We start from the raw sequence: 57,671 nt of genomic DNA, 5'->3' as shown, positions 1-57,671 counted from the left end.
GCAGTTTTATGGGCCGGTGCAGCAACTCTCCGGTATTGTTGATGCCTGGCAGCAGGCTTCGGCCAGCAGTCAGCACATTAATACCTTGCTGGCGACACCGGGTGCTGAAGATATTCAGCCAGCCCCTGAACATGTTGCTTTTTCCCGCTACGGTGAACTGGCGCTGGACAATGTATCGTTCCAGTATCCCGGCAGTTCACAACCCGCTCTTGACCAGTTTTCCCTTTCCATTCCTGCCGGGTCTGTCGTGGCGATTGTCGGGAGAAGCGGCGCGGGGAAATCCACCCTTATCAAGTTGATCGCCGGGCTGTACCAACCTTCGGGCGGGCAGATTCGCCTTGATGGCCGCAATATTGATTCACTGGCGCTGGCAGATTACCGTGCACAGGTTGGCCTGGTGGAACAGGATGTCGCTTTGTTCAGTGGGGATATCGCACAGAATATTCGCTATTCCAGCCCGCAGCGCACTGATGCTGACGTTGAGCGTGTGGCACAAGAGGTTGGGTTACTGGATACCATAAGCCGCCTGCCGCAAGGTTTCCACACACCAGTAAACAACGGTGGCGCTGATTTATCCGCCGGGCAACGCCAGTTAATCGCGCTGGCGCGGGTTCACCTGGCTAACGCGAAAGTGGTTCTGCTTGATGAAGCCACCTCCCGGCTTGACCGTATAGCAGAAGACAGGCTGATGGACTCACTGGCTCAGCGAGCCCGCAACCGGGGTGGCATTGCGCTGGTAGTGGCGCACCGCCTGACAACCGCCCGCCGCTGTGATGCCATTGCAGTCGTGGACCAGGGCCGGGTTGTGCAGTTTGGTACCCATGAAGAACTGGCCGCAGCGCCTGGGCTGTATGCCAGCCTGTGGCAAGACAGCACGGCAACCCGCACACCGGTTAACGAACCCGTTCCGGGCGCAGTAAAAGCCTGAATAGCGGGTAAGAAAGCGAGGTTTGGTAATGAGTCAGCCAGTACTGGCGAAACGACAAGGAGAGAAAGAATGAACCCGGTTCAGACTGGTGAGCAAAAGGAACAACACGGTGAAGCGAGGGCGCTCACACGGCAAGTACTGGCACAACTGGCAGGCAGGAGCATTGCCGATGTTGACCAATTCTGGCGGGATGTCGCGGCCCTGGTAACTCCACTGGTTTCACCTGGCGGGAATGGGGCGACACGGGCGGTCACCTTTTTGTGGCGATCATGTGAACCACTCTATGGTGTTTACCTGCGCCTGAACCGGGTGACGGATAAAGACCAGGTGGCTCGCGGTATGTTGCAAAACCTCCCGGGGACAGATATCTGGTTTTTAACACTACAGTTGCCTGCCACCTACTGTGGTTCGTATACCTTTACGGAGATCCCACCGGGTGTGGCTGAACAACAACTGGCGCTGGTTGGTGGAAGAAACACGCCTTTTGTCAGCCAGCTGGACGCCTTCAACACCGCGTTGGGGATCCGGTTGCATGGCGGTGGTGAATCTGTGCTTAGTTTGGATAAAGCTGACGCGCAGAGTGAGTGGCGCGACCGTTCTGCCGCGCCTGCCGGAATAACCCATACCCGTTATTCGGTTGTGGCCGGGCGTGAACGCCGCCTGCGCCTCTATTTGCCAGATGTACCGCGCTCAGTTCCACTTGGTTTGCTGGTGCTGCCCGATGCGGAATCCTGGTTTGATAACGTCGGTGTGTTACAGGCGCTTGATGTGGCGCTGAGCCGCGGCCGCATCGCACCGTTTGCTGTGCTGGGCGTGGATAACCTAAGCCTGGATGACCGCACTGCTATTTTGGGTGGGGAAACTGCACTGATAGACAGTCTTGCTCAACGGATTATTCCCGGAGTGTTGGGTGAATATGCAGACCGGGCGTGGGCCGGAAGGGAGCGAACGGTTTTGTCGGGGCAGAGCCTTGGCGGTGTGACGGCACTAATGGCCGCACTGGTCGCAGCGGATACATTCGGCGCAGTATTCAGCCACTCGCCTTCTATGTGGTGGACGCCGGATGGCAGCCGCCGCCCATTTATGTTCAGTGAAAACGATACATCCTGGGTCAGCGAACAGGTAATGGCAGCGCCGCCAGCCAGGGTGAAACTGCGTTTATGTGTCGGTAGCCTGGAAGGTGCCACAGTTCCCCATGTTGAAGACCTTCACCACCGGTTGCTTGGTGCTGGCGCAGACAGCACGCTTGCGGTGTATACCGGAGGGCATGACTTTGCATGGTGGCGAGTAGCTTTAATTGACGGGCTGGCAGCGTTATCACCGCAGCATGGGTAGGCTTTCAGAGGCGCTGCCACTTGTTTCTGGCTGGCAGGTGTGTTCCACGCAGCCAGAAGCGAGGTGCCTCCGGCCAAATCGGAGAATGGCTATGCAACTTACAAATGTTCAGGTTAAACAGAGTGGTGGAACCCCGGAGCGGGCAAACACAGAGCTGGCTGCATTACTTATGGCTGCCACACTTTTAGAGTACACATTGCTGATGTTCTGACGCTCATACACTGAGGCGACCTGCATACCCCGCCCGGCAGGGTGTGCAGGTGAAAAGCGCAGATGGCTATTTGCGGTTATTACGCAGGAAGTCATCCATAAAATTGACCAGTTTTTCTGCGGCAGGGACAGACAGCGCGTTATAAATCGAGGCACGAATCCCACCAATAGCCCGGTGACCATTCAGGCCGGAAAACCCGGCTTCGTGGCTTTCAGCAAGGAATTTTTTATCCAGCTCTGCATCTGGTAGTTTAAACGCAACGTTCATTTGTGAGCGGTCTTCTACCCGGCTCCAGCCATTGTAAAAGCCTTCGCTGTTATCCAGCATGGCATAAAGCAGTTCTGCTTTATGGCGGTTAATTTGCGCCATGTTCTCCAGACCACCCACATCATTAAGCAACCAGCGGGTAACCAGCAACACCACATAAATAGCGAATACTGGCGGCGTGTTGAGGTTTGAATGTGATTCAACCTGGCGGCGGTAATTGAGGAACGAAGGCAGTTCGTCTGACGAAGCCTTAACTACGCTGTCGTGTACCAGCACAATGGTGACACCTGCCGGGCCAATGTTTTTCTGCGCGTGTGCGTAAATGACGGAGAATTTATTGGCATCGCAAGGTTTGGACAGAAAATCAGACGACATATCACATACCCGTGGTACGTCATCGCGCCCGATAACGCGCTGGAATTGCAAACCTTCTACTGTTTCATTGGAAACATAGTGCAGATACGGCGCTTCTGGTGAGAAGTCGAGTTCGCCTTCTTCAGGCAGGCGGTTAAACCCGCAAGAAGCACCACTCCACAACACTTTTACCGGGCCTTCGCGGCGGGCTTCTGCCACGACTTTACTGCTCCAGTAGCCGGTATCCAGGTATTCAGCCGCATTTTTCTGCCCGCGCAACAAAGTCATAGGCACCATTGAAAATTGCTGGGTTGCACCACCTTGCAGGAACAGAATATGGAAGTCTTTCGATAAGCCAAGCAGGGTGCGGATATTGTTTTCTGTTTCTTCAACAATACCGGCAAACCAGTCTGACCGGTGGCTGATACCCAGAATAGACAGGCCAACACCCGGGACTTCTTTAATGGCGGCTTCAACCTGAGCAAGAACGGTTTCCGGTAAAGCGCCCGGGCCACCTGAGAAATTTAATGCGTTACGTGAAATCATCTTTTTCTTATCCTTTTAACCCATTTTCTGCCGGGTTTTGGTGTGCAAAGGCACGGGATAGCAACAAATTACGGCAGGCGGTTTTAACTTTGTTCATGTGGATTTGTTTGTGCGGGAACATCTCTTCTGAATCCATAGCGTGGACCACCATGGCCGGGTCTATCTCAAATACCAGCAGGTCGCCTTCCCGGGTTTCACCGCAGTCAATGCCCAAATAATCGAGCTGAGTTGTTTCGTAGATAGCTTGCAGAGCCTGTTGGTGGCGGGCGGCAAACTGTTCAAATTCATTGAAAAACCGGGCTTCTTCGGCACGCTTCCAGGCATCCTGATACATAGATGCATTGACGTAGTGGATCATCCAGTTGGTTGAAATAGCCATATGGCAGCCATAAGCCACGCCATCAATAAGGGAGAGGCGGTATTTGCGGAACTGCCCGTCTTCGTTGCTGTAATCAATAAACCGCGACAGAAAATAGGTCCCGGCCTGGACACGTTCCAGGTAGCTGGCCAGTTCTTCCCGGTTAGTGATTTTCTCCAGCCCGTGTCCACCATGGGAACCCGCCGGGCGCAGGATAACCGGGAAATCACAAACCGGTAAGGCGGTGTGTTCGCTGACTACGGCAGACAGCGCTTCACGGGAAACCGGGTGGGCCTGAGCAATCGTTAACCCTGGCTTGTTTTGCAGTAAGGTACTGGCCGCAAGGCGCTCGGAGTTTTGCACATGCTTCGGAGTATTAATAACCGGCACTGGCCACTGGCTGGTGATTTTTTCCAGTTCTTGCAGCAGAAACTGATTTTCTGTGGTGGCACTGATACCAACCATCAGGAGGTCATGCTCGGGTATTGGAGCCTCGAAGGGAGCCTCTGGGGTGATGAAGTAATAAATCAACTCGATATCACTGTTTTCCAGCAGGCAATCGAGAGGTACGTTCACAGACAGCACACCAGGGAGCATCAGCATCAGCAGGCGCAGTTTTGCAGGTTGTTGTTTTGCAGGATATGTGTACACCTGTTGCATCGCCAGCGCCTGGCGCTGAGTTTCCAGACCCGTTTCTGTGTCATCAAGGCACTGCAGGACTGTTGCCAGGTTCATCCACAGTATCGCGTTGTCCGGATTTTGCTGTACCTGCACAATGAGTTCCTGTGCGAACTGTAAAAACTCCTCACCCGCAATACTCATGCGCAAAAAAGGCGCCATACCCAGAAACACTGTTGGGTTGAGTGTTGGTGCTATTGCCTGCCCGGGGTGGAGGCCAGAAGGTGTTTGCAATGACTTGTCCTCTCAGTGCATTGATTTCACTGTTTATGATAACGGTGAGCTCAGCGTACCAATCGGTGGAAAATCGCTACATTCGCGTGCGACCAATTTTGATTAGGCGCATGGTTACCAGGGGAAAGGGGATGTTGTGGGCGGTATAGCGGTCAAAAGCACCTGCCAGCTACCCGGAAGTCGCCAATGTAGTTAATAACGGTTCTCTTCTGCGTTGTTGTCTACCTGAGCTAGTTTTGCCGTATGGGTTTGATTTGTTCAGGTGGATTTTTGTCACTTCGAGTGAATTAGCGTCGGGAAGCAAAAGTATGGCTCAAATAGGGCCCTGAAGTGCCATAAATGACACTTCAGGAAGATACAGCAGACCACAAGTGTTGAATACGCAGTGAGTCAGGAAGAACCTTTCCGTCTGCCAGGATATTTTGTTGGGGCTGAAATTAATCTCTGTTTGTTGGGCAATAAGCCGTTCGCCACAGCGATAAACAGATGGAACGAGCTATGTCGGCATATGGGTTAATTGCAGGGCAAGTTGATTAAAAGCAAAAATCCCGCTTAAGTTTCCTTAAGCGGGATTTTCTAAATTTGGCTCCTCTGACTGGACTCGAACCAGTGACATACGGATTAACAGTCCGCCGTTCTACCGACTGAACTACAGAGGAATCGTGTGAACGGGGCGCATATTACTGGCCCCGTGCTGGTGTGTCAAAGCCTGATTTCACAAAATTGTTCGTTTGCTGATAAATTCCACATTCTCAGGTTGTTAACCCGGCAATATGCTTGTCAGCCCGGGGTGCCTGCGCGGGTATGTACCGGAGCCGTGGCTTCAAACAGCCAGGGGCGCGCTTCGGCTTCCACCAATGGAGAAAGTACGTCACGCACATGAAGGTGGTAGCTGTCGAGCCAGGCGACTTCCTGTTCAGTAAGTAAGTGCAGTTCTGCTGCACGCAGGTCGATGGGGATCAGTGTCAGTGAACTGAAGCGGCAAAAACCGGGCATACCGAAAATAATTTCTACCTGGTTTTCAATGCGAATGCCGTAGTTATCTGCCAGGTAATAACCGGGTTCAATGGTGATAATCTGGCCTGGCAGCATTGGCCATGGGTTGACTTTTTTTGCCATCCGGTAGGGTTGCTCGTGGATCTGTAAACGGTGGCCGACGCCGTGACCGGTGCCATGGTCATAATCCAGACCTAATTCCCACAGCCCCCGGCGGGCAAAAGCATCCAACTGGTGGCCTTGGGTACCTTTGGGAAACTGTAAGGTGATTAGCCCGAGAAAACCTTTCAGCACCGCGGTGTAGTGGCGGCGCATTTCTGGCGAAACATCGCCAAACGCCAGAGTGCGGGTGGCGTCCGTGGTGCCATTAACATACTGGCCGCCAGAGTCATTAAGGTAAAAGCTGCCCGGCATAATTGCGGCATTAGTCGCCGGGGTGGCATGGTAGTGGCACATGGCAGCATTACTGCCGGCTGCGGAAATCGTGGCAAAGCTCTGTTCCAGGAAACCTTCACGCTGCTGGCGGTAAGCCAGTTGCTGAGCCTGAACGTCCAGCTCTGTTAACGGCGTTCCTGACTGTGCCCGGGCAGGTGCTTCACGCTCAAGCCAGGCCAGGAAATTCACCCAGGCGACACCATCCTGCAGGTGGCAGTGGCGGTAGCCTTCCAGCTCTGTCAGGTTTTTCTGCGCTTTCATGAAGGTTAGCGGGTCTGGCTGCCAGAATACTTCTCCGCCGCCAGCTTCCACGGCAAAGCTCACTGCAACAGGTGCGTTATCTGCATCCAGCAAAATACGTTTACCTGCCGCAATTTCCTGGCAGCGGGCCAGGAATGCTGAAGGCGCTTTCAGGCTGATGTCCATTAACCACACTGGCGGCACCAGAGTCAGCTTCACCGGGTCGACAAACCATTCAACCGCACCATTATTTTTAACCAGGGCGAAAGAGTGGGGAACCGGGTTCATGGGAACATCAGAACCGCGCATATTCAGCAACCAGGCAATATTATCTGGCTGAGTTACCACCAGGTAATCAACACCCAGTTCCTGCAATTTCACCCCCAGGCGGGCGCGTTTGGTGGTGGTCAGTTCCCCACTGATGTCTGGTGGCATCAGGCTGACCGGCCCTTGCGGTGGTGCCGGGCGGTCATGCCAGATGGCATCGAAAGGATCATAAGACAGTGCCACCAGTTCACAGCCACTGTTTTGCAACGCCTGGTACTGGCTGTTAACCATTAACATCGGTTCAAAACCAATACGCTGCCCGGCTGGTAAATTCTGTGCAATCCATTCAGCGACAGGTTCGTCATGCAAATGGTGAATTTCAAACAGCGCAGAATCAGTTTCATGGCGCGCCTGAACTTGGTAGCGGCCGTCCACAAATAACAACGCGCGGTCCTGTAATACCAGCGCCAGCCCGGCAGAGCCGGTAAAACCGGTTAAAAAAGCCAGTTTATTATCATGGGGGGCACAGTCCTCGCTCTGGTGAGCATCAGCGCGCGGAACCAGCATACCTTCCAGTCCGCGCGACAACAGCGCATGTCGCAAATCAGATAACGGGGTAGAGGCGGCCATAGTAGTACCTGTATCAGTTCGTCAGGCTTTCCGGTTAACGGAAAGGCGGTTCATTGAATGTGCGTAATTTGCGTGAGTGGAGTTTCTCACCTTCCGCACGTAATAAGTCGATGGCGCGAATACCTATCTGTAAATGTTCAGAGATTGCGCCTTCATAGAATCGGTTTGCCTGGCCAGGAAGTTTAATTTCGCCGTGTAAAGGTTTGTCTGACACACAAAGCAATGTGCCATAGGGGACACGGAAGCGGTAACCTTGTGCTGCAATGGTGGCACTCTCCATATCAATCGCAACAGCACGGCTTTGGTTAAAGCGCAAAGCCGAAGCAGAATAACGCAGCTCCCAGTTACGGTCATCGGTTGTCACAACAGTACCAGTGCGTAAACGCTGTTTGACTTCTTCACCCGGCATACCACTGACTTCTTTGGTGGCGTCGTACAAGGCACGCTGAACTTCTGCGATACTGGGTACCGGAATATCCGGTGGCAAGACTGCATCCAGCACATGGTCATCGCGCAGGTAAGCATGGGCCAGCACGTAATCACCAATGGTCTGGCTTTCACGCAGACCGCCACAGTGGCCTATCATCAGCCAGACATCCGGGCGCAGTACTGCCAGGTGGTCGCAAATGGTTTTGGCGTTGGATGGCCCGACACCAATATTGATAAGAGTAATGCCCTGGCCGTCTGCTGTGATCAGGTGCCAGGCGGGCATTTGGTGCTTTTTCCAGGCCAGATCAGAAATGGCATCTTCCGGAGCTTCTGTGTCGGCGGTTATCCAGGCACCACCCGCGCAGGACAGCGCAACATAAGGTGACGCAGGGTCCAGAATTTGGCTGCAACCCCAGCGCACAAACTCATCAACGTAACGGGTATAGTTGGTGAACAGCACGAAGGGCTGGAAATGCTCCACCGGGGTACCGGTGTAATGGCGCAGGCGGGCGAGGGAAAAATCTGCACGGCGCGCGTCAAAATGCGACAACGGCGAAAAATCAATGGAGTCCAGCAGGCCGTCTGCCGTTTCATCACCAATTTGTGATAACTCGGTGGTGGGAAAATGGCGTGCCAGCCCGGCGCTCATACTCCGGTCGAGCGACAGCGAAGATCCGTCAATGACATAAGGGTAAGGGATTTCCTGGTCGGAAGGGACAACGCTGATGTGCGCACCGTAATCTTCCTGCAACAGGGTAAGTTGTTCTGTTAAATAAGCGCTGAACAGTGCCGGACGTGTAATGGTGGTACGGTAACAACCGGGGTGAGTGAAACGCCCATAAGCCCGGGTTTTTTTCGGGTTGCGTGCCACGCCATCCCAGGTGACCTGAAGTGCCGGGTAAACAAACAAGCCTTGTTGCCTTGCCGCTGTATCGGGCAGTGTTCCGGTGTCGATATACAGCGCAATTGCTTTGCGTAATGCTTTGACAGATGCATTAAACATAGCATCCAGTTGTTCGATAGCCTGTTCAGGTGTCAGGCTGTTATCTGTGCGATGAGTTTGCATCCTCTCTCTCCTTATTTTTCCTGTCGTGAACCTGTATTCCACTGATGCTCAGTATGTCACGGCAGCAAATAAACGAAAGCAGAATGCGATTAAATGGCTGGGGGAAAAGTTGGCCCGGTGGTTGTTTCTATTCAGTTTGTGGCCAGCCACGCGAACTTTTCGGAAAAAACGCGGGTGAAGCATGCTAGCGTACTTGTGTAGTGGCACTTAATGCCAGACAAGGAGGAAACATGTCACCATGGGTATGGTTGAATGAGGATTATTGCCCGGCGGACCAGGCCCGGGTATCGGTGTTTGACCGCGGTTTTTTATTTGCTGATGGTGTGTATGAAGTGACTGCAGTAGTTAACGGGCAGTTGCTGGATTTCCATGCACATATGCAACGGTTGCAGCGTTCCTGCCAGGCACTCGAACTGGCGCTACCCTGGGCGGTGGAAACACTCCAGCAAATACATGAAACACTGGTTGCCCGCAATAAGGTGCAGGAAGGCAGCGTTTACCTGCAACTGACCCGCGGTAACCCGGGGAAACGTGATTTCCACTACCCGGATGCATCGGTTCCACCCACACTGGTTGTATTCACCCAGTCTTACAACATCTTGCAGGACGCGCGCGTAGAAAGCGGGTTGTCTGTGGTGACCTGCCCGGATATCCGTTGGCAACGGTGCGACATCAAAACAGTGAGTTTGCTGGCCGCCAGCATGGCAAAAATGGCTGCCCAGGCGCAGGGTGCAGATGATGCTGTCTTTGTTAAAGACGGCCTGATAACCGAGGCCAGCTCGGCAAATTGCTTTATGGTGACACCTGGCGGGAAACTGGTTACCCGGGCGTTAAGCCAGGCAATTTTGCCTGGTATCACCCGGGCCGCAATACTGGATATTTGCCAGCAGCACCAGCTGGAAATTGAAACGCGTGCCTTCAGCCCACAAGAAGCGTGTAGCGCCCGGGAAGTGTTTATTACTTCTGCCACCACATTTGTGATGCCGGTGACCAGGCTTGATGGTAACCCCATTGGAGATGGCCGCCCCGGCCCGGTAGCCATAAGTTTGCGCAACGCTTACCTTGCCCGCTTTGGGGCTGGTTTACAGTGCGATGCGAATACCTTCGAGTGACAGCAATGCCTGCTTTACATCCAGGCCGCCTGCATAACCTACCAGCTTCCCACTGGCACCAATGACGCGGTGGCAGGGAATAAAAAAGGGCAGGCGATTGCGGTTATTTGCCAGGCCAACCGCACGGCTGGCGGCCGGGTTACCAATCTGGTGTGCAATTTCGCCATAAGTGCGGGTTTCACCCCAGGGAATTTGCCGCAGGGCTTCCCACACCTGGCGCTGAAATGCTGTGCCACCAGGCTCCAGAGGCGTAGTGAAGTGGGTGAGTTTCCCGGCAAAGTAGGCCAGCAGCTCTTCACTTGCCTGGTGTAATACCGGGTGGTGAGTGGCCTGGGTAATACTCTCCCCTTCACTGAGAGGAAACGTACGTAAAAACCGAACGGATTCCAGCGCTTGTGAACTGGCCTGCAATAACAGTGGCCCGGCTGGGGTGTCTGGCATCAGGCAATAATCTGGCATGTTGGGCTCCAGGAGGTGGCAGAAGTCATTATTGTGGCATGATACTGTATAAATTGTCAGTATTTTTGCTGGGAAACTTGCGGGTAAAAGCACGTTGTTACGACATCGCCCGCAAATTGCCACTCGCCATGGAAATGGTACCCGGCAGGGAATGCGGCAGATAACGGCTGGGTTAAGGTTAATGCCAGCCTGCCCTGGCCCGCGTCCAGTTCACTGATTTGCGCACAGTCAAAATCCAGGTAGCGTTTCACCAGTGGGTACAACGACTTAAACAGTGCTTCTTTGGCTGAAAATGTCACTAACAGCGCCTGTTCCCAGTCCAGCGGGGATTGTTTCAACCTTGCCTGTTCTTCTGGGGAGGTAAACATATCTGCAGTTTCCCGCATGATGCGTGAGGCCAGTGTTTCTGCGTCCACTCCAGGAGAGAAACCGGAATGTATTGGTGCCAGCAGAACCACCGCCTGGTTTTGCGTGTGCGATATTGAGCCACAAAACCCGGCAGGCCAGGCCGGGGAGCGGTCCTGGTGAGACAGTACGGCGGTATGTACCTCGTAGTTTGCCAGTAATTGCTGGCAACAAAAACGCCCGGCAAAGTATTCTGCTTTGCGTTTTCTGGCGGCGTTAACCAGCGTGGCAGGGAACACAATACCCGCGGCGGAATATAAATCATCCTGCCACAAACTGGTGTCAAAAAACGCCTGGCAGACAGTTATTTCCGGGCAGTGGCTGAGTGTGCCGCAACGAAACTGGTGAATAAAACCCGGGCCTGGCTGAGAGGGCATGAAATCAAACATCGTCTTCCTTGTGGGTTATGGCGGCGCGGATTTTACCATAACCCTTGAGGCGTCTGGTGTCAGCTAAAGATAAGAATATGCAGGCAGGTGCGCACTGCTATCCCCACCAGTGCACCGGGCAGCACATAGCGGAACAGGCGTACAAAGCGCGAACTGACAGCAAGGAAAATGCCAATGCCCGGTAAGTCCAGGGTTTGTACCAGCAACCCGGCAGAGGCATTTAATTCGGTTACCGTGAATTTCCCCTGGGCGATTAAGTCTGATGCCACGCCAAAATAAGCCGTCCCGCCAGCCATAGTTTTTACCAGCGTGGCCAGAATAAACACCGGAGAGATCCCGGCAAGGCCAAGCAGTGGCGACAACAATTTTTCCAGTAAATGTACAAAGCCAACCGCTTCCAGCATGTTGACTGCCGCCAGCGAAATAATCAGCATGGGAATGGCACCGGCAGACAACCGAATGGCGTCTGCGCCAGCAAGATTGATGATGGCAAGCAAACCCTGTTTTTTATGTGTTACACGGTTTTTGGTGCTGGCAGTGCGAAAATTTTCGCAAGAGAGACGGCGACCAAAAATGTGCCAGGTGGCAGCACCAGCAACCAGGCCACCCAAAATTGAAATACCAATTGCCGGTAACCAGTGCAGGCCCTGGGGAATAAACGGATAAAACACATTGGCCTGTCCCATAGCAAAAGACATGGCAAGTGTGGCAGCCATACGCCTGTCTGATTCCCCCTGGCGATCCATCATGGTGAGTGTGGCGATTGGCGCTGCAAAACTGACAAAGTTCATCTGGATTATGGCAAACAGGCTCATGCCACCAAGCCCAAACGGTTTGAGCAACGGGCCAAATACTTTAACGATTTTTTCCAGCACGCCTTTAGCTTCAAGAAAGCGCATGATTGCCAGCATAACAACCATAATTGGCAGCAAAGTATAAAGAGAGACATTCACTGCGGATTTGCCCGCATTCATTATTATTTCAATAATATTCATTACCCGGCCTTAACCTGTCTGGTGTCTGTTGCCCAGCCGTTGTCTTATGCCCGGTCTGAGGCCGCACTAGCATACGCTGCAGTAAAGTGATCTTCCTCACATTTATTCACTCATTAAGAAAATTTGTATAACAACGCCCGGCATTAGTCCGGTTGTGGTTCGGTGCACTCAGATACAATTTTAAAGAACGTTTTTTCTGAATTAAAAAAACGGTATTTCAGAATGGTGAGCAAGCAAGGTGGGATCTTCTCCTTTTTGCCACTTTGGGTGCCGGGGTGGCAAAAAAGCAAAGGTTTCACACCAGGGAACGCCTTATGTTGAATCTGACCTTCTTCCGACGTGTTGTGAATAAGGGATTTATTGCCTGTATGACTAACCACGACAGGGTAAAACTATGAAGACACGTACTCCCCGGTTAATTCATTATCTTGCCTATGGCTCGGGGGATTTCCTCGGCGCAGGCACCACGGCATTGACTGCAGCCTGGTTGCTCTGGTTCTATACCTCCTTTTGCGGTTTATCACCCATTGAAGCGACGCTGATATTCGCCCTGGCACGCGTGCTGGACGCAGTGGTCAGCCCGTTAATGGGGTTTCTGACAGATAATTTCGGCAATACCTGGGCTGGCAAACGCTTTGGACGACGCAAGTTTTTTATCTTATTAGGTATTCCTTGTGTATTCAGTTATTGCCTGATGTGGCTTAGTGGCATGCCATTCTGGTATTACCTGGTCACTTACTTACTGTTTGATGTGGTGTACACCATGATTCTGGTGCCTTATGAAACTCTGGTGCCGGAAATGACCGATGATTTTAAACAAAAAACTCGCTTCTCTGGCGCGCGTATTTCGATGGCGCAGTTATCGGCTATTCTGGCGGCGTTTTTGCCCGGAATACTGATTAGCCATTTCGGGAAAGAGAATGCTATTTCATTCTTTTACGCAAGCCTGGTGTTCGCGGCTATTTGCGCCATTGTGCTGACTCTGGTGTGGTTTTTTACCTGGGAACGCCCGCGTGAGGCGTGGTCGGAAAGCCACCTGAAAGCTGAACAAATGCGCCAGGGGTTAACGCTGCGCCAAAGCCTGCACCGGTTGTTTGTTGAGCTGGGTTCCACATTGCGCATTCGTATTTTCCGCCAGCATCTGGGGATGTATCTGGGCGGTTACATCGCGCAGGATGTGTTTAATGCGGTATTCACCTATTACGTCGTGTTTGTGCTTATGCAAAGCGCCACAGTTGCTTCCAGTTTGCTCGGGACCATGGCCGTTTTGCAGTTTATTGCAGTCGTGGGGATGATTCCTCTGTGCATCCGTTTTGGGCCAGCACCTTCATACCGCATGGTTGTAGCCCTGTTTGGTGCCAGTTGCCTTGCCTGGGCTGTGCTGTGGTATGCAGGCCTGAATGATGTCATGGCGCTGTTGTTACTGGTTTCGGCTGTTGCCGGGTTAGGGCGTGGTGGTATCAATTATGTTCCATGGAATATCTACACCTATATTGCGGATGTGGATGAGGTTATTACCGGGCAGCGCCGGGAAGGGATTTTTGCCGGCATCATGACTCTGACCCGCAAAGCTTCACAGGCAGGTGCGGTAATGCTGGTGGGGGTAATTTTGCAGCTCTCCGGGTTTGTTTCCGGGCAGGCCACCCAAAGTACCACCGTCAGTAATACCATTTTGTTTATTCTGAGTATTGGCACCGTCATTGTGCTTGCCTGCGGTTTTGTTATCTCGTTGCGCTTTAAGCTCAACCTGCAAACCCATACGCTGCTGCGCGAAGCAACAGAACAAATGCATAAGGATGGTGTGGCGCTGGTGGCAAATGTGCCACAGGCAACGCGGGCGGCAGTGGAAGCGCTGGCTGGTATGCCCTATGAGAATTTATGGGGTAATAATAATGTGGGTTACCAGAACCGTGATAAACCACCCGCACCGGTAATACAGGGGGCAGGTCACACGGTATTTTCACCTATCGACAGCGCAAAGGTGGTGCGTAAGTAATCTTTTCGCCAGCTCGTGAGGGCTGCCCCGCAATAAAATATAACGTTTTCAGGCCCGCTGTTCTTTTATGGAAGCGGGCCTGTACTTTTCTATTTTACAGAACTCCGGACACCGTTATTTCAGGCACACTTTCGTGGATGGGTGGCAAAGCATTATTTACAAATATAGCTTTGTATCTATATTGCCTGGGGGCTATATTCTGCGGAGGCAGCGTTGAGTGGAAGATTAAAACAACAGACAGGTTTGATGCCTGGTTCACGGCACTGGATGATACTGACCGCGCCAGTGTATTGGCCGGATTAATGGTACTGAGGGAGAGAGGGCCGGTACCTCCTCGCCCCTGGTCAGATACCGTTAAAGGCTCTCGCTACTCCAATATGAAGGAGTTATGCATTCAAAGCCGTGGGCAACCCATTCGCGCCTTTTTTGCCTTTGACCCATTTCGCAATGCTGTCGTGTTGTGCGCCGGGCATAAGGTAACATTTGGTAAGCGGTTTTATGATGTGATGGTCCCGCTTGCTGACCGTGAATTTAACGACTGGTTGAGAAAACCAGAGCCACAGGAGTAATGCGATGGGCAGAACACTGGAACAAATTATTGCTGCAGAGAAAAAGGGCGTGGTAGCAGAGGCTCAGGCACAAGCAGCCGATATTATGCTGAATATCCACCTGGCAGAACTGCGTGAAAAAGTGCAGAAAACTCAGGTAGAAATGGCTCAGGCCCTGGGTATTCGCCAGCCTACCGTTGCCGGTATGGAGAAACCCGGGCGGGACCTGAAACTCTCCACACTGAAACGTTATGTGGAAGCAGCAGGTGGCAAACTGCGCCTGGATATCGAATTGCCAGACGGCACGCACTACGATTTTGTGGTGTAAACCACGGGCCTGTGAGTTCTGTTGTATGGGGAGCAGGTGGTTATAAAGGTTGTAATCCCGCAAACCGCCCATGTTGCTGAGCCAGAAGTTCACAGTGAGGAATCGGGCTTACTTTTGTCGTGCTAAGGAGATTAACCACAATGGAACTGATTGAAAATTGTGCATCGCCTTCCTCTGGTGTTATATTAAAATATAATATTCGGAGGTATGCTATGTATACAACTCGTCTGAAAAAGGTTGGCGGATCCATCATGCTTGCGGTTCCTCCCGCCGTGCTGAAAACGCTGGAGCTGTCGACGGACAGTGAAGTCGGCATGACCATTAATAATGGTTGCCTGATTATTGAACCCCAGAAACGGCCTCATTATTCGCTTGAGGAGCTGCTGGCACAGTGCGATCCGCACGCTGAAATGAGCGAAGAGGAGCGGGAATGGATTGATGCGCCTGCGATAGGCAAGGAGATCCTGTAAATGGACAGAGGGGAAATCTGGCTTGTTTCACTGGATCCGATTGCTGGCCACGAGCAAAGTGGAAAACGTCCGGTACTCATCGTATCGAAGGCGTCGTTTAACAAGCTGACCCGGCTACCGGTAGTGGTTCCCGTCACCAGCGGCGGAAACTTTGCACGTACAGCTGGTTTCACCGTTTCACTGGAAGGGGCGGGGACAAAAACAACGGGCGTTATTCGCTGCGATCAGCCCAGAACCATTGATATGGCTGCCCGGAACGGCATGCGGCTGGAACGCATACCTGACGCTGTTGTAAATGAGGTGCTTGCCAGGCTGGATGCGATTCTGAGTTAACATCAGGGACGCAGGAAAACAAAAAACCTGCTTAAGTTTCCTTAAGCAGGTTTCTTAAATTTGGCTCCTCTGACTGGACTCGAACCAGTGACATACGGATTAACAGTCCGCCGTTCTACCGACTGAACTACAGAGGAATCGTGTGAACGGGGCGCATAATAACGAGGGTGTAACAGGTTGTCAAAGCCTGGAAAGCAATTTTAAAACTGATTGCTGGCTATTTCAGCAGTTGGTTTTTTTTTACCCAAAACAGGCATGATGTGCACTGCTATGGTGCATAAGTGTCTCTTATGGGGCAGGTGCATTCCCGCGTTTTAGTAATGACAATGGGTGAGTTGATTAGTTTCTCTTATTATCCAGCCTGTTAGCCCACAAAAACGGAGTTTCAGAAAACTGGCAAGCATATTGCTATACATTCAGGGACATGATAGCTGCCGACATGGCAAGGGCATTCCGTACAGGAGGCAAAATGAATTTAAGACGACTGAAGTACTTCGTGAAAATCGTCGATATTGGTAGCCTGACTCAGGCCGCTGAAGTCTTGCACATAGCGCAACCAGCGCTAAGCCAGCAGGTGGCTACCCTGGAAGGGGAGTTGGATCAGCAACTGTTAATCCGCACTAAACGTGGAGTAACACCGACAGAAGCCGGAAAAATTCTCTACGCCCATGCTCGTACTATTTTGCGCCAGTGTGAACAGGCTCAACTCGCGGTGAATAACGTTGGGCAAACCTTAAGTGGGCAAGTATCCATTGGCCTGGCACCAGGTACAGCAGCGTCTTCCATTATTATGCCGTTGCTGCAGTCCGTGCGTAACGAACTGCCAGATGTGTTGGTATATCTGCATGAAAACAGTGGCTCAGTACTGAATGATAAATTGCTCAGTGGGCAACTGGATATGGCCGTACTGTATGACCGTGCACCAACAGCCGGTATTACCAGCCAGCCTCTGTTGAAAGAAGAATTATACCTGGTTGGCACCAGCGAATGCCCGGGGCAAACCGTTGACCTCGCCGCTGTTGCAGAAATGAACCTGTTTTTACCACGCGATTACAGTGCTGTGCGTAAGCGTGTTGATGAAGCATTTTCACTGCGCCGCCTGACTGCCAAAATTATTGGTGAAATCGAGTCTATTTCAACACTAACTGCCGCTATTGCCAGTGGTATGGGCGTTACAGTGCTGCCGGAGTCTGCAGCCCGCTCTTTAGTCAGTGCATCTAATGGCTGGATGGCCCGAATCACCACACCATCAATGAACCTGCCTTTGTCATTGAACCTGTCGGCACGCGCCCAGTTGTCGCCTCAGGCTCAGGCAGTGAAAGATATTTTGTTATCCCTGGTCTCCCGCCCGTCTCTGGAAAATCGCGAACTGATGCTGGTAGGCTAATTTTTTGGGATAAGCAGCGCTTTAAGTTGAAACACCGCCTTGTGCGGTGTTTTGCATTTCTGAACACCTCAATTTTGTGCGTCACCTCGCACCAGTTACCTCGCCAGAGGTATGTTTTCTCCTGAATAATTCGGGCATAACAATAAAAATGTTGTACAGCTTAACGAAAATTGAAAAAGGTGGATTAACAACTGTAATTTTGCCGGGCGCTGCCGATAAAGAATGATAACTGGTCAAAAATTGCTGTTAGCACGTGAAGTGAAGGCGAGGAAATATGTTACGTCTTTGTCTCAATCACTCGTGTTGTTTTGTTATCTCACCCCAACACCGACCACACTGAGGAAAACATGGATAACTTTCAAAAAGAGATTGAGGAAAGAACAAACCTCACACTATCCAATAAGTTCGAGTTGTTGCTGTTTCGCCTGGGTGTGCCCGGCCCGGGAGAACCACCGGAACTGTTTGGCATAAACGTATTCAAATTACGAGAAATTGTGCCTATGCCTGTGCTTACCAAAGCGGCGGGTATGCAGGCACCGATGATGGGAATGGTCAATATTCGTGGACAGGTGATACCGGTTATTGATTTACCAGCCGTGGTTGGGTGTAAACCAGAAACGGGGCTGAATATTTTATTGATTACGGAATATGCCCGCAGTACCCAGGCTTTTGCTGTGGAAACAGTGGATGACATTGTGCGCCTTGACTGGAGCCAGGTTCACGCGGCAGAAGCGGGGGTGAGCAACAGCTACATTACCAGTATTGCCCGCCTGGACACGGACCCGGCAAGTAACCGCCTGTCACTGGTGCTGGATGTCGAACAGATCCTGTGCGACATCATTCCAACCGCGCGCGAAGTACATGAAGAAACCATGGAAGCGAAGCGGTTCAACCTGAAACCCGGCGCAGTGGCGATTGTTGCGGAGGATTCAAAAGTTGCGCGTTCTATGCTGGAACAGGCTTTGAATGCGATGAGTATTCCGTTTATTTCTAACGTAACCGGGCTTGAAGCCTGGAACTGCATTAAGAAAATTATGGATGACGCCCAGCGTGAAGGCGTACCGGTCAGTGATAAAATTGGCCTGGTGCTGACTGACCTTGAGATGCCTGAAATGGATGGCTTTACACTGACCCGTAATATTAAACGTGAAGAGTCCCTGAAGCGTATTCCGGTTATTATTCACTCATCGTTATCTGGCTCAGCAAACGAAGATCATGTGCGCAAAGTGGGTGCAGATGGCTATGTGGCGAAGTTTGAAATCAACGAACTGAGCTCTGCCATTGAAGATGTGCTGAATGGAACCAAATCTGCCAACCTGCGTTAACTCTTTGTGGATTGTTACCAGAACAGGCTGCGTATGCAGCCTGTCAGATTGATGAAAAAGAAGGAAAAAACGTGGTTTTTCCTTCTTTTTAGTTAGCGGGCGAAAATCAATGAATTGATTTTCCAGGTTTTTTATTGGGTGACACCCTCTGGTTCTGTGCGGATATGAGGTTTGTCATCAGACTCACAGGCTGCGTATGCAGCCTGTGTTGTCTGGTGAAGCGGATTAATTAACGGTAAACAATCCCGCCGTCGGTCAGGATGGCCTGGCCGGTAATATAATCGGAATCATCACTGGAGAGGAACGCGACCAGTGCTGCCACATCTGCTGGCGTTTGCGCGCGGCCAAGGGCAATGCCTTCAACATATTTTTTGTAGGTTTCACCCACTGGGGCGCCCGTTATTTCAGAAAAGCGTTTATCGATTTCAACCCACATATCAGTGCCTACAATTCCCGGGCAATAGGCATTCACCGTAATACCCGCGCTGGCATATTCTTTGGCCGCGGCCTGGGTAAGGGCGCGAACGGCAAATTTGGTTGCCGAGTACATGCCCAGCATTGCAAAACCATCGTGCCCGGCAATAGAAGAGGCACTAATAATCTTACCTTTCTTTCCTAACGCCTTAAATTTTGCGGCAGCCGCCTGAATACCCCATGTCACGCCGCCAATATTAATGTTCAGAATTTTTTCCAGGTCACCAGGCATGATATCGGCTATGGGTTTGACCTGGGCGATACCGGCATTGTTAATCATGACATCAAGAGTACCTAACTCTTTAACTGCATGGTCAACTGCGGCGTAAACATCTTCACGTTGACTGATATCTGCACCAAATGTCGTGGCCCGGACACCCTTCGCAGTGACTTCTTCCAGCACATGTGCCAGTTTTTCTTTTTGGAGATCAACCAGCGCAAGGTTCACACCTTCTTCTGCCAGCCGCAGTGCAATTCCACGGCCAATACCCTGGGCCGCGCCTGTTACCAGGGCCACTTTACCATTGAGACCTTTTGACATGTGTCTGCTCCTTTTTGGTTATGGAACCTGCAATGCCAATAACCATAGGTGATTGCTCAGAGCGCGTTGCCCTAATCGTGCGGTTTTTTCGAGTTATCATGTGAAGACAGAAACAACTCTGCTCCACAAGCCTTGTGTAATAAATTGAATATATACAGTTTTATGCATACTCCTGGGGGCGGTTAATCTGGCTTTACTGAGACAAACTGATACAAATCAGCCCCTAAAAAACACAGTGCTGTAACCCGGGCACTGGCTTGGCAAAACGATGCGCAGTGCTATGATAATGACTTCTCCGTCTGGACAGCGCCTGAGCCGAAGAGCATGACGGAAGGGTAAAGGGAGTGACTCAGGCCGTATTATGTAAGGTCAGCACATGAGTAAAGGAACAACCGGGTGTGATGCGCCATTTGGCACATTGTTAGGGTATGCACCTGGCGGGGTTGCTATCTATTCCTCTAATTACAGCAGTCTGGATCCGCAGAGCTTTCCTGATGACGCTGCATTTCGCAGTTATATCGGAAACGAATATATGGGGCATAAATGGCAATGCGTGGAGTTCGCGCGGCGTTTTATGTTCCTGAACTATGGTGTGGTGTTTACGGATGTGGGCATGGCGTATGAGATTTTTTCTCTGCGTTTTTTGCGCCAGGTAGTAAACGACAATTTGCTGCCATTGCAGGCTGTGGCTAATGGTGCCACCCGGCCTCCTGTTGCTGGTGCACTGCTTATTTGGCAAAAGGGCGGGGAATTCAAACATACCGGCCATGTAGCTGTTATCACGCAATTGCTGGGCAATAAAGTGCGTATCGCTGAACAGAATGTTATTCATTCCCCGCTACCGGCAGGCCAGCAATGGACCAGGGAGCTGGTGCTGGAAGTGAAAGACGGCCACTACACACTCAAAGACACCTTTGATGACACCACGATTCTGGGGTGGATGGTTCAGAGCGATGACACGCAGGGCACACTGCCACAACCGGAAATTCCCGCTAAAAAACTGGCTATCACAGGTGCAAGGCTTTCTGAGCAGGGGCAGTTTAATGGCCGCTGGCTTAATGACAAAGACCCGCTGCAGGAAGCGTACATCGCTGCTAACGGCTACAGCATTAATCAGGACCCTTACCGCTATTTCACCATTAGCGAAGATGCTGAGCAGGAGCTGATCAAAGCAACCAATGAGCTGCATTTAATGTATTTGCATGCGACAGATAAAGTGCTTAAAGACGACAGCCTGCTGGAACTGTTTGATATCCCGAAAATCCTCTGGCCCCGTTTGCGCCTGTCATGGCAACAACGCCGTCATCACATGGTTACAGGACGGCTGGACTTTTGCATGGACGAGCGGGGGATAAAAGTTTATGAGTACAACGCAGACTCGGCTTCCTGCCATACAGAAGGCGGGTTGATCCTCAGTGAATGGGCGAAAAAAGGTTACCCGGGTATGGGGTATAACCCGGCGGAAGGGTTGCTTGATGAACTCTCCGGTGCCTGGAAACACAGTGATGCGCGCCCGTTTGTCCACATTATGCTGGATGATGACGTGGAGGAAAAATACCATGCAATGTTTATGCAGCGCTCGCTGGAAAATGCCGGGTTTGAGTGCAAGGTGGTTTGTGGCCTCTCTTCGCTAAGCTGGAACAGTGCCGGGGAGCTGATTGACGATGAAGGCAGGCTGGTTAACTGTGTCTGGAAAACCTGGGCATGGGAAACGGCGATTGAACAGGTACGGGAAGTCAGCGAAACAGAATATGCCGCGGTTCCTATTCGTACCGGCCACCCACAAAATGAAGTCCGGTTAATTGATGTGTTGCTGCGCCCGGAAGTAATGGTGTTTGAGCCATTATGGACAGTAATCCCCGGTAACAAGGCGATTCTGCCGGTGCTGTGGTCGCTGTTTCCTCACCACCGCTATTTGCTGGATACAGATTTCCACGTGAACGAGGAACTGGCGAAAACCGGTTATGCTGTGAAGCCGATATCGGGCCGTTGCGGCAGCAACATTGACCTTATCAGCGGGCAGGATGAAGTGCTGGATAAAACTCAGGGCAAATTTGTTGACCGGAAAAATATCTACCAGCAATTGTGGTGCCTGCCGAAAGTCTCCGGGCGCTATTTGCAGGTGTGCACATTCACGGTCGGCGGCAGTTATGGTGGTGCCTGCCTGCGCGGGGATGAAACTCTGGTTATCCAGAAAGAGAGTGATATTGAGCCACTGATTGTTACCCGCAATCGTGAAGATGAGAGCCATTAAGCTTTAACTGGCACCCGGTTCACGAAAGCGCGAGTACATCAGCTTCAATAATTAAAAAGCCTGCTTAGTGCAGGCTTAAAATTGATGAAAAAGAAGGATAAAACGTGTTTTTTCCTTCTTTTTAGTGAGCAGCCGAAAGTCAATAAATTGATTTTCCTGGTTTTTTATTGGGTGACATCCTCTCGTTCTGTGCGGACATAAAGTTTGTCATCAGACTCAAGCCTGCTTTGCGCAGGCTTTTTTGTGGGCGTAATTATTTGGCTGCCAGTTCCCGGCGGACAATATCAGCTCCGGCACTTAGCGCATTGAGCTTACCGTTGGCTACCTGGCGGGAGAGAGGCGCCATGCCACAGTTAGTTGACGGGTATAGCTTGTCGGCATCAACAAACTGAAGTGCGTTGCGTAACGTCCTGGCGACTTCCTCTGGTGTCTCAATCTTGTTGGTTGCCACGTCTATGGCTCCTGCCATCACTTTTTTACCGCGGATCAGTTCCAGCAGGTCCATTGGTACATGGGAGTTATGGCATTCCAGCGAGATAATATCGATATTTGACGCCTGCAGTTTTGGGAAAGTCTCTTCGTACTGGCGCCATTCTGAACCCAGTGTTTTTTTCCAGTCGGTATTGGCTTTAATGCCATAGCCGTAGCAAATATGCACCGCCGTTTCGCATTTAAGCCCTTCAATGGCTCTTTCCAGCGCGGCAATCCCCCAGTCATTCACTTCATCAAAGAAGACATTAAATGCCGGTTCATCAAACTGGATAATATCGACACCCGCGGCTTCTAACTCTTTGGCTTCCTGGTTGAGTATTTTGGCAAATTCCCAGGCCAGTTTTTCACGGCTTTTATAGTGGTTGTCATACAACGTATCTACCATGGTCATTGGGCCGGGCAGGGCCCATTTGATTGGCTGTTTGGTGAGCTGGCGTAAGAATTTGGCATCGTCAACAAACACCGGTTTTTGGCGCTCTACGGCACTCACAACAGTGGGTACGCTGGCATCATAGCGATTACGAATACGCACCGTTTCACGCTTTTCAAAATCCACACCACTGAGGTGCTCAATAAACGTGGTGACGAAGTGTTGGCGGGTTTGTTCGCCGTCACTGACAATATCAACCCCTGCGCGCAGTTGATCATACAACGCCAGGCTCAGGGCATCTTTTTTCCCTTCAGCCAGTTCACCGTTATTCAGTTTCCATGGCGACCACAGGGTTTCTGGTTGTGCAAGCCAGGACGGTTTGGGCAAACTGCCAGCCGTGGAAGTGGGTAGCAATTTTTTCATAATAAAAAACCTTTTATACGTCGTTAATCAATTTGCATGGTTAGCAATTGCATAGTTATCGGACCACTGCGCAAGAATATTTTCGTAGGGTTTAATGAAATGCGCTTCAGTAAACTTACCTTGCTCAATCGCCAGTTGCGTGCGCTCTTCGCGGTCATAAACAATGGTAGTGAGTGAATGATCCTGGTGACTGAGGTCTGGCTGGTAACATTGCCCGGCGGCCGAGTTGGCGTTGTAGATCTCTGGCCGGTAAATTTTCTGGAATGTCTCCATTGTGCTGATGGTGCTGATAAGCTCCAGGTCAGTGTAATCACGGAGTAAGTCACCGGAAAAATAAAATGCCAGCGGCGCAACACTGTTGTTTGGCATAAAGTAGCGCACCTGCAGGCCCATCTTTGCAAAATACTGTTCAGTTAACGATGTGCTGCCAGGCTGGTATTCAATACCCAGCACCGGGTGCTGATTCCCGGTGCGCTGATAGGTGTCTTTACTTGAAACACTCAGGCAAATAACCGGCGTTTTCCTGAAGTTTTTCTGGTATGTACTGGAGTTAACAAAGTGTTTGAATATATTCCCGTGCAACTCACCAAAGTGTTCCGGAATAGTGAAATTCGCCTGGTTGTTATTATGCTCTGGCAGCAACACGCTGAAGTCATAATCGCGCACGTATGAAGAGAAGTTATTGCCCACAATACCATCAATGCGCTGCCCGGTTTTTTTATCGACAATCGTTGTTTGTAAAATTTCAATTGCCGGGAAAGTGGTGGTGGTTCCCGGAATAGCCATCTCAACGGAGATTATCTCCAGCTCAACGGCGTAGCGGTCACTTTTAGGGTTATCCCAATGGGCCAGGTTATTAAAACGGTTGTTAATCATCACCAGTGTGTTGCGCAAGTTCTGCTGGCGGTTGCTCCCACGGGCCAGGTTGGCAAAGTTGGTGGTAATACGCGTGTTTTCTGACGGGTTGTAATTTTCGTCGAACACACTGCTTGTAACCGTAAAGGTAAAATCTTTATTCATCGCGGTCATCATGTTATCAATAAGTTAATAGGCATAGTTATGCCAGAGCAGATGAACGAGAGAAAGAGAGTTAATTTCACTCCAACATGAACTATCTTCATGGTGAGTGGTGGCAGAGCGCGTGAGGTTTTGCGGCCGGGGTAAAAACCGGGCTACAGAGGTAATCAGCAAGTGCATTCGCGGGCTTATTTACTGAGGAAAATACGCAACCGCAGCCACTTTCATTACTCACGAGGTGAATGGTTACTGGCCGGACGCAGACAGGTTAGTTACTTTGCATTGCAGAAAGATATGGGCATAAAAACAAAAAGCCCGCTTAAGTTTCCTTAAGCAGGCTTCTTAAATTTGGCTCCTCTGACTGGGATCGCCTTTGCCAGTAACTGGCTAATAATTAAGCTAAATCGGAAGTCGCTTTCTGTCAAGACCACCAGAGTGACCACCAATGACACAGGTGACATAAAACTAGTTTGAGTTCCCCACTCTGAATGTGGTGAATCGCCAAGGATTATCTATTCATCATTTCTGCTCTCAAACTCAATAACAACGGAGGGGGCATCAAGTAACCCACCTAATCTGACCCCATTAGTAGGGATTACGTTGGCACAATTAACAGGATCAATTATGAGCCTGATTTCATCCGACTGACCTGTTTCAAGTCCTGACACAAGAGCCAGAATAAAGTTGCTTCCACGTTCCTTAGCGCGTAAGTACTCATTGTTAGACATCTCTATCTGGTTCTGGGGACCACGGCCAGTGGCTTTCATTTCGATAAACTGTTTCCAGTCAATAACGGCATCGGCACCCACACCATGATTGCGTCTGAAATCAATAATCCTCTGATCGTCGGTTGTGTCCAGAGCTTGGGAAAGTAGCTCCCAAGCTCTCTGCTCAAGATCTGCGTTGGTATAGGCAACCGGTGCGGGAACTGATGAACTTGGACCTAGTTGGGGCACTGGTGGGGTATTTTTCAGTCCTCGGGATCCTCCACGGGTGGCTGTAGATTTTGAGGGTGCAGCCTTGATCTGCAGCGAAGCTCCGACCATAGCACCTACCGATGGCTTCAGTGTTCTTGGCTTCGCTCCAACTGATCGGCTCTTCGGTGGAGTAACGTTAATTTTGTGTTTTACCGAACCGTTAATATTGGTGATTATATCTTCCATGGCTTCAGTACGAGCCTCGTCACTCGCAAGGCGGATTGCTTCTGCCGCTGAGTGACAGCTTTTTTGCCAAGCAAGAACCCATTCGCCATCAATTCGCCGACGTTCTTTTGCAGGAAACAGAGAAGCAATAAGCCATCCTCCAGAATCACGATTGCCGATTGCGTCATTATAAAAATGGAAGACTTCGGATTGGTTCAAACTCACGGCATTAAGAGCAACTTCAATAAATCCAGCAGGGAACTCCGAAGACAATGCACGGATTGTGATGGGGTGCTCGTAAACATAGAGCTGAGTATTCCTAAGAGTATCCCAGCTTATAACGAGTTTTTCACGTAATTCAGGGGTACTTCTGGCAAGCTCATTTGACAGGTGTTCAACAGCATGCCCAAAACGTAATCTTTCCTGGTCACCACGCTCTTTAGCGTAGGAATTATTACCGAGAATCTGAAGTTCAGGATTCAGTTCTTTTACTCTAAGTGCTTTAACCAGTCTAGGGAAATCCTGTATATCACAAGGCGGTATCCAGCAATGAAGGGTAGGAAGCCTCTTACTTAATTGCTGCCGAAGCTCTGGATTGTCCACGTAGTGAATTGGGCGTTGAGTTACCCAGCCAGTCGAGCAGAACAGTGGTAGTACCCGTAACTTATCTTTATGGTAGCGCTCTGCATGCTCCAGCAATTTCTCCATGTAACGATAAACATCCATAAGCTGAGATTCTATTCTTGAATCATACTGTTCACGAGTCAGTTCCCGACAGCATTGGATACAGTCATCAATGCTTGGTTCGGGGATATTCAGTGTACGCCAAAGGTTTTGGCAATTGGACGACGAGCCTCCAGGCACAAAAAGTCGCTGGCCATGGAAAATATCTAGCCCTCTAAGTAATTCGTTTGGTTTAGCCCATCCTTTTGAGGGAACATAAACGAGTCCTTTTCCCTCTAGAAAGCGACTCCTGAGCTCCTGGATAGTGAGTTCGCCCACTTTCGATGAAAAATATGACTCGGAAGAAGGACAGCGTTTTGCAATTGCACGGTAAATCGACTGTGTTTGAGTCTGATCTACCATTCTCGGGCTGTCACGTAAGGCCTTAAGTTGAGTTAGTAGGTCACTGATTCTGACATCAGTAATGATGCCTAATGCGGTTAAAAAATCGAGATCAATATCCTTGGCATTTACCCCGCAGATGAAGGTCTGGTAAAGCGTTTGAGTCTCTGGGGTCTTCAACACAGCAATATTAGAAAAAACAGTTTCTCCTTTACCGACCGCAACCCAATCGACACTTCTTAGTGTATTCAGCCACGCAGCTGTGACATTTCCCTTTTTATAAAAGTACTTAATCGCTTTGTGAAGGGAGGGGACCATTGAAACATGGGCATACAGGCGATGCCAGTTTTTGGAAAGGGTATGGACCAGCGCAGGACTTCGCTGTTTCGCGTGCTGCTTAGTGGCTTCCTTGATATTTTGAATGACATGCTCAAGATCTGGTGATTCATAGTCGTAATCAACCAGCTCAGCTCCATGTTCCCTGAGTTCTTTTTTACGGAGCTCTGTTCCCCAATAGAGGTTTTCATTCACTTTCTCTATACGAGGTGATGATTCAACCCCAAGCAGGAATAGAAACTTTCTGGGTCCCCGAGATTGTGTTCCATCCTCGCGTTTGCGTTTTGCTCCTTTGGTGATATTGGTTTTCAAAATGGTTTCATATTTGGCTCCAACCCATTGAATACCATCTGTTTTCCCGGCGGCATCAGGCCACGTTGAGTTTTCACCATCTAGGGTTTTACACAGATAGCTTTCTGAGAGGCGCACTTTTTGTCGGAGCATCCGAACACCATCATAGACATATCCATCCAGTTTGAGAATAGTGCCAATTTTAGTCCCTATAACCTTTGCTTCGGTGTCCCGTAGATAATCAAATTTGTCCCGAAGTAAGCGGAGCTCATCTTCAGATATTTCAATGCTGCTTTTTTCGAATTTCTCTGCAAAGGCATTCAGTTCGATAGCTGTGTCGGTTTGGCTGACAAAAGCGGCGTGGTTATCCAGCCATGCAATGACTGGTTCGCCAGTACTCTTATCAGCATAATCTGAATGCAGTCGTTCCATCAGCCCCCAGTGTAAAGAAAAATCAGAAGGGCTGTTCAAAACCAGAGGGATTGAAGTTTGCGCTTTCGGTTTGCAGGAAACTGGTTCATTAAGATGAGAAAGCAGGAAGGGACGTTCAAATAATTCGGTATTTTCATGATTCTCAACAAGGCATGCCCCTGCATTGACCCACCATGCCGCAGGTTTAAAATTGAATATCCGGTTTTCCATGGCATCAAGTAATTCACCTGTATCGACAAGTCTTGACACATTGAGTTCATCCATAACACTACGCCAGCGATCCTGGCTATCCCGGGTACTTCTATGTAAAGCATGCAAACCTTTATGAATGAGTTCGACATCCTCTTCGGTCAGAAAACCAGTTAGTATGTCTTCTTCGTAACTGAGATCAGAAAAAGGATAATTACCTAAAGGTAGTTGTATCAGGGCATGCTGAGATAACCATGTTCTGGTTGTTTTTAGCGCGGCTAAAAAACGCTTGTTAAGAATTGAGCTACGGCCTGGATCTACGCCCTCAATTGAGAGTGGAATGAGATTCCATGCCGTTTTGGGGCTGGTAATTAGCATCCCAGCGGCTATATTTCCAACGACTTCTGCAGTTCGATCTATTAACCATCGATTCCAGTCATTTTCTATAATGGACTCACGTGACGTACTAGGATCGAATTGTGCATCTAATGAAAAAGGGAGCGTTGAGGGAATATCGGTACGAAAGCCAATGAAGATTCCTGAGTTAACCGGCTGTGACGAAATGGCGATTGAAATATCTGTTTCTTCACTACGTGTTTTATGAGCTGGGTGTAAATGTTCAGGAACGGCTACCGATGCTCGCCAAACAGTCCAGTCATCCTCTTTACTTTTAGCGTATCGATATTGCAGCTTTCTGATTCCCGGGTGTTGCAGCTCATAACCAGTATCCTTCCAGCTTGAAAAATCCAGCGAGCGTTCGCTTTTTATACTGCCATCCAGTTCACACCATTTTAATTGGCTTACCGAACTTAGAAACAGTAATCCTTCATGGCGCCATGAATCAAACCATTCAATGAGCTCAGCATCATCAAAGGCTGAATTAAGATCTGCGACAATCAGCGTATGGTGTCCCGGGTCATAAAAACCAGGAAGAGCTGGTTCAGGTGGCAAGCGGTTAAAATCTAGTTGATTACATGAAAAATGGTAAGGCGCAGAGTGTACGGAAATTGAGTCGGCAATGCGCAAAAGAGTTTTCATCCCAATCCCAAATCGGCCACGTTGGTCTATTCTATTGGTCTTGGAAGTTTGGTAAGGAAGAACCATCCCAAGAACGTTGAGGCAGGTTACTGGAGTGCCATTGTGGACAAGTAGTAGCTGTTTACCTGCTTCAGTTGATCTTAGTCCAAACCATACCTTAGTCGCCCTTACATCATCTGCGTTCTGAATAATTTCGATGATACCTTGGAAGGTTGCCACCGCTAGATCTTCTGCGCTTGCAGCCGCACCCTTAACCATTTTTTTGAGTATACCGGCGGCGTTTTTAAGTTCGCCTGCAGCAGTGTCGATCATGGCATCTGCAAACTCGATGGTTCTGGGATCATGGATATGAACTGCTGCGGGATCATTATCAATGATAAGCCGGGCGGCATTTTGACCTTTAAGAGTATCTGAAATGTCTGGTGTATTACTGGTGTCTTGCGGAAGGGACATATAGAAAAAGGCTCGCTGAAATTGAAAACAAAGGCGGTTATCCTGCTAGTAGGCTAACCGCCATACCTGTTTTGTTAAGATGATGGGGCAGTTGTTCACTATCACTTCGCTCTATCAACATTGTACAGCACTTTTTTTGAGCAAGGGGCTCACCATGCCCCAGTTACGTAACCAGTTAGCTGCTTAGATTACCCTTTAGTGACTAAAAGCTGCGATGTTATCTCTCCAGATACGGATACATGCTAAAAAGAATCCCTAACTCTCAAGATTAATAAATAGATCGTTTCAATAAGTCGAGCTATTTAGTTGCTTTAGATATGCAGCTAGCAGCCTTTTAGATAAGCTATAGGCGTCATAATATATTTTGTACATTTCCTCTTTATCGTCTTTTAAAACACCGGCATGAACTAATTGAGATCTATACTCATAAAGATTATAGAATAACTTCGCATCCTTCCCTCCTAGTAAATTTTTTACCAATGTCTTGCAGCTTTTTCCTATGGATTCATTTCTGGCTGAGTCTAATGATTGTATGAGTTTTTTCTTGGTGTTTTCATCAATGTCATTCTTTTTATCAACAATATTCACTAAATAATCTATGCCTTTTTGCTCTTCATCGGATTTTCTGACTTTATTTGATAAGACTTCTATGACTGTCATTGAAAGTATTATCTTATTAATTAGTGAGTCCTCGAAAATTGATGTTGTAAATATCGATGTGGCCACTTCAAATTTTTTGAAATTATAATCGGTAATACATGTGTTATTAAGCTGATTGTAATTATCGCTAAAAAAGGAATGAAGTTTATTTGTGTCTGCAGGTTCTTTTTCCTCTGAAGCCTTACCGTCAAAGGGAATTGAGCCCTCTTGAAACATCACAATGCCGAATTTGTCACTAAAGTGAATTAGCGGCCTTTCATAATAAGTGTCGTATATAGTTGTATGCTTGGTAAAAAAATCATCTTCAATTATCGTTCTTATTTTTTCAAACATGGCTTCTGAAGCTAAATTTTTAGGGTAGGTTATTCCAATTCCTAATTCTGAAAAAGCTAATATCAAGGATTGCTCAACTTTTTTTGACGCAATAAAAGTTTCTTTGTAACTTAGGAATTCTGAGTTTTTGAAAACTAAAGTTTTAGTATCCTTTAAGGTCTGATTTGCATCGGCTTCAATGGTGTATTTATCTAAAAAATGCAGAGTATTTTGATCTGATCCTAAGGGTTCTGATATTTTGAATCGGATATAAAAATTCCACTTCATTTCACTTGGGTCAGAAATATATCTATTAGATGATTCTTCTTCTTTCTTCAATAATTCGATTTCAAATAGTTCAATAAACGTGGATGAGTCAGGTTGTTGGAGTTTTTCGGAGAAACTAAAAACCTCCACGATAATATCGTCGGTAGCTTCTTTTATCGTTTTGTCACCTTTCTCAGTTTGCTTCAAGATCAATTCTGGAAAAATTCCAACTAACTGGACAATACTATCCAATTTAATAGGGCTGTAAAAGGAAACACCAAAGAGTTTTCCTAGAAAACGTTCGCTCATAGTAACCTCGATTGTACATTAACAAAGTAATAACATGGGGCATGTATGATAATAGCTATTTCCTATACCATCGCCATGCTATTTTACATTTAAAAAGTTCAATTTATATGACCTTGGACAAAAAAATGCTGTGCTGACCTGCCTTGCCGGTTAGCGGAGTCGGCTGACGACCCGTCACGCCGGGGAGTCAGAGGGGGCAGCAATGTTCAAAATAAATATCAGGCATGAGTCAAAAACAGACTCTGTAGAATGATTTTGGAATCAATCAAAATTTCTGTAAAAAATAGGGGTATAGTTCATTTCAATTCAATCCCACATTCTGAAATTAATAATTTTGTGTAAGTCGGAAAATGAATTTTTCTTATTTCTACGTGACGAATGGGACGACGTAACTAAAATACTCAGATTGCGCCGTCCTAACAACTTTCCACCGCTTGGCGTCAACAGGCTGTTCTCGCTTATCGGCATGAGTTAAAACCAGACGTCTCTTTGCGCGAGAAACACCGACGAAAAATGCGCAGCGATTCTCAGCTTCGTTACCAAAAAAAATCTCATTTTCGATTGCCATCATTACAACCGAGTCAAATTCCAATCCTTTACTTTTATGGATAGTCAGAATACGGACAGACTGGTCATTCGAAAACCGTTTTAATGCGCCCGATAAGTCTGATTCGCCTCCCATTAAATTCTCGATTCTTGCTCTGGTATCGCGGATAACTTGCTTCAGGCGTTCTTGAGATTCATAATCAGGTGATAACGCTACCAGCGTTTGCATGCCAATATGCTTCAGGAAACCCCCAACAAAAACCCACATACCGGAAAATGGAGAATCCGTTTTTTTGGCTTCTGATACTTTTCTACGCTGATTTCTTATCAACTGATCAAGGTCTTTACGTGCACTTGCCTGGGCTTCTTCATCAGCAAAAGGTACTAATTGATTCATCAGTCGTATCCATGCTTCAGGTTCTCTCTGGCCATAAAGACAAGATAAATAATCGACCACTAAACAAGCGGCTGGCTCGACCGAGATATCTTGCAATTGCTGTTCGTTCCGGTAAGGGATTCCGCGTGCTTGTAACTCTGCCATCAGGTGGTCAGCGTATAAATCTAACTGTTTAGAAACCAGAACTGCAATTTCTGCTGGCGGAATCCCCTCGTTATTTATCCAGCCACTGATCAAATCAGCTAGAGAGCAGGCTTCAATTCGGCTGTCGTCGAACCTCCATGCATACACCTCACCTTCATTTCCTTTCAATTGTTCGTCAGGCATTACTGATGCAGGGTCTAACTTACGAATAATTTCATTTTGAACCCGCAACAATTGGGGTTTAGAGCGAAAATTGCGATACATATTTAGTGGCACGGCATTAAAATCTTGAACAAAGTTCTGAAAAATACCGTCCAAAGCACCTGCCCAGGCCATAATTTTCTGCTTTGTATCACCAACAGCAGTTAGGCGAATTGTTGTCCCTTGAAAAGCTAGTTTCACTAAGTCATATTGTAAGTTTGTGCAATCCTGAAATTCATCAAGAAAAATATCACTATATGTTTGTCGAATTGCATTGCGGGCAATTTTTGATCTTTTCAATATCTGAATGGCTAGCGGAACAAGATCGCTGAATTCTATTTCAGTGCGAGACGGCCCTTTTTTTTCCTCTACAATGGTGTAACCAGCATCTAGGGCATATTCTCCCGAAAGAATAGGTCTGAAGCGATCGATGATCCGTTTGGCAAATGCATGAAAGGTATAGCTGTCAAAGCGTGAGGCTAAATCCATTCCACATCTGCGTTCAACACGTTTCTTTAGGTTTCTGCTGGCATCTACCTTAAATGAGATGGCCAGAATTCTCTTGGGATATCGGCATGTTCCTGTGCGCAAAAGGAAGTCAGCTCGTTGCGCTAGCATTTCCGTTTTGCCCGCCCCCGGTCCGGCAGTAAGTGCTAGGCAACGCTTACGCGCTTTTGCTGCTAGTTTTGCATTTGGTTCTAGCGTCAATCCATCAGCGGGTTGCCACTCTTCAACAGTAATCATTCGGGCTGCTCCGCGAGTTTGGCAATAACGGCCTCTGCCAGCTTGTCTAATGCGTGCGGCATGTCATCAAGTAGTTCAGCATCTGTTAGCTGAGTTAACGCCTCTATGTGTGCTGCGGGTTTACTTCCAAGCTTAAAGCGTTGGTGATAGGTGCCAAAGAGTGCTAGTTCGTCTTTATTATACTGAGATGAATCATGATGGCTTTTCCCGAGAACGGCTTTAATGATTGCCTCATCAGGTTCTTCTTTATCAACGTCATAAGCTTCAGGATAAGCAAGTAACATTGAAAAATCTAAATCCATCGGGTAGGAGAAAAACACGCCACGCTCTTCGAGTACGTCCAAATAATTCGCAAAGTTCCGAATCTTATGTGTTTCATCATTCCAGTCTGGAATGAGGTGATCATCGGGAAGCGTTTTAAGCGGTTCATGAATGGCAAACTGGTCATTAACGTACTTTATTCGTCCCCATCCTGCCGCATAGCGGCCTACATCAAGATCAAGCAATGTAAAATAGGGGATCTTCAATGCTGCAAGTAAACGCCAGAAATGATTAACATGTCGTCCCCCCAACGGCGCTATTGTGATGGCTGACTCATCAACGGGCGCGCCTTTGGCCTGAAGTAAACGAGGCAATACAATCTCTTCACTATCACCTTCGCCAAGCACTACCAGGCGTGAAAAATAGATTTCAGGAAATGCTTGGACTCCTTCCCGGACAAATTTGTGCGCCTCATCAGTTTTATCTGGCAATTTGATAGAAGTGACCTGCGTCTTTCGTGACTCATTCAATCGCAGATAACGTATCAATTCAGGAGCAACCCGGCGCAGCATTGTGGGTGCATGCGTTGCAATGAGAGCTTGCGCATCTACATTTTTCGTCATGGTATTCAAAGAGTTGACAATACGTCCCAGATAATGTGGAGAAAGACTGTTTTCTGGCTCCTCTAGGGCTACCAATGTGAAGACCGGTGGACGTAATTTATCGGGGTCAAAGGATTTATCTTCATCAGCAAGAACAGCTCTGCCTATCGCTTGAGATGATAATACAAGTGAAAGGTAAAGCATTGACTTTTGGCCATCGCTCAACCGGGAGAAATCGACAAATGATCCATCGTGCCCCGGAGTAAATGAAACCGATAAATGCCTCAACAGCGATTCAATTTCTGATGCAACAAAAGTAATTTTAGGATCAGCAAAAAACTTACCTTTATGCAGCGCTGCCCATGTTGTTTTTAAACTCTCACTGAAAGCATTGACTGAAGGATTTGATGCAAGGCTTTCGCTTATTTGGTCGGTCAGTCCTTTAATCGTAACTCGCTCAGCATCCCAACGGACAGCGCGAAGTAAACGCCCGAGCAACGCGTTCGCACCATAAGTTATATGGTCAGCGGGATCGCGTCTGGCTGGCAGATAATGTACCTGTATATGATTACGCTCAGCTCTGGGGACCTGAGCCACACTAAGAGGAGAGCCATCAGCATCAATATCTAGGACATATACCAGACCTTCATCAATGTCGCCATCCAGCCCCATAGTTGCAATAAGGCGGAAACGAATACGTGGAACACCTTCTGGCTCGTCTAAACGCATATGACTAAAATGAGGTGCTACGGTACTGTTGTCCTCATCCTGTGCTAGTTCGGGAAATAGAAAATCTGCCTCAATCCACAAATGGCGTTCAGAGGGGACCTCCTCCTCGTCAAAAGGGATGTGGAAATCTGAACGCTGAACTCGCCTTAGCGTGGGGTCAAATGCAAAGAGTCGGCATAACGCCTGAAGTACTGCGGTCTTACCGGAACCATTAGGGCCAATGATATATGTAATATCTTCAAGGTTCAGTTCAATTGGTTCCTTACCAAACGACTGAAAACCACATAAACGAACTGTAGCAAGCTTCATGCTTTTTCCTGAATAAGTTTATTTTGTTTGTTAAATCAATCAGTTGATTCATCGTTCACAAAGTGATTAAGTACTGAATCAGCCATCCTTATAAAAATAAAATTACAGAAAAATACCATTTCGTTTCTATAACAAACTTCAATATTACAATTTCACTTAAAATTTAAAAGGCATTCTTATGATTTATTCTAATCATTCAGTACCGCCCCTCCTGCGTAGTTGACTCTCAATTCATAACAGATGCAAATAAACTTTTTTATCAGGGTAAACGCAGGGAAACAAGGCCACTGCCTGAAGGTGTAAGCACACCCGTTTTAGTTCCACGCACTTTTTGAGAGTTCCGGTTTTTCAGCCATCAGCCGGTACTCTTCCGGCGTCAGGTTGTTCAGGGATTCATGAGGCCGCTCGTTGTTATATTCCATCAGCCAGCGCTCTGTAATTTCCCGTGCTTCATTCAGTGTTCTGAACAGGTAAAAATCCAGAATTTCTGTCCGGTATGTCCGGTTGAACCGTTCGATAAAAGCGTTTTGTGTTGGCTTACCCGGCTTGATAAATTCGAGCTGCACGCCATGTTCTTCAGCCCATTGTGCCAGCGCCAGTGAGACCAGTTCCGGTCCGTTGTCCATCCGCATCTTCAGCGGGTAGCCGCGGTTTACCACGATCCTGTCCAGCACCCTGACGACTCGCTGAGCCGGGATATTCAAATCGATTTCTGTCGCCAGAGCTTCACGGTTAAAATCATCCACCACATTGAAGGTCCGGAAGCGTCTGCCGCAGACCAGCGCGTCGTGCATAAAATCGATGGACCAGCTCTGGTTCATCGCCTCTGGCGTCGCCAGCGGAGCCGGATTACGCACCGGAAGGCGCTGTTTTCCCTTACGGCGAAAATTCAGTTTCAGCAGGCAGTAAATCCGGTGAACGCGTTTATGGTTCCAGGCGTTACCCTGCCTGCGCAGCAACTGAAACAGCTTCTTAAAACCATACCGCGGGTAGCGCTCCGCCAGCTCAGTCAGCACCTGAATCACCGGTTCATCACGCCGGGTATCGGGCTGGTAAACATAGACCGTCCTGCTCAGCGATAACGTCCTGCAGGCCTGGCGGATGCTCATGGCAAATTGTGCCGTCAGATAGCTGACGAGCTCCCGCTTTATCGCTGGTTTTAAAGCTTTTTTTCGATAACGTCTTTCAGTGCCCGGCATTCAAGGCTGAGATCGGCAAACATCTGTTTGAGGCGCCGGTTTTCATCTTCCAGGTCTTTCATCTTCTTGATATCAGACGCTTCCATACCGCCAAACTTTGCTTTCCAGTTGTAATAGCTGGCTTCAGAGATACCGGCTTCACGGCAGACATCCTTAACGGTACGTCCGGCTTCGACGGACTTCAGCACGGCAATGATCTGGTGTTCAGTAAATCGGGCTTTACGCATGGTGATCTCCTCAGAAGGACATAATCAGTATGTCGGAAGATCTCTAAAAGTGAATGGGCCGTTTTGCAGGGATGCTTACAACGGGGCCGCCATGAAATCACAGACCCTGCAGATGAAACTGTATGAACTGAATATCACGCCGTCACACAGCAGGCCACGGGTGAGTAACGATAACGCGTATGCAGAATCGCTGTTCCGGACGCTGAAATATGTGCCACAGTGGCCGTCGTCGGGGTTCAGAACGCTGAGTGAAGCGCGTCAGTGGGTGGAAAAATTTACCCACTGGTACAACGAAGAGCACCGTCACAGTGGGATACGATATGTGACCCCAGGGCAGCGTCACCGTGGAGAAGATAATGCCCTGTTGAAGCAGCGTGATGACCTGTACCGTATGGCCCAGAAAGCACATCCTGAGCGGTGGTCAGGCAGAACGAGAAACTGGCAGCCGGAAGGCCCAGTAACGCTGAATCCTGAGCGGGAAAAACAGGCAGCCTAAATCAACCCAGGGTGCCAACTACCTTGACACTTACCGCTGTCTACAAAACTTCATCAATCATAGTGCTGCTATAGCTCGCTATTTCTTTCCATCAATGATTGGTGGGAAAGGTGAGAAGGTTTTACATAAGAATCGTGCTGAGTATCTGAGGCAGATTTTTGATGTGACAGAAAGCAGCCCTTTGCATGATAAGAAACTTAGAAATGCAATAGAGCACTTTGATGAACGACTGGATATGTATCTTGAAGTTGGAATTGTAGGACATATCTTTCCAAGTCTAATCTTGGACAAACCAGAAGAAACAGATGTGCCGCATCATATCTTCAGAGCCTACTATCTAAATAATGGAATTTATCAAATATTGGGGGAAAGACATAATGTTCAACCCATTCTTGATGAAGTCATGAGAGTTCATGAATTGTTGGCGACGTTTGATGAAAATGGTGGGATATTTGGAACATAAAAAGCTCCTTTGGGTGTTTTTTATTTTAGATTTTGGATGCTTCACGTGACCTGCTCCCCGTAGATTAATATGTTAATGCGTTAACAAGCCGTCCTCTTCGGCGGTTCAGGCGGTCCTCTTCGTGCCAGGAGTAATCAATCGGGAACAGGTCAGAGATACAGATTAAACGACCCGTTACAGATACCAAACTGCATGGGCATGGGCATCCATCGCGACTACCATTCTCTTTTTAGGTCTTACTGAAAATAATATTTAAAAGTAGAGAACTAGGAGACCGACTTAGCCAAAAAATGGGATTTGAAGATTATGATCTTACCTCTTATTGACCTGTTTGGAACTCCATACACACAGTTACATGAACTGCTGTTTGACATCCCCATATCAGGCAGCAGTTCATGCCGCCAAAACTGTGGGTACAGACCAAGGATTAACTTTCCATATCGAAGACGCTATAAAGCAACACCCTTCGTGGTTGTCTTACATGCCAGAAACTACACCTAAGCCGATTGCAGAATATCAGGGAGATACTTATTGCTGTGATCTAAAGGCAGTATCAGAAGCAATTCGCTTAAGTGGTAGGCCGGTGATGCCAGGTCAATATCTATTTCATGGCGGAAAGTGGCCCGCTGAATATAAAAAAGGCGTTATGTTTGAAACCACTCGGCCATTATCAACAACATTATGTCCCAATATCGCGATGGGAGTTCCACAGTGGCATGGTAGGGCATATCGTAATAATGCAATTGATCTATTTGTACTTCGGGTTAGTGAACCACGTGCAAAAGGTTTTTTCTTTAACAGTGAAGATATAGATACAGGGCATGAGAAAGAACTGTTTTTTGAGCAAGGGGTAAAACTAACACTTACAAGCTGCGAGGATATTAAAAAAATTCCTGTTGCCGATTTTGATCTTAGTCGCTCAGCACAAAACACCAAAGACGTACCTGTACGAGTTTTAGCTATCGAAATATCCTGATTTCAAAATATTGGTCAGGAGATGGGGCTACGAAATACAGCTCGGCTTCTTTTCATTGCCCCGTTCTCTTCACAATGCTTAACAGTTTTGTTTACAACCATCATAAAAATTAAAAATGCAAATATAATAATTCCATTTTTAATAAAGTATAATTCAACACCCGGAAAATTAAATAAATTGATTAATCACCTCCTTATCGGAATTACTTTTCAATGGATTGTACGTTATCAGTTTTTCAGGGTCTAGTATCCACATATCTCGCGGACCATAATTAGTAAGCCTTCGGCCCGATAAATATATGCTCGGTTCACTATCCATCCTGTTCATCCACAGAACACCAAGTTTTTGACTTGATAAATGTTCATAGATTTTTAGGATTTGGGGCGCACCTCCAATTGATGAGTTTTTGAATTCATAAGAACTTTCATTAACTTTGTAAAGCATGTCTCGAATAACTTCAAATGGTTCCCATTCAAATTTAACAGTATTTTTTATGCCTTTTTCTAAATTATCCAGCTTTCCTCTTGATTTTAATTTTTCACGAAGCATAGCATTAGCTTTAATTACATGTTCTTCATCACCAGTAAATACAACAGGTGATCCATATATTTCACGTGCAGGATCCGCACGAAAAGAGTTGGTACTCTTTTGATAGGTGATGTGCCAAATCATGAATTTTTTTCTTATCCATGAATATCCCCCGAATATGAATTTTGCATCGGGTATATCCATGTCACCTATGGCATCGTGAATTTGCTCTCTCAGCCGTTCAAAAATTTTAAGAATATGGGTTTTGAGTTCTTTAATATCTTGGGCTCGTGAGGAGCAACGATCATATATATCAATTGCTGATGCCACTTGATGCATCAAAGGATATGCCCAACTAGTATCACCTGCGAAACATATGAAAGCATCTGAACGAGGCAGAGTTATTATCTTCTGCCCACAATCCATTTTCATACCACCATTTAATCTACTATCTGATACTACAATCAATTCTTTGCAATTTCTTAAAGTTCTTACCCAAGCTGCGGCTATAGTCATCTCAAGATCCTTAATTAATTGATTTTGTAGCCTACTCCAGTTGTTAAACATAACACAATGCTTGGTTAGAATCTCACGCAGGACAGGCTTTCACCCCAAATGCTTGCCTGACTCGTACCAGATTGTGGTGCAAGATTGCGATCTGACCGCTCCTCGCTCACAGCGGACATTTCGCGGACCAAAGTCCGCTCAGTGCCAGGAGCGGACGTTGCTAACATAGAGATGCATTAATCTGCGGGGAGCAGGTCACCGCCGTTCACTAAGTCAGAATCGGCCCAAACTCGTTGGTAGACAGAATATCGGCAAAACGATACCTTACTCTCAAATCCTTTAGCCCGCATATCGTTTTTTCTTGAGAAACGTCGTATTCGAAAAAGCGCTTTGACACCTATCAAAGGTTTCTGTCGCGGCTAGGGTCGTATACGGCATTCTGTTGATCTTGAAAAAACATAAAATATGATAGGGGGACAATTGGAAAGATTCCTGAATAAATTTGGTTATTTCAAAAGAAAGAAACCAGTAAGACAATACAAAAAAATTGAGTACAGGGCCCCAGGCGCTCCTGAAGAAAATAGCCAGCGCCTTATTGAGCTCACAGAGCAAGGCAATGAATGGGCTAGAAATAAAGGAGAAGATTACTACCAGATTATAGGTATGTTCTTCACAATCGTGCTACTTGTTGAGCACAAAATGATAAACCTTTTAGCAGTTATTGATGAGTCCATTGACAGTAGAATGCTTGGTGAAAAAATAGATATCTTCAAAGACTTCTTGAAGATGTATGAACCAGAAGAAGATGAAAGCATTGAGGAGTATCGTTTGCTGATACAGCCTCTAAACGAAATAAAAAGTATCCGAAATTCACTAGCTCACGATATCACGCAGCCTATATTTGGTTATAGTACATTTAAGCAAGTGGATTCTTATGTTAAGAAAAGACGACCTGACATGCATGCATGCTTAAACAATTGCGAAGATGAAAAAGCCAAATGCATGGCTTTGCTAGCAACGTTTGGATTTATATTTTCTTTTGAAATAGCGAAGCTTCGGATAGGCATTGAACATTAAATGTATAATTGATTCTAATCGTTCACTATGGTCACTTTGGCGACCTAACTGACTTGCTCCCAACATGACAATGTTAGTATTTCAACCATGAGTGAGCTTCCGCTATTCGCTCGTTGCCGACTGTCATGCTGAATCGTGTTCTAATAAAGAACACGGCCAGATCAAGTCTGAGCCAATACACCTAAAGTTATGAGCGGGCTCTTTGCCGCCCGCCCCCGGTAAGTGTCAAGGTAGTTGGCACCCTGGGTTGATTTAGGCTGCCTGTTTTTCCCGCTCAGGATTCAGCGTTACTGGGCCTTCCGGCTGCCAGTTTCTCGTTCTGCCTGACCACCGCTCAGGATGTGCTTTCTGGGCCATACGGTACAGGTCATCACGCTGCTTCAACAGGGCATTATCTTCTCCACGGTGACGCTGCCCCGGCGTCACATATCGTATCCCACTGTGACGGTGCTCTTCGTTATACCAGTGGGTAAATTTTTCCACCCACTGACGCGCTTCACTCAGCGTTCTGAACCCCGACGACGGCCACTGTGGCACATATTTCAGCGTCCGGAACAGCGATTCTGCATACGCGTTATCGTTACTCACCCGTGGCCTGCTGTGTGACGTGGTGATATTCAGTTCATACAGTTTCATCTGCAGGGTCTGTGATTTCATTGCGGCCCCGTTATCCGCATGCAGCACCAGTGGCTGACGCCAGCATCCCTCACGCATTACGCTGCGCTGCATTAACGCCGCGGCCTGTTCGCCACTTTCTGTTTCATGCACTTCGTAACCCGTGATTTTCCGGCTGTACAGGTCGGTTATCATATACAGATAAACCAGTGGCCACGCACCACCGAGGGTAACCAGGTGATGTCCCATGACCACACCTGGCAGGGGGCACTGGCGGTGAATGTCGTCGGTGCCGGAACCCGTTGTGGCCGTGACTGGCGTCCCCGCCGGTGGACTTCGCCATAACGGCGAAGCACCCGGTAAAAGGTGGATTCGCTCGCCAGATAAAGGCCTTTATCGGCCAGTTGTGGCACGATTTGGGATGGCGGCAGGCTCGCGTATTCCGGCTGATGGCAGATATCCCTTATCTGTGCTTCTTCATTCACACTCAGGCGATTAGAGGGCACTGGCCGTACTGCTTCGGGTCTGCCGTCACAGGAAGCGTGTTGCCACCGCCGCCAGGTACGCAGACTGATGTTCACTTCACGGCAGGCGACGGCACGTCTTGCACCGGAGACCACGGCTTCATTAATCCACTGGATGAACCGCTTCCGCTCATCAGCAGGCGTCAGTCTTCCCCGTCCGTTTCCCCGTAATAGTCCGTGAGCTTTTTTCGCAGCACCAGTATGGCCGCCGCCTCCGCAAGGGCTTTTTCCTTACGGACCAGCTCTTTTTTCAGTGCCTTATTCTCTTTCTGGCTTTGCTTCAGGGCCGCTTTATCGGCGGGAGCCTCAGTCTGTATAAAGCCCTGTTTCCACTGAATAAGCTGCTCAGGATAAAGCCCCTTTTTACGGCAGTATTCTGCGATTTCAGCCTCGCTGAGTGTGGCTGTTTCGACGAGCGCGGCAAAACGCGCCTCTGTTGACCACTGTTCGCTGTTTTTACTGTTACCCGGCACCGGTTTCCCCTCTGCTTTAGCCTGATTACGCCAGTTATACAGGGTAGCTTCGGATATTCCTTCCATCTGTGCAACAGCAGCCACGGTCATGTTGTAAGGGGGAAGTAATTTCGCCAGTGTTGCAGCCTTACGCTCCGGTGAAATACGTTTCATTTGTCACTCCATCGCCCTCAGGATGATTTTTCAGAGGGGGTGACAACTATCCTGACACTGAGGGGGCCGCAGATTTCATCTTTTGTGTCATAACCCATCAAGCGCAGCGCCTTGTTGACTGTGTTTTCGCACATCGGCTTACATGGATTATGGTCACCGGGAAATATCAGTTCCTGATGCCCGGATATATCTCGTATCTGTTTCAGGATAGCGATGGACTGACGAGAGAGGGGGACGATATGTGGAGTGCGCATTTTCGCGCCACGCCCAGAATAACGCACTCCGGGGATGGCCTCACGAGTGGCAGGAATGGTCCAGATTTTGTTTCTGAAATCGATCTCAGACCAACGGGCGAAACGTAGTTCGCTGGAACGAATGAATAAGTGCAGGGTGAGAGATACCGCCAAACTAGTCAATTCTCGCCCTTGCTTGTAGTCCTCAATGCGAGTCAATAGTTCCGGTAGTTTCTCCAGCGGAATGGCTGGGTAGTGGTGTTTAACGGGCGGGGCGATTATACCGTCCAGATTGGCCGCCGGATTATGCTCTATCAACTCCTGATGCGCGGCATGACGCATGATATTGTACATATGCTGCCGAGTGCGTGCCGCCACTTCCAGCAGACCTTTTTTCTCAATCCCTTTCAGCAGGTCGATGAAATGGCGGGTTTTCAGTTCTGTGACTGGCAGTTGTCCAATTATCGGAAAGATATGATTGTTCATGCTGGCAAGCAGACGGGCGGCATGGTTTTCTGACCATGTTCGGTTGCTTTAATGCCAGTCCAGTGCCACATGTTTGAAGGTTTTTTCGGGTGAATGAGTGGTTCTTTCAGCAGAACGTTGTTGCGCTGGATTGATATTCTGCGCCAGCAATTTGCGGATTCCGTCACGTTGCTGACGAGCGTCGGCTAAAGATACGTCGGGATAGGCACCTAAGCCGAGCCGGGACTCTTTTCTATTGATGCGATATTTGAGATACCAGAGACGTGAACCGCCTGGATTAACTAAAAGGTACAAACCGTGAGAATCGGAAACTTTGAAGGGTTTTACGGATGGTTTTAAGTTGCGGATTTTTGAGTCGTTAAGAGACATTTGGGGGTCACTCCGTCATCGAACCAACTTGACCCCAAATCTGACCACCAAATTCTCCCGATGCGGAGGGTAAACTGAAAATGCATCGGGAAGACTTTTCACGCTAACTTATTGAATCAGCATCACATAAGGATTCGCAAAGCGGCATAAAAACAAGAATTTGGCTCCTCTGACTGGACTCGAACCAGTGACATACGGATTAACAGTCCGCCGTTCTACCGACTGAACTACAGAGGAATCGTGTGAACGGGGCGAATAATACTGAGCCTGTAGTTATGTGTCAACACCCTGGTTAACATGCTGATTCAATTGGTGAATTAACGGCCATTTCGGGTGTTTATTGCACGGGATACAGGGGCTCGCCACCCGTTTTAAGCCGCATTTGCGGGTCCTGGCGGTAAAACTGGCAAAAACGCTGCCAAAGTGACGGAAACCGGGTAGCAAATAGGTCTGGCGCGCTGAAAAAGTACTCAGTTAGAACAGCAAAACACTCAGCAGGGTCTGCGGCCGCCCAGGCATCAATACTGGCTGCACTTTCGCCCACCAAATCAATTTCTTCCTGGATTGTTGCCATTGCGGCGTTCAGGTCATGCTCCCAGCCAGCGACGTCACGTAACGCAATCATTGGCACACCGTTGGTTACGCCATTATTCCGGCCATCCAGTTTGTGTGCCACTTCATGAAAAATAAGGTTAAAGCCGGAGGCATCAAAAGAATCCTGCACATCGAGCCAGTTCAGAACTACCGGCCCCTGTTGCCAGCTCTGGCCAGACTGCACAATATGTTGGTGGTGAACCAGGCCAAAGTCATCTATCCATTCATCATCGACAACGAAAGGATCCGGGTAGATAAGTACTTCATGGAAGCCATCCAGCCACTCAAAGCCCAGTTCAAGTACTGGCAGGCAAAACAGCAGGGCGATGCGGGCACTATTTTCTTCGCTTAATTCAAGCCCCTGCAAAGGCACCAGGCGCTTATGCTGTAAAAAGCGGCTGGCCAGGCGCACCAGTTTTTGCTGCTCTTGCGGATCCAATGGTGCAAGTACCGGGATTGCCAGTGCGTTTTTCCACACGGGAGAAAGTACCTGTGATGTATCGCTTTCTTGCCATGGCCATTTAATCATCGTTATTTGCTCGCAATCTCGTCAGTTAAACGTAAAGCGGAGACTGGGGACTGTTAAAATGCCAAAAACCGGTGCATCATGGCAACCGTTGACGCGGAGAGGTGCCGGAGCGGCTGAACGGGACGGTCTCGAAAACCGTTGAGGGGGTAACCCCTCCGAGGGTTCAAATCCCTCTCTCTCCGCCAGTATTCAAACACTTACCCTGCTTTTTTTCAGTGACAAATGTCCCGCTAAGACAACCCGTCAGGAAACCGTCATACTGTAATTTACCGGTGTATAAATAAAGTTCACCTTTATCATTCAGTACCCGCCAGACTGGATTTACGTTCACATTCTCTGTTCTTGCCCATTGCGGTCGGTGTTGCTGTTTTCTTGCCTGATTCCACTGGTGCAGCCCTGAGCCCCGGGTCGTTATCCCCTGATTTGTGGCAAATATCAATCGCTGTGTAGGGGCGATTGTCCGGCCTTTGATCTACTTCACACCTGGTAACTGTATTCATGCTGTTGCTGATGTGTGCTTTGCCAGGCTGGTGATAACACCGGAGCAATGGGTATCACCCGGCTGGCGCTACGCACCTGAGTTACAGATGATAAACCGTTTTCATTGCTTTGCTGGAAGATTCAGGTAACAAATATTTACCGGGAGAATAAAAAAATCCCCCCGGGGATAGTGGGGGGAAGACAGGAATTTCAGAATTGAACAAAAATGATGATTCGCAGTGATATGCAGAACCTGAATAGCGTCTCTGCATGTATGAAGAGTATCCCGCATATAAAATAGTAGCAATGTACCCTTTATCATGACTAAATGTATTGAAAGTAATGTGGTGAAGGAAAATGCTTCTTATTAAACCGGGTGGCAAGGGCTTTATACGTAATTATTAATAAACATTTACTGAGGGGGTTTGAGCAGTTTAACAGCTTTTTATGAACAAGATGTACCAGAGGGTGAGTTTCACTCATGCAAGCCATAAATCTTCTTCATTAGGGTGAAGTCTTTGGCAATGTTTTTAGCATTACAGGCTTTCCCGGGCAGATCAATGGCCCTGATGCCACCCTTGGCTGTAATAATAAAATTGCCTTTATGTGGGTCGCCAGAAATAATGCCTTGTGAGTGCATTGTAGTAACCGCAGAAATGATTTTTTGACTGAGCATGGCGGGCATGTTGTTTGGCTGGCTTGCATTATCGCCTGGAATAAACTCCAGTAACATAATGGAAAGATAGGGGAAGCTTAAGATTTTCTTTTCAGCCAGCAAAAAGAAGTCGTTAGGGATCATGCATCCATTATCGTGTGCGCTGTCTATTTTCCTGATAAGGTTTTCATTGTAACTGCCCCTGAAGAGCGATTTGATAAATTTTTCCACGCGTTTTCTTTGGGGAGAATAAATTTTGATCACATACAGTTTTTTGTCGATTTCAATGAGTGAAACCCGGGTGTGCCTTGAACATTTATAAGTTTCCACCAGCCTGGCATTGAGTGATAATATACTTTTGAAAATACCACAGTAATCATTTCGTCCTGCTTTGAAATGGAGTTGGTAGCCTTTGTATACCCCTGTTTGTATCATCTTCAGTGTTCATCCGGTCAGGTGTATTTAACAGCGCAGTGAGTTAAAACCCGGCAGCGTGAAGTTCAGTAGCATGAACTTAGTTGTCCGGTCACTCTGGTTACTGGAATAAAATGTTCACTAAAAGACCCCTGCCGGCCTGGCAGGGGAAACGGATAATTCTTTATTGTAATACTCAAGACAGCAGACTTGCTTCACACAAACAGTAGAACAAATCGCGCCTGAAATGTTTAATGAAAAATATTCAGAATGAAATTTATTATTGTTAATAACGTTTTTTGTGAAAAAAATCCCCCATGAATGGGGGAGGTGGTAAGAAATACAATTGAGAAAAATAAATAATGATGATTACAGGGTGAATATGAGTTCCCCTGCACCAATAATATGCGTGTCATTGATTATAAAACAAATTATGATTTATCATGCTTAATCTGATATAAATTCATAACTAATATAGTTATGCACTCGCCAGAAAATGGCGTGTTTACCCTACCCACTCTGATGGTGTGTTTGCGTGAGCGAGGTAGTGATATGAATAAAATAAAAAATTGATATTAAAATTAGTCCATAGGGTATTTATTATGCTCTGGTTATAGTAATAATGCTGTGTAGATCGTGTTTAACTTATTTTTTCAATGATTGTATATATTTACAACCCCGGTTCTCCCGGGGTTTTTTTATGCTATTTTATTAATATGATTTCGCTGCCTCCCATCTGTTTGCTGTAAGTGAATTTAAATAATTATTGTTGTGAATAATCATCTGTTGTCGCGGAAGCAATATTCATTAGATTAGCGCGGATTGCCACGCAGGCTTGTTATACCCGAGGCTGGTAAATAAATTTCAAAGGCAGGAATACAATAATGCGAAAAAGCATACTACGCGGTTTAGCTGTTTTGGCCGGTACATTAATAGCAGTAAATGCCGCAGCAATGGATAAAACAACTGGCGGCGCCGTTGCTGGTGCGGCTGTAGGTGCAATGACCGGGAAAAGTGCAGGCTCTGCAGTGAAAGGAGCCCTTGTTGGCGGTGGTGTAGGCGCAATGACTGAACATGGTAAAAAAGGGAAAGCAGCGCGCACCGGTGGGGCTGTGGGTGCTGCGGTTGGCGCTGGTGCAGCTGTGGCAACTGGCCACGGCGTGCTGCGGGGTGCTGCTGTTGGTGCTGGTGCCGGCGGTATGATAGGGCGCGCAGCACAATAATCCTGGCACTGTTGTTACTCTTTTGCGGTGAATCCCCCTGAGCGGAGGGGCGTTACAGTTTCAATGCAAAGTGTCGTATGCGTATTGCGCGCGAGCCAGGTGGCTGTACTGGCTCACCGGGAGGCACCCGGCACCGCAAATCCTCTTCAGCAACGTTAATTGCGAAAAATATTGCGATAAAAAAAGGAGCCGGTTGGGCTCCCTTTTTTACTAACGTTTATATGCTGCGTGTGGTTGTCAACAATAATTAAAACTCGTAAACCACGCCCAAAGCGACAATGTTATCTGTGGATATATCGCTGTCACGATAGAAATCCCCATCGTCAAGCAGGTTTATTTTGTAGTCTACATAAGTTGAAAAGTTTTTATTCAGGTAATAGGTGGCACCCAGGTCAATATATTTTACCAGATCCTGGTCACCATAGTAACCTAAGTCATCCCCACGTGAAGACAGGTAAGATACTGACGGGCGCAGCCCGAAATCAAACTGGTACTGCGCAGTAATTTCGAAGTTTTTCGTCTTATTTGCCACGTTTTGCTCATTGCTTCCGTAAGGTGTCATATTGCGGGTTTGTGAATACATTGCTGCCAGGTAAAGATTGTTGGCATCGTATTTGGCGCCAATAGTCCAGGCTTCGGCTTTATCCCCTTCGGCGGTGGTAAAATGAACCTGATCATTAGTGCGGTCAGAGGCACTGTAGGCTGCCCCCACACTGAACCCCATACCGACATCATAGGTGGATGAAATACCAAAACCATCGCCATTACCATTGGCCATTGAATGCCCGGTGTGTTCACCATCCTGATCTTCATTTTTACCCTGGTACTGCAAAGCAAAGTTCAGGCCGCTTACCAGGCCAAAAAAATCAGTATTACGGTAGGTCAGTACACCGTTTGCACGCTGGGTCATAAAGTTATCTGAGTGAGTGTAGCTATCGCCACCGAACTCAGGCAGAACATCTGTCCAGGCCTCAACGTCATACAGCACGCCATAGTTTCGCCCGTAATCGATAGAGCCGAATTCACCCAGTCTCACCCCGGCAAAACCAACACGGGTCCAGGAATCATTATCGCCTTCAGCCTGGTTGGCCTGCACCTGGTATTCCCATTGCCCGTATCCCACTAACTGGTCGGTGATTTGTGTTTCCCCTTTGAAACCAAAACGGATATAAGACTGGTCGCCATCATCCCCTGAATTATCAGAAAAATAGTGCAGGCCATCTACTTTGCCGTACAGGTCCAGCTTGCTGCCATCTTTATTATAAACTTCAGCGGATTGTGCCGCACCAGCTGCCAGTAAGGCCGGAACGACAAGTGCCAGTACTTTTCTTTTCATTCTGTATATCCTTTTAACTTTGTATGGATAATCAATTTTTTTTGAAAATATATGCCGTGTTTATATGAAAATAAGAGAACGGCAGTGTGGAGGCTACAAAATTAATTCTATACATTAAAAAATATATGTTAAAAATATTAAATTTAATATTCATTATTAATGTTGTGCATAATTAATCAGCCTGGGTGGCTGATGTTATTATTACATAGGGGTTATGAATGTATGTTGTTTTTCACGGTGAAACGTGGTTGGTACTATAATTACGTTATTACCTAACTGTTTTATGATTGTATTTATCGCACATCCCTGTTTGTGATGGCCCGGCTTCGGTCGGGTTTTTTTATTGTGTGTGAAAAGGATAAATGATTAAGTACAGACCAGGTTCCAGGTGATAAGGCGCTATGCTCGGTGGTCACTCTTCTTCAAGGTGTCTCTATCCAAATCATATAACTTATTGATATTACGGTTTATTATTGGTGATGATTTCAGCCCTGTTTCTGCCGCCTTCCTTGGCCTGATAAAGCGCGATATCTGCTTGCTGAATTAATGAATCAAAACTGAGTTGATCATGCCCTTTGGCGCCACCAATGCTTACAGTGACATAGTCGGACACTGCTGAAGAAGGGTGTGGTAATGCCATCAGTTTCAGTGTGGACTGGATCCTGTCTGCCAGTTCATAAGGGTCAAAATCTGCATTACCTGTGGCCAGGATTACAAACTCTTCACCACCAAAGCGGAACACGTTATCGGTGTCTTTTCGTACTGCATTCTTGATGCACGAAGCAACCTTTACCAGGCACTTATCACCGGCAATGTGGCCCAGAGTGTCATTGTATTGTTTGAAAAAATCAATATCGATAACAAATGCATAAATGAAGATGTCGGCAGGAATTCTGTTCTTGATGCTTTCAAAGCAACTATGCATGCTGCGCCTGTTCTTCAGGCCGGTAAGGCTGTCGTAATCGGAGGTTTTTTTTAACGTCTTAATCAGTGTTTGATTCTCTCGTTCACTCTTAGTGGCACGCTCGTACCATTCAGCAAGAATGTAGTATGCAGTAGTAACCACAAACAAAATAATCACGCCCCCCGTTAACTGCAAACCGGTGAAAAAATCACGCAAGAAAAACTCAGAAAAAATAAGAATAAAAAAAATCGGAGCCGAGAAAAGGATCAGTGCAATGGGCATGGTATAAAAGGCAATGGTTGCGGGTAACAACGTTATAATGCTTAAATTTAGCGATATAATAGTGTCATTGAAATAATTTAGTAGTATATAGATAATGACTGCCCAAAGCAGACCCATCAAGAAAATCACAGTATGGAACGAATAAAATAACGCAGGGTGCTCTTTTTTATGAGCCAGATAAAATATTGCCAAAATAGAAAAAGACAGCGTGATAATAGTTATATACAACACAGTTAGTCGCTGATAAACGTAGTTATCGGTTAAATCATAGGAGCCACGGATAATAAGCCACACGCAGAAAATAACATTTAGTAGTGAAAACCAGATACTTCCTTTTGATATATCTGTATTTATTGTGTTGCTGGTTTTCATCACCTGACTCCAGCGGATGGCAGTTAATATCAATAATGCTAGTACGGTTATGGACATGTGTCAAAATTTGCCTTGTAGCTTAAATGTTATTAACCAATTGACTTTAATGTATTTTTTAAGGGTTTTACTTATGGTAATGGTGGGCAGAGGTCTTGCTATACTGGCGCTTGTGCCTGTTGTACCTCATAGCCACTGTTTTAACCGTTACAGCGGTAAGTAGATTATCAGGATGGTTTCTGCTGGCATGGTGGGGTGAGTATCCAGGGCTATGGCACGTTGCCAGAAGTGAGGGGATGACGGCATTGTTATGGGTATCCATGGAGAAGGGACGTATATTATTTACCCGTGACCTGGAGAATTAACCCACTTTTTAATAATTATTTATAATGACTTTGCTTATGATTAGAAATCATAATTCGCTTGATTACTCGTTTCACCCAATGTTTGTGGTGAGTTGTGCTGTAACGGGTGTTGCCATTAAGTCATTGATATATTACTTTCTCCCGGCATTCAAATAAGGGTTTAATTGTTATTAACCAATTTATAGGGATCTGTCGGCAATGAGGTTTATTTCACAGCAAAAAATTACTATCCTGGCTTCTGCATTATTTATCTCTGCATGTGCGCCTGGTTCTCAAACCGGGCAAGTTAGTTCAGGAACTGATGCTCAAAAAACAAACTCTGAAAAATATGCTGCAAGGAGAGAATCACTGCTGCAAGGAGTAACTATTGCATCCACGGGAAATGTTTGTGTTGATCACTTTAACTTTATTAAAGATGAGCATGAAAGGAATTATATCAGCTATTCGAAAGTGTACAGTAAAATTGGTGATGGCTACCGTTTCTTGAATACAAATAAAAATATCATGGATAAAGATGCTCGTGATATTTATACCATGACACTGGATATGAAGTTAAACACACTTTGTTCCAAGGTTCGCTACTCAGGATATTCATTGATTAGAGAAAAAATTAAAGATCTGGATATGATTTAATTTCTAGATGGTGATTTACTCATCCCATGGTTTTTTAATAAAGTCATGGGATGTGTTGGTTGTTAAATGAACACCGTTTTACGGTGGCAGTTTTCCGTGGGATGCATCGTACCGCCTGTATGTTTACAGGTGACAGTAGTGCCAGGTTGTTACACACAAGCTCAGTAAAAAATGTTGATAAGGATGCATAAAATGTTTAGCCAGGTATTGAAGCGAATTATTTTTCTGGCAATGTTTTCTTTTCTCAATGCCTGTTCAAACCATGAGCAGAGCAATGTGCAGGCGGTTGATGCAAACGCGTTACAAAATGCGGCAATAGCCGATGCAAATTCAATTCCCCCCGCGGGCAATACCGCACTAACGGATGGTAAGACAACCAACTCTTCAAATAGTTTATGTATTGACTACCTTAATCTAATCAAAAAAAATCATGATAAAGATTACGACCAGTATGCTGATGAATACACCATAATTGGCGACGGATATGATTTTTTCAACCGCAACAAAAATATTATGGATAAAGATGCCCGGGAAATGTATCGCAGAGCACTTGAAATGAAGTTGCATACGCTATGCTCACGGGTTCAGTATTCAGCCTATAAATTGATTCGGAATAAAATTAGCGAACTACCTCAATAGGCAGTGTGCTCCCTGTTTTGGGGGTGGTATCACCATGGAATCGGCAGAACAGTTCTGGTTCTGTATTCAATGGCTACCGGGTTATGGTAATAGCAATACTCGCTGGTATTAATTCCGGCAGGTGCTCATATGCCTGATATCTATTTGCTGTGACATTTCCTTTGCAAGTGAGGAAAGAACTTTTTGCTGGTTATCTCTGTTGAGTTATTTGGTGTAAGTTAATGGCAAGGTAATGCGAAATATGATTTTATTTAATTATCCATTTCTGTATAGATCATAATTAGCATCGCCTTGAATATATTTGGTGTGTCTCTTCATGTGCGCAAAGTTCGCAGATAACGTGTTAACAAGAATGTGGGTTAATTTAATCATGCCTTACTTGCGGCAGCACTTCAGGTAAGCCTGGTTTTTTATTAAGGGTACGGGATGAACCATATCGATGGCTTTGGTAAAAATGGCAAAATAGCAAGTGAGTATTTTACTTGGGTGCAGATTGAAGGGGAGTATCTGCGGCGCCTTTTAATATGAATTTGCAGGGCTTCTGAATATTCAATGAGGGAATTAATCTGCTGTTGAATGTTACCTGATTTTTTCTCATGTCTTTCGTTTTTCTCGCACAGTTTTGCTTTGCGCAAGCTTGTGACGGGTTTTCTATGGTTATTTTCTATGAAAAATTATATTCCTCCAAAAGGAATGAGAATAACAGCCTGGGGATTGTTAATATTCCAAATCATAATGCCGTTGCTATTCACAACGGTATCAGTTGCCCGGGCTGCTGAGTACGAGGCAAATGATGCCTGGATGGATAATACGATTCAGGGGCTTGATTCACTGATAGATGGCCGGGGCAGTCCACAACAACCGCCCACTGAAGCCGAATTATCTGTCCCGGATAATGAAGGTGCCCGTTCCCCCGCAACCCCTGCGGGCAGTGAAACAAATCATGAAGCAGCATCTTTTTGGTCTGCGCCCACCGCTGGTGAAAGTTTCTCTTCGCCTCCATCTTTATCTTCTTCTCCTACGGGCTTACCCGCATTAGGCAGTGATACTCAAAATAGCACTGCCGCGCCCGAAAGCGACGCAACTCATTCTGAGCAAAAGGAAAACCAGCAGTCGGGTGACGCGCAAAGCAATTTCTGGGCTTCTACCGCCGTACAGGCCGGTGAGATGCTGTCAAATGAAGATGCATCTCAGGCATCCCTTGATTATGCCCGCAGTATGGGAGAGGGGATGATTAACCAGCAGATTAACGACTGGTTAAATCAATGGGGAACCGCGAAGATTTCGCTGGGTTTTGACCAGAAGATCTCTGGTGATTTTCTGTTACCGGTATATGAAGACCAGAACAATTTATTCTTCACCCAGATTGGATTGCACGATAACGATGACCGCCACACATATAATGTGGGGATGGGGTATCGGTGGTATGTCAACGACTGGATGTACGGCGTTAACACATTTTATGATTATGACAACACCGGCCATAACGCCAGGCTTGGGGTTGGTGGTGAAGCCTGGACTGATTACCTGAAATTAGGCATGAACGGTTATTTCAGGCTGACCAACTGGCATCAGTCCGTACTGGACAGCATGCAGGATTATGATGAACGACCGGCAAATGGTTTTGATATCCGTGCGGAAGGCTACTTGCCCGCTTACCCACAACTGGGCGCCAGTATCAAATATGAAAAATATTATGGTGACGGGATAGATTTAGGTACCGGTACCACTCCGGATGACCTGAAAGATGACCCTTCAGCAGTCACATTTGGGGTGAGTTATACCCCGGTACCTTTGCTGACTATCAAAGGCGAACGTGCAACTGGCGATGAACAGGACACCCGCCTCTCTATGGATGTGACCTATCGCCTGGGTACGCCATGGCGCCAGCAAATTGACCCGGCTTATGTTGATATGCAACGGAGTCTGATGGGCAGCCGCTATGACATTGTTGACCGTAATTACGACATCGTTATGCAATACCGCAAGCAGGATTTAATCCGTATTGCGCTGCCAGTGGAGGTGTCCGCAGAAGCAGCAGAAACAGTGCCGCTTTCCCTGACTGTCTCGCGGGCAAAATATGGTGTGAAAGATGTGGAATGGACAGCGTCATCTGACTTTATCGCCAATGGCGGTTCATTCCGCGAAGTGTCGATGACAGATATCGAAGTGACCATGCCTGCTTACGTCTACAACAACCGTAGCGCAGCACCGCAAAGTTACACTATCTCCGCAGTGGCGATTGATAACAACGACAACCGTTCCAATACCGCCAAATCGACCCTTAAGGTAACACCTTCTCAAAATATTATTACTTCACTGGATATCTCTCCGTCAGCAAAACAACCGGCGAATAACGCGGATTACTTCACCATTGTTGCGAATGTGCGGAATGAACAGAATGCCCCTCTGGTTGCTCAACCGGTAACGTTTGAGGTGGATGGCCTGGTTATGCTGGATGGCCAGCCTGGCGGTACCTTGTTTACGTCTGGTGGTCAAAGCAATGATCATGCCCTGACCGTGAACACCAATAGTTTGGGGCAGGCTTCAGTACGCCTGCGCAGTAAAGCCGCTAATGACGGTACTGTGACGGCAACACTGGTTAACGGTAACTACAAGTCTGGCAGTGTGTCATTCGAAGCTGACAGCACAACAGCTACCCTGGCCGATGGCGGGCTCGAAGTGGTTCACAATAATGCCGTTGCTGATGGCAGTGAGCAGAATATTGTTGCCGCGACGGTAGTTGATACCTTTGAAAACCCGGTACCTGGTGTTGCAGTTACGTTTACAGCAAACCACGGAGCCGTTGTCACCAGCGCTACAGCAGTAACCGATGATACAGGTACGGCAGAAACCGGACTGACTAACGATGAGTCTGGTGTGGCAACGGTAACAGCGACAGTGAATGGCAGCAGCGACAGTGCCGACACCACCTTCAAGCCTGACCTTGGTACAGCAGAGATCCTCCCCGGAGCCCTGGTGGTGACGAAGGATAACGCGAAGGCCAATGGTGCCGATACCAATGCGGTGAAAGCCACCGTGACCGATGCTTCCGGTAACCTGGTGCCCGGCGTTACGGTAAATTTCAGTGCCGATAACGGCGCGACCATACAGGCTACAGCAACCACTAATAATAGTGGTGAAGCCAGCACAACGCTCACCAACACAAAAGCAGGTGCAACATCGGTGAGCGCGAGTATCAATGGCAGCAGCCAGTCCGTGAGTACCACATTCGTACCCGATGAAACCACAGCGGAAATTGCTGATGGTGCGCTGGTTATCACCCGGGACAATGCCGCCGCGGATGGCACAGCAAGTAATGAAGTAAAAGCGACAGTAACGGATGCTTCAGGCAACCCGGTTTCAGGTGTAACGGTGAGTTTCAGTGCCGACCACGGAGCCAGTATCCCGGCAACTGCCGACACTAACGCCAGCGGCGAGGCGTCTGTGACCCTGACTAACACGGCATCTGGTGCCACAGTGGTAACTGCATCGATAAACAGCAGCAGCCAGAATGTCACCACCACTTTTAAAGCCGATGACACGACCGCAGAAATTACCGACGGGGCGCTGGTTGTTACCCGGGATAACGCAGTAGCGAATGGCACCGCCACTAACGAAGTAAAAGCGACTGTAACCGATGCTTCAGGCAACCCGGTGCCGAATGTAACCGTGAATTTTGGTGCGGATAACGGCGCCACGATTCCTGCCAGTGCGGATACAGACGCCAGTGGTGTGGCCACAGTGACGCTGACCAACACGACAGCCGGAGCCACGGTGGTGACGGCATCGATAAACGGCAGCAGCCAGAATGTCACCACTACCTTTGTACCGGATGACACCACCGCAGAAATCATCGACGGGGCGCTGTCTGTTACCCGCGATAACGCAAAAGCGGATGGTTCGGCAACCAACGAGGTACAGGCGACGGTAACGGATGCTTCAGGCAACCCGGTTCCGGGTATGACGGTCACCTTCAGTGCCAGTAACGGCGCCACTATCCCGCCCAGTGCGGATACCGATGCCAGCGGTGTTGCCACAGTCACGCTGTCCAACACGCTGTCTGGTGCCACGGTAGTGACTGCCTCTATAAACAGCAGCAGCCAGGATGTCACCACCACCTTTGTGCCCGATGACACCACTGCTGTCATTGTCAGCGGCGCATTAGTCGTGACAAAAGATGGCGCCAAAGCAGACGGTACAGACACCAATGAAGTGAAAGCGACAGTCACTGATGCCTCTGGTAACCTGGTGCCCGGTGTTACAGTGAATTTCAGTGCCAATAACGGCGCGGCCATCCCGCCCAGTGCGGATACCGATGCCAGTGGTGTTGCCACAGTGACGCTGACCAATACGGCCGCCGGAGCCTCAGTGGTTACTGCGACGATTAACGGCAGCAGCCAGAATGTCACCACCACCTTTGTGCCGGATGACACCACTGCAGAAATCATCGATGGTGCACTGGTTGTCACCCGCGATAATGCAGTTGCGAACGGCACAGCCACTAACCAGGTGAAAGCCACAGTAACCGATGCATCAGGTAACCCGGTACCGGGTCTGACGGTTACCTTTGGTGCGGATAGCGGTGGCAGTATTCAACCCAGTGCAGATACAGACGCCAGCGGTGTTGCCACGGTTACCCTGACCAACACCAAATCTGGCGCCACGGTAGTGACTGCATCAATAAACAGCAGCAGCCAGAATGTCACTACCACCTTTAAGGCTGATGACACCACGGCCGAAATTATCGATGGTGCACTGGTTGTCACTGGCGATAACGCTGTAGCGGATGGTTCAGACACCAATGCGGTGAAAGCGACAGTAACCGATGCCTCAGGCAACCCGGTGCCGGGTATGACGGTCACCTTCAGTGCCAGTAACGGTGCCACCATTCCGCCCAGTGCGGATACCGACGCCAGCGGTGTTGCCACAGTGACCCTGACCAACACTAAATCCGGTGCCACGGTAGTGACGGCATCGATAAACAGCAGCAGCCAGGACGTCACCACCACCTTTCTGCCCGATGACACCACGGCAGCAATTACTGATACCGACTTCACCGTGGCCAGTGGCGCACTGGCGAATAACGCCGACTCCAACGCCCTGAATGCCATAGTGAAAGATGCCAATGGCAACGTTGTGCCTGGTGTTGATGTCACCTTTAGTGTGACGAGCGGCGCAGCGACGCCTGCGACACAAACATTCCCAACCAATAGTTCGGGTGTGGTAAGTGGCGCGTTAGTCAGTACAGTTGCTGGCGATAACCAGGTTACTGCCAGTGTGAACGGTAATACGACAGCCGCCAAAACCTCGTCCTTTGTGCCTGATGGCGGCACGGCTACCATCGCCGACAGCGATTTCACCGTGACCAGTGGTGCGAAAGCTAACGGGAGCGAGGCGAATACCGCGAGTGCTACCGTAAAAGACGCTTCCGGTAACCCGGTGCCTGGCGCAACGGTCACCTTTACGGTAACTGATGGTGCGGCTGGCCCTACACCACAATCTCAGGACACTAACGCTTCTGGTGTGGCAAGTGTGTCGTTCACCAGTACCGTTGCCGGTGATAACCATGTGACTGCCCGGGTGAACGGGAGTACCACTTCGGCGAAAGTGTCCACCTTTGTACCGGATGACACCACGGCAGAAATTATCAGCGGTGCGCTGGTCGTGACTGACAACGGTGCGAAAGCCGATGGCGTGGACACCAACGCAGTGAAAGCGACGGTAACCGATGCCTCGGGCAACCTGGTGCCGAATGTCACAGTCACCTTCAGTGCCAGTAACGGTGCCACCATCACGCCCAGTGCGAACACAGACGCCAGCGGTGTTGCCACAGTGACGCTGACCAACACCAAAGCCGGTGCCACAGTAGTGACGGCGACGATCAACGGCAGCAGCCAGAACGTCACCACCACTTTTGTGCCGGATGACACCACCGCCGAAATTATCGACGGCGCACTGGTTGTGACCGACAACGATGCCAAAGCCGATGGTGAGGACACCAATGCGGTGAAAGCGACGGTAACCGATGCCTCCGGCAACCCGGTTCCGGGTGTGGCGGTCACCTTCAGTGCCGGTAACGGTGCCACCATCCCGCCCAGTGCGGATACCGACGCCAGCGGTGTTGCCACGGTCACCCTGACCAACACCACCTCCGGTGCCACGGTAGTGACGGCGACGATCAACGGCAGCAGCCAGGACGT

At 48.0% G+C, this 57,671-nt stretch carries 39 protein-coding genes, 4 tRNA genes and 3 pseudogenes (1 of these 46 running past the window's edge); 20 read left to right on the top strand and 26 right to left on the bottom strand.

The window, feature by feature from the left end:
* Both iroC and DT73_RS17175 read left to right on the top strand, forming a co-directional pair.
* On the top strand, positions 1-928 hold the final stretch of the coding sequence (gene iroC / locus DT73_RS17180; RefSeq protein ID WP_051691435.1) for a salmochelin/enterobactin export ABC transporter IroC. It extends 2,750 nt beyond the left edge of the window; the window shows 928 of its 3,678 coding nt (coding positions 2,751-3,678); its start codon lies beyond the left edge, outside the window; its stop codon occupies positions 926-928.
* A gap of 69 nt (positions 929-997) precedes the next feature.
* Positions 998-2,263 carry an alpha/beta hydrolase-fold protein gene (locus tag DT73_RS17175; protein WP_036112123.1) on the top strand — a complete coding sequence of 422 codons (1,266 nt, stop codon included), beginning with the start codon at positions 998-1,000 and terminating at the stop codon, positions 2,261-2,263.
* Positions 2,264-2,540: 277 nt separating this feature from the next.
* Here the strand turns inward: DT73_RS17175 and DT73_RS17170 are convergent, their stop codons facing one another.
* The 5 genes from DT73_RS17170 to DT73_RS17150 all read right to left on the bottom strand — a co-directional run bounded on the left by DT73_RS17170 (position 2,541) and on the right by DT73_RS17150 (position 8,974).
* Positions 2,541-3,641: a phosphoserine transaminase gene (locus DT73_RS17170; protein WP_036112120.1), complete on the bottom strand. Its 1,101-nt coding sequence runs from the start codon at positions 3,639-3,641 to the stop codon at positions 2,541-2,543.
* A 7-nt stretch (positions 3,642-3,648) separates the two neighbouring features.
* Positions 3,649-4,911, bottom strand: a complete 1,263-nt coding sequence (locus DT73_RS17165; protein WP_084172310.1) for a RimK family alpha-L-glutamate ligase — start codon at positions 4,909-4,911, stop codon at positions 3,649-3,651.
* A 583-nt stretch (positions 4,912-5,494) separates the two neighbouring features.
* Positions 5,495-5,570 (bottom strand) — tRNA-Asn (locus DT73_RS17160).
* 121 nt (positions 5,571-5,691) lie between these two features.
* Positions 5,692-7,479, bottom strand: coding sequence for an aminopeptidase P family protein (locus tag DT73_RS17155; RefSeq protein WP_036112116.1), 1,788 nt, complete (start codon positions 7,477-7,479; stop codon positions 5,692-5,694).
* Between the two features lie 34 nt (positions 7,480-7,513).
* Positions 7,514-8,974, bottom strand: a complete 1,461-nt coding sequence (locus DT73_RS17150) for an AMP nucleosidase (protein WP_036112113.1) — start codon at positions 8,972-8,974, stop codon at positions 7,514-7,516.
* Positions 8,975-9,204: 230 nt separating this feature from the next.
* Between DT73_RS17150 and DT73_RS17145 the strand changes: the two genes are divergently transcribed.
* Complete coding sequence (locus tag DT73_RS17145; RefSeq protein ID WP_051691434.1) at positions 9,205-10,086, top strand: D-amino-acid transaminase; 882 nt, start codon at positions 9,205-9,207, stop codon at positions 10,084-10,086.
* Here the strand turns inward: DT73_RS17145 and DT73_RS17140 are convergent.
* Genes DT73_RS17140 through DT73_RS17130 form a run of 3 tightly spaced genes read right to left on the bottom strand, consistent with a single transcriptional unit; the run spans position 10,057 to position 12,334 of the window.
* The gene (locus DT73_RS17140) at positions 10,057-10,545 is read right to left on the bottom strand and encodes a methylated-DNA--[protein]-cysteine S-methyltransferase (protein ID WP_036112110.1); all 489 of its coding nucleotides are present in this window, start codon (positions 10,543-10,545) and stop codon (positions 10,057-10,059) included. The two genes, DT73_RS17145 and DT73_RS17140, sit on opposite strands and share 30 nt — an antisense overlap.
* Before the next feature lie 56 nt (positions 10,546-10,601).
* Positions 10,602-11,339, bottom strand: a complete 738-nt coding sequence (locus DT73_RS17135; RefSeq protein WP_051691433.1) for a 4'-phosphopantetheinyl transferase — start codon at positions 11,337-11,339, stop codon at positions 10,602-10,604.
* A 59-nt stretch (positions 11,340-11,398) separates the two neighbouring features.
* Complete coding sequence (locus tag DT73_RS17130; RefSeq protein WP_036112107.1) at positions 11,399-12,334, bottom strand: nucleoside recognition domain-containing protein; 936 nt, start codon at positions 12,332-12,334, stop codon at positions 11,399-11,401.
* Between the two features lie 394 nt (positions 12,335-12,728).
* Here DT73_RS17130 and DT73_RS17125 point away from each other — a divergent pair, with 394 nt between their 5' ends.
* The 5 genes from DT73_RS17125 to DT73_RS17105 all read left to right on the top strand — a co-directional run bounded on the left by DT73_RS17125 (position 12,729) and on the right by DT73_RS17105 (position 16,009).
* Complete coding sequence (locus tag DT73_RS17125) at positions 12,729-14,330, top strand: MFS transporter (RefSeq protein ID WP_036112104.1); 1,602 nt, start codon at positions 12,729-12,731, stop codon at positions 14,328-14,330.
* A gap of 194 nt (positions 14,331-14,524) precedes the next feature.
* Positions 14,525-14,899, top strand: coding sequence for a type II toxin-antitoxin system RelE/ParE family toxin (locus tag DT73_RS17120; protein ID WP_036112539.1), 375 nt, complete (start codon positions 14,525-14,527; stop codon positions 14,897-14,899).
* Between the two features lie 4 nt (positions 14,900-14,903).
* Positions 14,904-15,206: a helix-turn-helix domain-containing protein gene (locus DT73_RS17115; protein WP_036112100.1), complete on the top strand. Its 303-nt coding sequence runs from the start codon at positions 14,904-14,906 to the stop codon at positions 15,204-15,206.
* Between the two features lie 212 nt (positions 15,207-15,418).
* Positions 15,419-15,676, top strand: coding sequence for an antitoxin (locus DT73_RS17110; RefSeq protein WP_036112536.1), 258 nt, complete (start codon positions 15,419-15,421; stop codon positions 15,674-15,676).
* Complete coding sequence (locus DT73_RS17105) at positions 15,677-16,009, top strand: type II toxin-antitoxin system PemK/MazF family toxin (RefSeq protein WP_036112097.1); 333 nt, start codon at positions 15,677-15,679, stop codon at positions 16,007-16,009.
* A 61-nt stretch (positions 16,010-16,070) separates the two neighbouring features.
* On the opposite strand, the gene DT73_RS17100 is transcribed toward DT73_RS17105, so the two are convergent.
* Positions 16,071-16,146, bottom strand: a tRNA-Asn gene (locus DT73_RS17100).
* A 332-nt stretch (positions 16,147-16,478) separates the two neighbouring features.
* Between DT73_RS17100 and nac the strand changes: the two genes are divergently transcribed.
* Complete coding sequence (nac, locus tag DT73_RS17095) at positions 16,479-17,396, top strand: nitrogen assimilation transcriptional regulator NAC (RefSeq protein ID WP_036112094.1); 918 nt, start codon at positions 16,479-16,481, stop codon at positions 17,394-17,396.
* Positions 17,397-17,743: 347 nt separating this feature from the next.
* On the top strand, positions 17,744-18,721 hold the full coding sequence (locus DT73_RS17090; RefSeq protein ID WP_036112091.1) for a chemotaxis protein: 978 nt from the start codon (positions 17,744-17,746) through the stop codon (positions 18,719-18,721).
* Between the two features lie 229 nt (positions 18,722-18,950).
* On the opposite strand, the gene DT73_RS17085 is transcribed toward DT73_RS17090, so the two are convergent.
* The gene (locus DT73_RS17085; RefSeq protein ID WP_036112088.1) at positions 18,951-19,736 is read right to left on the bottom strand and encodes an acetoin reductase; all 786 of its coding nucleotides are present in this window, start codon (positions 19,734-19,736) and stop codon (positions 18,951-18,953) included.
* 376 nt (positions 19,737-20,112) lie between these two features.
* Here DT73_RS17085 and gss point away from each other — a divergent pair, with 376 nt between their 5' ends.
* Positions 20,113-21,990, top strand: coding sequence for a bifunctional glutathionylspermidine amidase/synthase (gene gss / locus DT73_RS17080; RefSeq protein WP_036112085.1), 1,878 nt, complete (start codon positions 20,113-20,115; stop codon positions 21,988-21,990).
* A gap of 253 nt (positions 21,991-22,243) precedes the next feature.
* On the opposite strand, the gene DT73_RS17075 is transcribed toward gss, so the two are convergent.
* The 7 genes from DT73_RS17075 to DT73_RS17045 form a co-directional block, all read right to left on the bottom strand.
* The gene (locus tag DT73_RS17075; RefSeq protein ID WP_036112082.1) at positions 22,244-23,275 is read right to left on the bottom strand and encodes a methionine synthase; all 1,032 of its coding nucleotides are present in this window, start codon (positions 23,273-23,275) and stop codon (positions 22,244-22,246) included.
* Between the two features lie 27 nt (positions 23,276-23,302).
* Complete coding sequence (locus DT73_RS17070; RefSeq protein ID WP_036112534.1) at positions 23,303-24,295, bottom strand: DUF1852 domain-containing protein; 993 nt, start codon at positions 24,293-24,295, stop codon at positions 23,303-23,305.
* 509 nt (positions 24,296-24,804) lie between these two features.
* Complete coding sequence (locus DT73_RS17065; protein ID WP_036112079.1) at positions 24,805-29,238, bottom strand: sacsin N-terminal ATP-binding-like domain-containing protein; 4,434 nt, start codon at positions 29,236-29,238, stop codon at positions 24,805-24,807.
* A 285-nt stretch (positions 29,239-29,523) separates the two neighbouring features.
* On the bottom strand, positions 29,524-30,786 hold the full coding sequence (locus DT73_RS17060) for a HEPN domain-containing protein (RefSeq protein WP_036112077.1): 1,263 nt from the start codon (positions 30,784-30,786) through the stop codon (positions 29,524-29,526).
* Between the two features lie 367 nt (positions 30,787-31,153).
* Positions 31,154-32,818, bottom strand: a complete 1,665-nt coding sequence (locus tag DT73_RS17055) for a UvrD-helicase domain-containing protein (protein WP_036112074.1) — start codon at positions 32,816-32,818, stop codon at positions 31,154-31,156.
* The gene (locus DT73_RS17050; protein ID WP_036112068.1) at positions 32,815-34,719 is read right to left on the bottom strand and encodes an ATP-dependent endonuclease; all 1,905 of its coding nucleotides are present in this window, start codon (positions 34,717-34,719) and stop codon (positions 32,815-32,817) included. Before DT73_RS17050 ends, DT73_RS17055 begins: the two co-directional genes overlap by 4 nt.
* 314 nt (positions 34,720-35,033) lie before the next feature.
* Positions 35,034-36,145 (bottom strand): IS3 family transposase gene (locus DT73_RS17045; protein WP_152552542.1). Its coding sequence is split into 2 segments (ribosomal slippage): positions 35,034-35,884 and positions 35,884-36,145, totalling 1,113 coding nucleotides; the frame shifts between segments, so codons are not numbered across the junction.
* 76 nt (positions 36,146-36,221) lie between these two features.
* On the opposite strand from DT73_RS17045, the pseudogene DT73_RS17035 reads away from it, so the two are divergent.
* The 3 genes and pseudogenes from DT73_RS17035 to DT73_RS26800 all read left to right on the top strand — a co-directional run.
* Positions 36,222-36,641 (top strand): annotated as a pseudogene (locus DT73_RS17035) (transposase); the annotation flags it as partial.
* Between the two features lie 163 nt (positions 36,642-36,804).
* Complete coding sequence (locus DT73_RS17030) at positions 36,805-37,104, top strand: hypothetical protein (protein ID WP_200874800.1); 300 nt, start codon at positions 36,805-36,807, stop codon at positions 37,102-37,104.
* Between the two features lie 367 nt (positions 37,105-37,471).
* Positions 37,472-38,080 (top strand): hypothetical protein, encoded by a 609-nt coding sequence (locus tag DT73_RS26800; RefSeq protein WP_235234527.1) that lies wholly within the window; start codon positions 37,472-37,474, stop codon positions 38,078-38,080.
* Positions 38,081-38,248: 168 nt separating this feature from the next.
* On the opposite strand, the gene DT73_RS25890 is transcribed toward DT73_RS26800, so the two are convergent.
* Positions 38,249-39,124, bottom strand: a complete 876-nt coding sequence (locus DT73_RS25890) for a hypothetical protein (RefSeq protein ID WP_084172319.1) — start codon at positions 39,122-39,124, stop codon at positions 38,249-38,251.
* A gap of 471 nt (positions 39,125-39,595) precedes the next feature.
* Between DT73_RS25890 and DT73_RS17010 the strand changes: the two genes are divergently transcribed.
* Entirely contained in the window at positions 39,596-40,192 is a 597-nt protein-coding gene (locus tag DT73_RS17010) for a hypothetical protein (RefSeq protein WP_036112524.1), read from the top strand.
* Between the two features lie 252 nt (positions 40,193-40,444).
* Here the strand turns inward: DT73_RS17010 and DT73_RS25885 are convergent.
* From DT73_RS25885 to mtfA, 4 genes and pseudogenes are all read right to left on the bottom strand, one after another.
* Positions 40,445-41,957 (bottom strand): annotated as a pseudogene (locus DT73_RS25885) (IS3 family transposase).
* A 65-nt stretch (positions 41,958-42,022) separates the two neighbouring features.
* Positions 42,023-43,045 (bottom strand): annotated as a pseudogene (locus DT73_RS16995) (tyrosine-type recombinase/integrase); the annotation flags it as partial.
* Positions 43,046-43,206: 161 nt separating this feature from the next.
* Positions 43,207-43,282, bottom strand: a tRNA-Asn gene (locus DT73_RS16990).
* A gap of 100 nt (positions 43,283-43,382) precedes the next feature.
* Positions 43,383-44,168 carry a DgsA anti-repressor MtfA gene (gene mtfA / locus DT73_RS16985; protein WP_036112058.1) on the bottom strand — a complete coding sequence of 262 codons (786 nt, stop codon included), beginning with the start codon at positions 44,166-44,168 and terminating at the stop codon, positions 43,383-43,385.
* A gap of 95 nt (positions 44,169-44,263) precedes the next feature.
* Between mtfA and DT73_RS16980 the strand changes: the two genes are divergently transcribed.
* Positions 44,264-44,353 (top strand) — tRNA-Ser (locus DT73_RS16980).
* A gap of 111 nt (positions 44,354-44,464) precedes the next feature.
* On the opposite strand, the gene DT73_RS26255 is transcribed toward DT73_RS16980, so the two are convergent.
* Positions 44,465-44,668, bottom strand: a complete 204-nt coding sequence (locus tag DT73_RS26255; protein WP_152552541.1) for a hypothetical protein — start codon at positions 44,666-44,668, stop codon at positions 44,465-44,467.
* Positions 44,669-45,123: 455 nt separating this feature from the next.
* The gene (locus DT73_RS16975) at positions 45,124-45,738 is read right to left on the bottom strand and encodes a lipopolysaccharide core heptose(II) kinase RfaY (protein WP_036112055.1); all 615 of its coding nucleotides are present in this window, start codon (positions 45,736-45,738) and stop codon (positions 45,124-45,126) included.
* An 863-nt stretch (positions 45,739-46,601) separates the two neighbouring features.
* On the opposite strand from DT73_RS16975, the gene DT73_RS16970 reads away from it, so the two are divergent.
* Positions 46,602-46,940 carry a hypothetical protein gene (locus DT73_RS16970; RefSeq protein ID WP_036112051.1) on the top strand — a complete coding sequence of 113 codons (339 nt, stop codon included), beginning with the start codon at positions 46,602-46,604 and terminating at the stop codon, positions 46,938-46,940.
* A gap of 247 nt (positions 46,941-47,187) precedes the next feature.
* Here the strand turns inward: DT73_RS16970 and ompC are convergent, their stop codons facing one another.
* Both ompC and DT73_RS16960 read right to left on the bottom strand, forming a co-directional pair.
* The gene (gene ompC / locus DT73_RS16965; RefSeq protein ID WP_036112048.1) at positions 47,188-48,276 is read right to left on the bottom strand and encodes a porin OmpC; all 1,089 of its coding nucleotides are present in this window, start codon (positions 48,274-48,276) and stop codon (positions 47,188-47,190) included.
* A 460-nt stretch (positions 48,277-48,736) separates the two neighbouring features.
* Positions 48,737-49,834, bottom strand: coding sequence for a GGDEF domain-containing protein (locus DT73_RS16960; RefSeq protein WP_036112045.1), 1,098 nt, complete (start codon positions 49,832-49,834; stop codon positions 48,737-48,739).
* Positions 49,835-50,394: 560 nt separating this feature from the next.
* On the opposite strand from DT73_RS16960, the gene DT73_RS16955 reads away from it, so the two are divergent.
* The 3 genes from DT73_RS16955 to DT73_RS16945 all read left to right on the top strand — a co-directional run.
* Positions 50,395-50,829 (top strand): hypothetical protein, encoded by a 435-nt coding sequence (locus tag DT73_RS16955; protein WP_051691432.1) that lies wholly within the window; start codon positions 50,395-50,397, stop codon positions 50,827-50,829.
* 192 nt (positions 50,830-51,021) lie between these two features.
* Positions 51,022-51,468, top strand: coding sequence for a hypothetical protein (locus tag DT73_RS25195; protein WP_051691431.1), 447 nt, complete (start codon positions 51,022-51,024; stop codon positions 51,466-51,468).
* 801 nt (positions 51,469-52,269) lie between these two features.
* On the top strand, positions 52,270-57,671 hold a 5,402-nt coding region (locus DT73_RS16945; RefSeq protein ID WP_200874799.1), incomplete at its 3' end, for an Ig-like domain-containing protein.

It is taken from the genome of Mangrovibacter sp. MFB070 (assembly GCF_000705335.1).
GTDB classification, from domain to species: domain Bacteria; phylum Pseudomonadota; class Gammaproteobacteria; order Enterobacterales; family Enterobacteriaceae; genus Mangrovibacter; species Mangrovibacter plantisponsor.
The sequence above is the reverse complement of the archived record's forward strand: the minus strand, read 5'-3'. Positions and strand labels throughout refer to the sequence as shown.

Bases quoted from the DNA above. Each gene is read 5' to 3' on its own strand.
- gss (WP_036112085.1), top strand. From the start codon at position 20,113: ATGAGTAAAGGAACAACCGGGTGTGATGCGCCATTTGGCACATTGTTA.
- DT73_RS17130 (WP_036112107.1), bottom strand. From the start codon at position 12,334: ATGAATATTATTGAAATAATAATGAATGCGGGCAAATCCGCAGTGAAT.
- DT73_RS16970 (WP_036112051.1), top strand. From the start codon at position 46,602: ATGCGAAAAAGCATACTACGCGGTTTAGCTGTTTTGGCCGGTACATTA.
- DT73_RS17060 (WP_036112077.1), bottom strand. From the start codon at position 30,786: ATGAGCGAACGTTTTCTAGGAAAACTCTTTGGTGTTTCCTTTTACAGC.
- DT73_RS17050 (WP_036112068.1), bottom strand. From the start codon at position 34,719: ATGAAGCTTGCTACAGTTCGTTTATGTGGTTTTCAGTCGTTTGGTAAG.
- DT73_RS17070 (WP_036112534.1), bottom strand. From the start codon at position 24,295: ATGAATAAAGATTTTACCTTTACGGTTACAAGCAGTGTGTTCGACGAA.
- DT73_RS16975 (WP_036112055.1), bottom strand. From the start codon at position 45,738: ATGATACAAACAGGGGTATACAAAGGCTACCAACTCCATTTCAAAGCA.
- DT73_RS25195 (WP_051691431.1), top strand. From the start codon at position 51,022: ATGTTTAGCCAGGTATTGAAGCGAATTATTTTTCTGGCAATGTTTTCT.
- DT73_RS17135 (WP_051691433.1), bottom strand. From the start codon at position 11,339: ATGTTTGATTTCATGCCCTCTCAGCCAGGCCCGGGTTTTATTCACCAG.
- DT73_RS17085 (WP_036112088.1), bottom strand. From the start codon at position 19,736: ATGTCAAAAGGTCTCAATGGTAAAGTGGCCCTGGTAACAGGCGCGGCC.
- DT73_RS17090 (WP_036112091.1), top strand. From the start codon at position 17,744: ATGGATAACTTTCAAAAAGAGATTGAGGAAAGAACAAACCTCACACTA.
- DT73_RS17055 (WP_036112074.1), bottom strand. From the start codon at position 32,818: ATGATTACTGTTGAAGAGTGGCAACCCGCTGATGGATTGACGCTAGAA.
- nac (WP_036112094.1), top strand. From the start codon at position 16,479: ATGAATTTAAGACGACTGAAGTACTTCGTGAAAATCGTCGATATTGGT.
- DT73_RS17075 (WP_036112082.1), bottom strand. From the start codon at position 23,275: ATGAAAAAATTGCTACCCACTTCCACGGCTGGCAGTTTGCCCAAACCG.
- DT73_RS16960 (WP_036112045.1), bottom strand. From the start codon at position 49,834: ATGAAAACCAGCAACACAATAAATACAGATATATCAAAAGGAAGTATC.
- DT73_RS17170 (WP_036112120.1), bottom strand. From the start codon at position 3,641: ATGATTTCACGTAACGCATTAAATTTCTCAGGTGGCCCGGGCGCTTTA.
- ompC (WP_036112048.1), bottom strand. From the start codon at position 48,276: ATGAAAAGAAAAGTACTGGCACTTGTCGTTCCGGCCTTACTGGCAGCT.
- DT73_RS17110 (WP_036112536.1), top strand. From the start codon at position 15,419: ATGTATACAACTCGTCTGAAAAAGGTTGGCGGATCCATCATGCTTGCG.
- DT73_RS16955 (WP_051691432.1), top strand. From the start codon at position 50,395: ATGAGGTTTATTTCACAGCAAAAAATTACTATCCTGGCTTCTGCATTA.
- DT73_RS17145 (WP_051691434.1), top strand. From the start codon at position 9,205: ATGTCACCATGGGTATGGTTGAATGAGGATTATTGCCCGGCGGACCAG.
- DT73_RS17065 (WP_036112079.1), bottom strand. From the start codon at position 29,238: ATGTCCCTTCCGCAAGACACCAGTAATACACCAGACATTTCAGATACT.
- DT73_RS17175 (WP_036112123.1), top strand. From the start codon at position 998: ATGAACCCGGTTCAGACTGGTGAGCAAAAGGAACAACACGGTGAAGCG.
- DT73_RS17115 (WP_036112100.1), top strand. From the start codon at position 14,904: ATGGGCAGAACACTGGAACAAATTATTGCTGCAGAGAAAAAGGGCGTG.
- DT73_RS17155 (WP_036112116.1), bottom strand. From the start codon at position 7,479: ATGGCCGCCTCTACCCCGTTATCTGATTTGCGACATGCGCTGTTGTCG.
- DT73_RS17140 (WP_036112110.1), bottom strand. From the start codon at position 10,545: ATGCCAGATTATTGCCTGATGCCAGACACCCCAGCCGGGCCACTGTTA.
- DT73_RS17150 (WP_036112113.1), bottom strand. From the start codon at position 8,974: ATGCAAACTCATCGCACAGATAACAGCCTGACACCTGAACAGGCTATC.
- mtfA (WP_036112058.1), bottom strand. From the start codon at position 44,168: ATGATTAAATGGCCATGGCAAGAAAGCGATACATCACAGGTACTTTCT.
- DT73_RS26255 (WP_152552541.1), bottom strand. From the start codon at position 44,668: ATGAATACAGTTACCAGGTGTGAAGTAGATCAAAGGCCGGACAATCGC.
- DT73_RS17125 (WP_036112104.1), top strand. From the start codon at position 12,729: ATGAAGACACGTACTCCCCGGTTAATTCATTATCTTGCCTATGGCTCG.
- DT73_RS25890 (WP_084172319.1), bottom strand. From the start codon at position 39,124: ATGACTATAGCCGCAGCTTGGGTAAGAACTTTAAGAAATTGCAAAGAA.
- DT73_RS17105 (WP_036112097.1), top strand. From the start codon at position 15,677: ATGGACAGAGGGGAAATCTGGCTTGTTTCACTGGATCCGATTGCTGGC.